Origin of the sequence: Fodinicola feengrottensis (genome assembly GCF_010993775.1) — a bacterium.
GTDB lineage: Bacteria > Actinomycetota > Actinomycetes > Mycobacteriales > HKI-0501 > Fodinicola > Fodinicola feengrottensis.
In genome coordinates this window covers 111,535-160,736 of the sequence record NZ_WOTO01000012.1, presented here as the reverse complement: position 1 = coordinate 160,736, position 49,202 = coordinate 111,535, and the positions used below count along the sequence as shown (strand labels likewise).

General features: G+C 68.2%; 44 protein-coding genes and 10 pseudogenes (1 of these 54 running past the window's edge). 19 read left to right on the top strand and 35 right to left on the bottom strand.

The features are described from left to right. Nucleotides 1-875 (bottom strand): cytochrome P450 (locus tag GNX96_RS13855; protein ID WP_163568391.1); only part of this gene is annotated, 875 nt, incomplete at its 3' end. 88 nt (nt 876-963) lie between these two features. On the opposite strand from GNX96_RS13855, the gene GNX96_RS13850 reads away from it, so the two are divergent. Next, entirely contained in the window at nt 964-1,569 is a 606-nt protein-coding gene (locus GNX96_RS13850; protein WP_163568390.1) for a TetR/AcrR family transcriptional regulator, read from the top strand. Here GNX96_RS13850 and GNX96_RS13845 read toward each other — a convergent pair. The 3 genes from GNX96_RS13845 to GNX96_RS13840 all read right to left on the bottom strand — a co-directional run bounded on the left by GNX96_RS13845 (nt 1,479) and on the right by GNX96_RS13840 (nt 3,531). Continuing rightward, nucleotides 1,479-2,195: an alpha/beta hydrolase gene (locus GNX96_RS13845; protein WP_279580280.1), complete on the bottom strand. Its 717-nt coding sequence runs from the start codon at nt 2,193-2,195 to the stop codon at nt 1,479-1,481. The two genes, GNX96_RS13850 and GNX96_RS13845, sit on opposite strands and share 91 nt — an antisense overlap. Then, complete coding sequence (locus GNX96_RS63445) at nt 2,162-2,353, bottom strand: alpha/beta fold hydrolase (RefSeq protein WP_390624003.1); 192 nt, start codon at nt 2,351-2,353, stop codon at nt 2,162-2,164. The genes GNX96_RS13845 and GNX96_RS63445 overlap by 34 nt, the downstream gene beginning before the upstream one ends. Before the next feature lie 131 nt (nt 2,354-2,484). Beyond that, on the bottom strand, nt 2,485-3,531 hold the full coding sequence (locus tag GNX96_RS13840; protein ID WP_163568389.1) for a DNA polymerase domain-containing protein: 1,047 nt from the start codon (nt 3,529-3,531) through the stop codon (nt 2,485-2,487). 147 nt (nt 3,532-3,678) lie between these two features. Here GNX96_RS13840 and GNX96_RS63440 point away from each other — a divergent pair. From GNX96_RS63440 to GNX96_RS13825, 4 genes and pseudogenes are all read left to right on the top strand, one after another. Further along, nucleotides 3,679-3,939, top strand: a pseudogene (locus GNX96_RS63440) (lamin tail domain-containing protein); the annotation flags it as partial. A gap of 218 nt (nt 3,940-4,157) precedes the next feature. Continuing rightward, the gene (locus tag GNX96_RS13835) at nt 4,158-6,065 is read left to right on the top strand and encodes an endonuclease/exonuclease/phosphatase family protein (RefSeq protein ID WP_279580279.1); all 1,908 of its coding nucleotides are present in this window, start codon (nt 4,158-4,160) and stop codon (nt 6,063-6,065) included. Nucleotides 6,066-6,565: 500 nt separating this feature from the next. Further along, entirely contained in the window at nt 6,566-6,973 is a 408-nt protein-coding gene (gene msrB, locus GNX96_RS13830; RefSeq protein ID WP_163568388.1) for a peptide-methionine (R)-S-oxide reductase MsrB, read from the top strand. Between the two features lie 100 nt (nt 6,974-7,073). Further along, on the top strand, nt 7,074-7,820 hold the full coding sequence (locus GNX96_RS13825) for an ArsR/SmtB family transcription factor (protein WP_163568387.1): 747 nt from the start codon (nt 7,074-7,076) through the stop codon (nt 7,818-7,820). Nucleotides 7,821-7,836: 16 nt separating this feature from the next. Here the strand turns inward: GNX96_RS13825 and GNX96_RS51615 are convergent, their stop codons facing one another. Beyond that, nucleotides 7,837-8,517 (bottom strand): arabinofuranosidase catalytic domain-containing protein, encoded by a 681-nt coding sequence (locus GNX96_RS51615; RefSeq protein WP_279580278.1) that lies wholly within the window; start codon nt 8,515-8,517, stop codon nt 7,837-7,839. Further along, a pseudogene (locus tag GNX96_RS51610) lies at nt 8,495-9,307 on the bottom strand (arabinofuranosidase catalytic domain-containing protein); the annotation flags it as partial. The gene GNX96_RS51615 and the pseudogene GNX96_RS51610, both read right to left, overlap by 23 nt. A 103-nt stretch (nt 9,308-9,410) precedes the next feature. Here GNX96_RS51610 and GNX96_RS13815 point away from each other — a divergent pair. From GNX96_RS13815 to GNX96_RS51600, 3 genes are read left to right on the top strand one after another with little or no spacing between them, the layout of a single operon-like run. Further along, nucleotides 9,411-9,875, top strand: coding sequence for a GNAT family N-acetyltransferase (locus GNX96_RS13815; RefSeq protein WP_163568386.1), 465 nt, complete (start codon nt 9,411-9,413; stop codon nt 9,873-9,875). A gap of 17 nt (nt 9,876-9,892) precedes the next feature. Then, on the top strand, nt 9,893-10,246 hold the full coding sequence (locus GNX96_RS51605; protein ID WP_279580277.1) for an SMP-30/gluconolactonase/LRE family protein: 354 nt from the start codon (nt 9,893-9,895) through the stop codon (nt 10,244-10,246). Beyond that, a complete protein-coding gene (locus GNX96_RS51600; RefSeq protein WP_279580276.1) occupies nt 10,243-10,773 on the top strand; it encodes an SMP-30/gluconolactonase/LRE family protein in 531 nt (176 codons plus the stop codon). Before GNX96_RS51605 ends, GNX96_RS51600 begins: the two co-directional genes overlap by 4 nt. On the opposite strand, the gene hemQ is transcribed toward GNX96_RS51600, so the two are convergent. After that, the gene (gene hemQ / locus GNX96_RS13805) at nt 10,724-11,440 is read right to left on the bottom strand and encodes a hydrogen peroxide-dependent heme synthase (protein WP_163568385.1); all 717 of its coding nucleotides are present in this window, start codon (nt 11,438-11,440) and stop codon (nt 10,724-10,726) included. The genes GNX96_RS51600 and hemQ overlap by 50 nt on opposite strands. After that, a complete protein-coding gene (gene hemG / locus GNX96_RS13800; protein ID WP_163568384.1) occupies nt 11,430-12,869 on the bottom strand; it encodes a protoporphyrinogen oxidase in 1,440 nt (479 codons plus the stop codon). Before hemG ends, hemQ begins: the two co-directional genes overlap by 11 nt. A 121-nt stretch (nt 12,870-12,990) precedes the next feature. Here hemG and GNX96_RS51595 point away from each other — a divergent pair, with 121 nt between their 5' ends. Further along, nucleotides 12,991-13,998, top strand: a complete 1,008-nt coding sequence (locus GNX96_RS51595) for a DUF4349 domain-containing protein (protein ID WP_279580275.1) — start codon at nt 12,991-12,993, stop codon at nt 13,996-13,998. Here GNX96_RS51595 and hemE read toward each other — a convergent pair. After that, nucleotides 13,995-15,031, bottom strand: a pseudogene (gene hemE, locus GNX96_RS13785) (uroporphyrinogen decarboxylase). The gene GNX96_RS51595 and the pseudogene hemE sit on opposite strands and share 4 nt — an antisense overlap. 130 nt (nt 15,032-15,161) lie before the next feature. Between hemE and GNX96_RS13780 the strand changes: the two are divergent. The 4 genes from GNX96_RS13780 (at nt 15,162) to GNX96_RS13765 (ending at nt 20,636) form a co-directional block, all read left to right on the top strand. Next, entirely contained in the window at nt 15,162-15,737 is a 576-nt protein-coding gene (locus GNX96_RS13780) for a DUF3000 domain-containing protein (RefSeq protein WP_163568381.1), read from the top strand. Between the two features lie 73 nt (nt 15,738-15,810). Further along, nucleotides 15,811-17,133: a ribonuclease D gene (locus tag GNX96_RS13775; RefSeq protein WP_279580274.1), complete on the top strand. Its 1,323-nt coding sequence runs from the start codon at nt 15,811-15,813 to the stop codon at nt 17,131-17,133. Between the two features lie 186 nt (nt 17,134-17,319). Further along, nucleotides 17,320-18,546, top strand: coding sequence for a thiolase family protein (locus tag GNX96_RS13770; RefSeq protein ID WP_279580273.1), 1,227 nt, complete (start codon nt 17,320-17,322; stop codon nt 18,544-18,546). Further along, nucleotides 18,543-20,636, top strand: a complete 2,094-nt coding sequence (locus GNX96_RS13765; protein ID WP_163568379.1) for a 3-hydroxyacyl-CoA dehydrogenase NAD-binding domain-containing protein — start codon at nt 18,543-18,545, stop codon at nt 20,634-20,636. The genes GNX96_RS13770 and GNX96_RS13765 overlap by 4 nt, the downstream gene beginning before the upstream one ends. 287 nt (nt 20,637-20,923) lie before the next feature. Here the strand turns inward: GNX96_RS13765 and GNX96_RS13760 are convergent, their stop codons facing one another. The 3 genes from GNX96_RS13760 to GNX96_RS13750 form a co-directional block, all read right to left on the bottom strand. Continuing rightward, complete coding sequence (locus tag GNX96_RS13760) at nt 20,924-22,162, bottom strand: sensor histidine kinase (protein ID WP_163568378.1); 1,239 nt, start codon at nt 22,160-22,162, stop codon at nt 20,924-20,926. Beyond that, nucleotides 22,159-22,821, bottom strand: a complete 663-nt coding sequence (locus GNX96_RS13755) for a response regulator transcription factor (RefSeq protein ID WP_163568377.1) — start codon at nt 22,819-22,821, stop codon at nt 22,159-22,161. The genes GNX96_RS13760 and GNX96_RS13755 overlap by 4 nt, the downstream gene beginning before the upstream one ends. Nucleotides 22,822-22,897: 76 nt before the next feature. Next, nucleotides 22,898-23,476: a TetR/AcrR family transcriptional regulator gene (locus GNX96_RS13750; RefSeq protein ID WP_163568376.1), complete on the bottom strand. Its 579-nt coding sequence runs from the start codon at nt 23,474-23,476 to the stop codon at nt 22,898-22,900. 65 nt (nt 23,477-23,541) lie between these two features. Between GNX96_RS13750 and GNX96_RS13745 the strand changes: the two genes are divergently transcribed. Continuing rightward, the gene (locus GNX96_RS13745) at nt 23,542-24,087 is read left to right on the top strand and encodes a hypothetical protein (protein ID WP_163568375.1); all 546 of its coding nucleotides are present in this window, start codon (nt 23,542-23,544) and stop codon (nt 24,085-24,087) included. Nucleotides 24,088-24,213: 126 nt separating this feature from the next. Here GNX96_RS13745 and GNX96_RS13740 read toward each other — a convergent pair whose 3' ends face one another. The 5 genes and pseudogenes from GNX96_RS13740 to GNX96_RS13720 form a co-directional block, all read right to left on the bottom strand. Further along, nucleotides 24,214-24,678, bottom strand: a complete 465-nt coding sequence (locus tag GNX96_RS13740; RefSeq protein ID WP_279580272.1) for a hypothetical protein — start codon at nt 24,676-24,678, stop codon at nt 24,214-24,216. Next, the gene (locus GNX96_RS13735; protein WP_279580271.1) at nt 24,669-25,100 is read right to left on the bottom strand and encodes a hypothetical protein; all 432 of its coding nucleotides are present in this window, start codon (nt 25,098-25,100) and stop codon (nt 24,669-24,671) included. The genes GNX96_RS13740 and GNX96_RS13735 overlap by 10 nt, the downstream gene beginning before the upstream one ends. A gap of 257 nt (nt 25,101-25,357) precedes the next feature. After that, complete coding sequence (locus tag GNX96_RS13730) at nt 25,358-26,011, bottom strand: hypothetical protein (protein ID WP_163568372.1); 654 nt, start codon at nt 26,009-26,011, stop codon at nt 25,358-25,360. Between the two features lie 211 nt (nt 26,012-26,222). Continuing rightward, nucleotides 26,223-26,756 (bottom strand): annotated as a pseudogene (locus tag GNX96_RS61105) (ABC transporter ATP-binding protein); the annotation flags it as partial. Next, on the bottom strand, nt 26,756-27,307 hold the full coding sequence (locus GNX96_RS13720) for a TetR/AcrR family transcriptional regulator (RefSeq protein WP_163568371.1): 552 nt from the start codon (nt 27,305-27,307) through the stop codon (nt 26,756-26,758). The gene GNX96_RS13720 and the pseudogene GNX96_RS61105, both read right to left, overlap by 1 nt. Before the next feature lie 193 nt (nt 27,308-27,500). On the opposite strand from GNX96_RS13720, the gene GNX96_RS13715 reads away from it, so the two are divergent. Further along, nucleotides 27,501-28,106, top strand: a complete 606-nt coding sequence (locus GNX96_RS13715) for a type II toxin-antitoxin system PemK/MazF family toxin (RefSeq protein ID WP_163568370.1) — start codon at nt 27,501-27,503, stop codon at nt 28,104-28,106. A gap of 67 nt (nt 28,107-28,173) precedes the next feature. Here GNX96_RS13715 and GNX96_RS13710 read toward each other — a convergent pair. The 6 genes and pseudogenes from GNX96_RS13710 to GNX96_RS51590 form a co-directional block, all read right to left on the bottom strand. After that, nucleotides 28,174-29,675 (bottom strand): annotated as a pseudogene (locus GNX96_RS13710) (DEAD/DEAH box helicase). 250 nt (nt 29,676-29,925) lie between these two features. Beyond that, a pseudogene (dxs, locus tag GNX96_RS13705) lies at nt 29,926-31,833 on the bottom strand (1-deoxy-D-xylulose-5-phosphate synthase). A 246-nt stretch (nt 31,834-32,079) separates the two neighbouring features. Continuing rightward, on the bottom strand, nt 32,080-33,357 hold the full coding sequence (locus tag GNX96_RS13700; RefSeq protein WP_163568369.1) for a sugar ABC transporter permease: 1,278 nt from the start codon (nt 33,355-33,357) through the stop codon (nt 32,080-32,082). Continuing rightward, the gene (locus GNX96_RS13695; protein WP_279580270.1) at nt 33,354-34,235 is read right to left on the bottom strand and encodes an ATP-binding cassette domain-containing protein; all 882 of its coding nucleotides are present in this window, start codon (nt 34,233-34,235) and stop codon (nt 33,354-33,356) included. Before GNX96_RS13695 ends, GNX96_RS13700 begins: the two co-directional genes overlap by 4 nt. 86 nt (nt 34,236-34,321) lie before the next feature. After that, a complete protein-coding gene (locus tag GNX96_RS13690; protein ID WP_279580269.1) occupies nt 34,322-35,446 on the bottom strand; it encodes a substrate-binding domain-containing protein in 1,125 nt (374 codons plus the stop codon). A 274-nt stretch (nt 35,447-35,720) separates the two neighbouring features. Then, entirely contained in the window at nt 35,721-36,212 is a 492-nt protein-coding gene (locus GNX96_RS51590; protein WP_279580289.1) for a hypothetical protein, read from the bottom strand. Here GNX96_RS51590 and GNX96_RS13685 point away from each other — a divergent pair. After that, a complete protein-coding gene (locus tag GNX96_RS13685; protein WP_313885661.1) occupies nt 36,145-36,912 on the top strand; it encodes an ROK family protein in 768 nt (255 codons plus the stop codon). The two genes, GNX96_RS51590 and GNX96_RS13685, sit on opposite strands and share 68 nt — an antisense overlap. Before the next feature lie 26 nt (nt 36,913-36,938). On the opposite strand, the gene GNX96_RS63430 is transcribed toward GNX96_RS13685, so the two are convergent. The 4 genes and pseudogenes from GNX96_RS63430 to GNX96_RS13675 all read right to left on the bottom strand — a co-directional run bounded on the left by GNX96_RS63430 (nt 36,939) and on the right by GNX96_RS13675 (nt 40,290). Continuing rightward, nucleotides 36,939-37,160 carry a hypothetical protein gene (locus GNX96_RS63430; RefSeq protein ID WP_390624002.1) on the bottom strand — a complete coding sequence of 74 codons (222 nt, stop codon included), beginning with the start codon at nt 37,158-37,160 and terminating at the stop codon, nt 36,939-36,941. Continuing rightward, nucleotides 37,100-37,780: a class I SAM-dependent RNA methyltransferase gene (locus tag GNX96_RS51585; RefSeq protein WP_279580267.1), complete on the bottom strand. Its 681-nt coding sequence runs from the start codon at nt 37,778-37,780 to the stop codon at nt 37,100-37,102. Before GNX96_RS51585 ends, GNX96_RS63430 begins: the two co-directional genes overlap by 61 nt. Next, a complete protein-coding gene (locus GNX96_RS51580) occupies nt 37,777-38,202 on the bottom strand; it encodes a TRAM domain-containing protein (protein WP_279580266.1) in 426 nt (141 codons plus the stop codon). Before GNX96_RS51580 ends, GNX96_RS51585 begins: the two co-directional genes overlap by 4 nt. A 32-nt stretch (nt 38,203-38,234) precedes the next feature. Beyond that, nucleotides 38,235-40,290 (bottom strand): annotated as a pseudogene (locus tag GNX96_RS13675) (APC family permease). Between the two features lie 158 nt (nt 40,291-40,448). On the opposite strand from GNX96_RS13675, the gene GNX96_RS13670 reads away from it, so the two are divergent. Next, complete coding sequence (locus GNX96_RS13670; RefSeq protein WP_163568368.1) at nt 40,449-41,114, top strand: potassium channel family protein; 666 nt, start codon at nt 40,449-40,451, stop codon at nt 41,112-41,114. Next, nucleotides 41,114-41,784: pseudogene (locus GNX96_RS13665) on the top strand (potassium channel family protein). The gene GNX96_RS13670 and the pseudogene GNX96_RS13665 overlap by 1 nt, the downstream one beginning before the upstream one ends. A gap of 804 nt (nt 41,785-42,588) precedes the next feature. On the opposite strand, the gene GNX96_RS13660 reads toward GNX96_RS13665, so the two are convergent. From GNX96_RS13660 to GNX96_RS13635, 8 genes and pseudogenes are all read right to left on the bottom strand, one after another. Next, nucleotides 42,589-43,344, bottom strand: coding sequence for a DUF3159 domain-containing protein (locus tag GNX96_RS13660; RefSeq protein ID WP_163568367.1), 756 nt, complete (start codon nt 43,342-43,344; stop codon nt 42,589-42,591). After that, nucleotides 43,341-43,751, bottom strand: coding sequence for an OB-fold nucleic acid binding domain-containing protein (locus GNX96_RS13655; protein ID WP_390624001.1), 411 nt, complete (start codon nt 43,749-43,751; stop codon nt 43,341-43,343). Before GNX96_RS13655 ends, GNX96_RS13660 begins: the two co-directional genes overlap by 4 nt. 14 nt (nt 43,752-43,765) lie before the next feature. Continuing rightward, on the bottom strand, nt 43,766-43,867 hold the full coding sequence (locus GNX96_RS63425) for a hypothetical protein (RefSeq protein WP_390624000.1): 102 nt from the start codon (nt 43,865-43,867) through the stop codon (nt 43,766-43,768). Further along, entirely contained in the window at nt 43,822-46,236 is a 2,415-nt protein-coding gene (locus GNX96_RS13650; RefSeq protein WP_313885660.1) for a sensor histidine kinase, read from the bottom strand. Before GNX96_RS13650 ends, GNX96_RS63425 begins: the two co-directional genes overlap by 46 nt. 10 nt (nt 46,237-46,246) lie before the next feature. After that, a pseudogene (locus tag GNX96_RS61100) lies at nt 46,247-46,306 on the bottom strand (hypothetical protein); the annotation flags it as partial. Nucleotides 46,307-46,461: 155 nt separating this feature from the next. After that, nucleotides 46,462-47,352 carry a DUF3710 domain-containing protein gene (locus GNX96_RS13645; protein WP_279580265.1) on the bottom strand — a complete coding sequence of 297 codons (891 nt, stop codon included), beginning with the start codon at nt 47,350-47,352 and terminating at the stop codon, nt 46,462-46,464. A gap of 2 nt (nt 47,353-47,354) precedes the next feature. Beyond that, nucleotides 47,355-47,870 (bottom strand): dUTP diphosphatase, encoded by a 516-nt coding sequence (gene dut, locus GNX96_RS13640; protein ID WP_163568366.1) that lies wholly within the window; start codon nt 47,868-47,870, stop codon nt 47,355-47,357. A gap of 118 nt (nt 47,871-47,988) precedes the next feature. Next, a complete protein-coding gene (locus GNX96_RS13635) occupies nt 47,989-48,291 on the bottom strand; it encodes a DUF4193 domain-containing protein (RefSeq protein ID WP_163568365.1) in 303 nt (100 codons plus the stop codon). 441 nt (nt 48,292-48,732) lie between these two features. Between GNX96_RS13635 and GNX96_RS63420 the strand changes: the two are divergent. Further along, nucleotides 48,733-49,202, top strand: a pseudogene (locus GNX96_RS63420) (phosphotransferase family protein); it runs 591 nt beyond the window's last position.

The following is a 49,202-nucleotide window of genomic DNA, read 5'->3' as shown; positions in this document are numbered from 1 at the left end:
ACTCGCGGCAGCGCGCTGACGAGGCTGACATACCGCAGCAGCTCCTCGACCGCGGCCGGGATCAGCTCCGGGTCGGCCCGCAACGCGGCCAGCTGCTCCGGATTTTCCAGCAACGCGGCGGTTCCGAGGGTGATGACGTTGGCCGTAGTGTCGTGGCCGGCGATTAACAGAACGATCGCGAAGGCCACCAACTCCTCACGGTCCAGCCGGCCCTGCTTGGTCTGCTCGGCGATCAAGTCGTCGAGCAGACCATCGCCCGGGTTCGCCTGCTTGGCCTTGATGAGGTTGTCGAGGTATTCCCGGAGTTCCATGAACGCCGCCGGTCCTCGCTCCTCATCCAACCGGAGTCGCGACTTTTCCTCGAAAAACTCGTGATCGGCGTACGGCACCCCCAGCAACTCGCAGATGACCATCGACGGGATCGGCAGCGCGTACGAGGCGACCAAATCAATGGGTCCGCCATGTTCTTCCATGGCGTCCAGTCGGGCGTCGACAATGCGCTGGATGCCGGGCTTGAGAGCGGCGATCCGACGTACCGCGAAACTCGGGATGACCATCCTGCGCTGCCGGCCGTGTTCGGGGGCGTCGGTCCCGATCAGCACGGACGGAGCGCTCGCGCGGGCCCGCCGCAGGATCGCCACCGCCGGCGCGAAATTGGGGAAGTTCGGGTTGCCGCGGTCCGACGAAACCCGCTGGTCCGCGAGCAGGGCCCGGGCTTGTTCATAGCCGGTGACCAGCCAGGTGGGCTTGCCGTCGAATAGCCGGACCTTGCGGATCGGCGCCTCGCCCTGTAACTCCTGGTAACCGGCCGCCGGCTGGTACGGGCATTGCCGAGCGAGCGGGAAAGCCGGCAGATCTGTGGTGTCGGTGGACATATCACCCTCCGTAAGAAACGATACGTATCCAATGAGGGCAGTGTAGACTCGGCCAATAAGAAACGCAACGGATCTAGTGAGGGCAGCTATGCCAACCGAGGCCCCGACCGCGTCACGGCGGCGCGGCGAGTTGCTGGAGCGGGCCATTCTCGACGCGGCCTGGGCGGAGGTACTCGAGGTCGGCTACCCGAAACTGACCATGGAGGCGGTGGCGGCCCGCGCTCAGACCAGCAAACCGGTCATTTACCGCCGCTGGCGGACCCGTGCCGCACTGGTGCTCGCGGCGATGCAACACAGCCTGCCCGGCTGGGATGATCTGCCGGACACCGGCAGCCTGCGGTCAGACCTGATCGCCCTGCTCCAGCGAGTGGCGCACCGCTTCGATCTGGTCCCCGGCGACCTCATTCCGGGGCTGATCACCGAAACCTTCAGCGACCCGGAGTCGGCCGCGGCCGTGCGGGCTCAGATCACCTCTTTCGCCCGCGCCCGGATCTTACGGCCAGTTCTGCAGCGAGCGGTGGCCCGCGGCGAGATCACCACGACCGAGATCAGCCCGCGGCTCGCCCGCCTCCCCTTCGATTTGATGCGCAATGAATCCATGATTTACGGCATGCCGGTGAGCGACGCGGCCATCGCCGAGATCATCGATGAAGTGGTCCTTCCCGTACTGGCGGCTACTCCGCGAGAAAGCTGAGCAGGTGCGCGGTCGGTCGTCTCCTCAGGCGCTTCCTCGGGGAGAAAATGGCCTGCGGAGACCGGGAAACCACGGAAATCGTCGGCCCAAGCGCGCCAGATCTGCACTGGGTCGTACCAGGAAGCCACCGCACCGGTGGCACTCCAGAGCGCCAGTACGGGGCAACTGATCCGGCGCTGACCGCGATCAGCTTCGTCGTGCTGGAAATCCAGCGTCGCGGCCGCGCGGTATTCTTCACAAATAGCGTGCACAGTCGCCGGGTCACGGAATTTTTCGATATATTCGGCGCGAATATCGGTCGGAAAAAAATCGATCTCAGCTGACCACGCATCGAGCATGTGGTTGACGAAAACGTCCGGCGCACCGGCGATCAACGTTTCCGGCACCGGCTCCGCGGCGGCCAGGAAGGACCACACCCAGAATCCGAGGCTGAAATCCTTGTCGGCGAGCCGAAAGGAGTCACCGGTCGGGATCACGTCGAGCACCGCGAGGCGGTCGACGACGTCCGGATGGTCAAGCGCCATCCGGTAGGCGCACCGCGCCCCACGATCGTGCCCCACCACGGCGAACTCGCGAAATCCCAGCTCCCGCATCACTTCCACCTGGTCACGGGCGATTTCCCGCATACTGTACTGTACGGCGAATGATCCGGCGCACTCGCCGGTTTTCCACTGTCACCGAATCCACGCAGGTCAGTGGCGATCACCGTGTACTCGCGCGCCAACTCGGGCGCCACCCGATGCCACATGAGATGCGTTTCCGGAATTCCGTGTAATAACAGCACAGCCGGCCCGGCACCACCCCCCGCCGCCCATGAATCGTCGCGCCGGCCGTACGAACGTCGAATTCCTCAAATCCCTCGAACACGCACCTCATTCTCCCCGCACCCCCGGCGACCGGTCCAGTTGGCAGGAATTATTCCGTGGCGGCTTCGGGTTCGGGAGTTTTGGCGCGGGAGGGTTGAACGCGCATCGGCTCGCCTGGCATTTTGGGGTAGTTGGGCGGATAAGGCATGTCAGCGAGGCCCTTGTCCGCCTCATCTCGCTCGTACCATTCCAGCAAAAGGCTGATGTCGTACGAATGGTCGTCGATCGCGCTGTGCAGATCACCGAGGGTGGCGAACCGCGGCGGCATGGTGACCATGGTGAAGTCCGCCGGCTTCGCGTCCGGCAACTCGTCCCAGGTGAGTGGCGCGGACACCCAACCGGCCGGGTTGCGGCGGACGCTGTACGCGCTGGCGATCGTCCGGTCCCGTGCGTTCTGGTTGTAGTCGACGAAAATCTGCTCCCCACGCTCCTCTTTCCACCACGCGGTGGTGACCCGGCCGTCGGCGCGCCGCTCAATCTCCCGGGCCAGCGCGATCGCCGCGTGCCGAACCTCGGTGAACGTCCAGCGCGGCTCGATCCGGACGTAGATGTGCACGCCACGGTTGCCGCTGGTCTTCGGAAAACCGGTGAAGCCGAGCTCGGCGAGCAGCGGTTGGACGTACTCCAGAGCGACGAACCGGGCATCCTCGAAGGTGGTGCCGGGCTGCGGATCGAGGTCGATCCGCAGCTCGTCCGGATGGTCGGTGTCCATCGCGCGGGCGTGCCAGGGATGGAAGGTGACGGTCCCCTGGGTCGCGGCCCACGCCACGTCGGCGACCGACTGGGTGCGCATCGCGTCCGCGTGCCGGCCGGACGGGAACATGATCCGGCAGGTCTGCAGCCACTCGGGCGCGTGCTTGGGCACCCGTTTCTGATAGATCTCGTCGCCGGTCACCCCGCCGGGAAACCGCTGCAAATAGGTCGGCCGATCGCGCAAAGCGCGGACGATCCCGTCTCCGACCGAGACGTAGTAGTCAAAGAGATGACGTTTGGTTCCGTGTTCGGAGCCGAGATCCGGAAAATACACCTTGTCGGGATTGGACAGACGAATGTCGTGCCCATCGACCTCTATTTCCTCGGCTGGCGTTGCTGGCATGGCGTTACCGTACGCCCGGCAATGCCTATTTTCGCATCGGTAGACACCTAACATCCGCCCAAAGTTCCCACGCGAAGGCGATCGGCCTGGTAGGCAGTAGCGGGGCCAACCCCCGACCCACCGTCCGCTGGCAGCCGAGGAGAACCCGTGCCGGTTTTGTCTGACCGGAAGCGCCACCGCGCATCCGTTGTCGCAGTCTCGATCGGCGCCACCTGCGCCACGGTGGCCGCACTCGCGGTCACCGCCCCCGCACAGGCGGCCTCCACGGACGTCGTCATCAACGAGGTCTACGGCGGAGGCGGCAACTCCGGCGCACCCTTCGCCCGGGATTTCGTCGAGCTCTATAACCCGACCGGCACCGCCGTCGACGTGAGCGCGTGGAGCATTCAGTACGCGGCGGCCGCCGGCGCCACACTGGCAGGTCACCAAGCTGACCGGCAGCGTCGCCGCACACAGCACCTACCTGGTCGCCGAGGCGGCCGGCCAGAACACCGCCGCCCCACCGCTGCCCACCCCGCAGGTGGACGGCAGCATCGCGCTGAGCGCCACCGCCGGCAAGATCGCGCTGGTCACCAACCAGATTCCGCTCAACCAGGTATGCGGCAGCACGTGTCACGCGGGTGCCGGTGTCAGGGACTACGTGGGCTTCGGTACGACCGCCAACGATTCGGAGAGCGCCCACCGCGACGCTCTCCAACACGTCGTCGGCGTCGCGTACGGACGGGGTCGACACCGACAACAACGCGGCCGACTTCACCGTCGGCGACCCGAGCCCGGACAACGCGTCCGGCGGTCCGGTCGAGCCGCCGGTGAGCGCCAAGATCCACGACATCCAGGGCGCCGCCCACACGTCCCCGCTGGTCGGCAAGAAGGTCCAGGACGTGACCGGGGTGGTCACCGCGGTGTCCACGAACGGCTTCTGGATGCAGGACCCGCAGCCCGACACCAACCCCGCGACCAGCGAGGGCGTCTTCGTCTTCACCAGCGGCAAGCCGACCGTGACGGCCGGCAACGCCCTCACGGTGGCTGGCAAGGTGACCGAATACCGGCCCGGTGGCGATCCGAACAACCTGACCACCACCGAGATCAGCGCGCCCAAGATCGAGGTCACCGCCGCGTCGGCGCCGATCCCGGCCGCGACGCTGGTCGGTCCGGGCGGACTGACGGCGCCCAAGGCGGTCCGTACGGACGCACCGTCCGATGTGGAGTCGTCGGCGACTTTTGACCCCAAGCACAACGCTTTGGACTTCTACGAGTCGCTCGAAGGCATGCTCGTGAAGATCCAGAACTCCACCGCGGCCGGCCCGACGAACTCGTACGGCGAGCTGCCGGTCCTACCTGGCGGCGCCGGCAAGCCGAAGACACCGCGGGGCGGGGTCATCTACTCGTACGACAACGCCAACACCGAGATCCTGACGCTGACCGACACGCTCGCGGCCACCCCGAAGGTCAACGTGGGCGACAAGCTGCCCGGTGACATCGTCGGGCCGCTGGACTACAACTTCGGCAACTACGACCTGCTGCCGATGACCACGCCGGCGGTCAAGGCGGTCAACCTGCCGCGCGAGACGACCGCGCCAACGCTGCCCGGCGAGCTGTCGGCTGGCACGTTCAACGTGGAGAACCTCGCGCCCACCGACCCGCAGAGCAAGTTCGATCGGCTGGCGGCTGTGGTGGTCGGCAACCTGCGGTCCCCCGACCTGCTCGCGATCGAAGAGATCCAGGACAACAACGGCACCGGCAAGGGCGTGGTGGCCGCTGACCAGACCTGGGCGAAGCTGATCGCCGCGATCAAGACCGCCGGCGGTCCGGCGTACTCGTACCGGCAGATCGACCCCATCAACGGCAAGGACGGCGGCCAGCCGGACGGCAACATCCGGCAGGGCTTCCTGTTCCGTACGGACCGTGGCCTCAGCTTCGTGGACCGTCCGGGCGGCGACTCCACGACCGCGGTCGCTGTCACCGGCTCACCGGGGCACCCGGCGCTGAGCGTCTCGCCCGGCCGGATCGCGCCAAGTGACGCCGCGTGGACCGCCAGCCGCAAACCGCTGGCCGGCGAATTCCGCTACTACGGACGGCCGCTGTTCGCGATCGCCAACCACTTCGACGCCAAGCTCGGCGACCAGCCGCTGATGGGCCGCTACCAGCCGCCGGCCCGCTCGTCCGAGGTGCAGCGGCACGCGCAGGCGACACTGGTGAAGGGCTTCGTGGACGCGATCCAGGCCAAGGACCGCAACGCCGCCGTCATCGTGCTGGGTGACCTGAACGACTTCCAGTTCTCCCAGACCGCCGACATCCTGACGGCCGGCGGCGGGCTCGTCGACCTGCCGCGTACGCTGCCGGCGAACGAACGCTACAGCTACAACTACCAGGGCAACACAGAGGTGCTGGACCACATCCTGCTCAGCCGCGGCCTGACCCTGCCGGGCGCGTTCTACGACTACGACATCGTGCACGTGAACAGCGAATACACCGACCAGGTCTCCGACCACGACCCGCAGGTCGTACGGATCCTCCCGGTGCTCTGGCACTAACGCTCCGAACGGCCGAAGGGACCTTCGGGGGTGCTGGATGCCTCCGGGGGTCCCTTCGGTTTGCGGCTGCACAATCGGATTCCGATTGTGCAGAGATCTAGACAGGGTCCGGCGCCTCGGCAGTCACATCAGCCCCACCGACAACAGGCCCGGCATAAAGTCCCACACTCGACGAAAATCCAGCTGCACCCCAGCCGACAAACCGAATAAAAGGGGCAACACCGTTCGCTGTCCCACCAAGCGCCGACGGCACCACCAGCCCGAGATCCCAAAAGCCTCGATCGCCACACAGTCACCACCAACCTCACGGGCCCCAATCCGAGGATCCCCCGAACTCGAGCCTGCCGGCTCCCGCCGACAGTTTCTGCCCGGAACTGTCGGCCCCACCAGGGAGGCTCGAATTCGGGGGCGCCAAAATTCGCCGAAGGCAGCAGCATCGTTAGCAAGGCGTAAGAATCGCGTCGGGGCACACCGCTGGACAGCCGAAGTAACCTTGAGATATGACGCAGCCTAAGGTCACCAAAACCGACAAGGAGTGGCGGGAGCAGTTGACGCCGGCGGAGTACGCAGTGCTTCGCAAGGCCGGCACCGAGCGTCCCTTCACCGGCGAATACACCGACACCAAGACCACCGGCGTCTACAGTTGCCGCGCGTGTGGCGTGGAACTTTTCCGCAGTGACACCAAATTCGAGTCGCACTGCGGCTGGCCGAGCTTCTACGCCCCGTCCGACGCGCAGAATGTGGTGCTCATCGAGGACCGCGCGCTGGGCATGCGCCGGGTCGAGGTCCGGTGCGCGAACTGCGACTCGCACCTCGGCCACGTGTTCCATGGCGAGGGGTACGGGACACCGACCGACGACCGCTTCTGTATCAACTCGATCAGCCTGACGCTGGAGCCGACCGAGTAGCGATCCACAAAAAGAAGGGCGCGCCGTTGCGCGCCCTTCTTTTTGCCCTCACGTTTGACAGGCAAGTAAGTACTTGCCTATAGTGGTTCCCGTGCAGGACATGGCCCAGATCTTCCGAGCACTCGCCGACCCCACCCGGCAGCGGCTGCTCGACCGGCTGCACGCCGACAACGGGCAGCCGCTCAGCGCCCTGTGCCGCGACCTGGACATGACCCGACAGGGCGTCACCCAGCACTTGGCGGTGCTGGAGGCGGCCGGTCTGGTCAGCGCGGTTCGGCACGGCCGACAGAAGCTGCACTACCTCAACCCGGTGCCGCTGCAGGAAATCCACGAGCGGTGGATCTCCCGGTTCGAGCAGCCCGGACTCCAAGCACTCAGTGCCCTCAAACGTACGATCGAAGGGACCACCATGGACAAGCCACAGCAGGTCTACGTCACATATATCGCGACCACTCAAGAGAAACTCTGGGCCGCGCTGACCGATCCGGAGGTCACCACCCAGTATTGGGCGCACCGGAACATCTCGACGTGGACCAAGGGCGAGTCGTGGGAACACCAGCGACTGGACGGCTCAGGCGCGGACGTGGTCGGCACCATCCTGGAGGTGGATCCGCCGCGTCGGCTCGCGCACAGCTGGGCGCTGCCGGCCGAGGCCGGCGATCCCGCTCGTACGTCCCGGGTGACCTTCGACCTGGAACCAGCCGGCACGCACGTACGCCTGCGGATGATGACCCACGACGACCTGCCCGCCGACCAGATCGAGGAATCCCGGGACGGCTGGGAGATGGTCCTGTCCAGCCTGAAATCATTGCTGGAGACCGGAAAGCCGCTCGACTTCGGCTGGTGACCAGAACAGGATCGGGTCAGGAACCGCCGTGCAGCGCGAACCGCTGCGCGTCGGTTCCGTTGCACCGGTAGATCTGCAGCACCGTCCCGTTGGCCGTGTTGTCGCCCGGCGAGTCCAGGCACAAACCGGACCGCGGGTTGAGCAACGAGCCGTCCGACTGCTGTTGCCACACCTGGTTACCACCGCCAGTGCAGTCCCACAGCTCGACTTTGGTGCCCTGCGCGGTGCCGTTGCCGGTGATGTCGAGGCAGTGACCGATGGTCGCCAGCGAGCCGTTGGCCTGGTGCGTCCAGAACTGGTCTTCCGCGTAGTTTTGGCAGTTCCACAGCTGGACGGGCGTGCCGTCGCCGCCGGTGTCATCACCAGCCACGTCGACGCATTGCCCACCCGGTCCGGTGATCGTTGCCTGCGGACCGTTGGGGACGTTCGTCTCGCCCGTGTAACCCACCGAGGCGACGTTGGCCGCCACCGCGTTCTCGGTGGCATCACTGGGAAAACCGGCGACCATCACGCCCTCGAAGAAGGTGCCCCGGTTCCAGTTGCTGTTGTCGCCACCGATTCCGAGGATGATGCCGCCCTCCTGCTGCATCGGCCGGTAGCCACCCTGAGTCGGCAACGCGCCGTTCCACCACGTGGACAGTCCGCCCGCCGGACTGCGAGTCGCCGCCCTGCAGTGAGTACGTCGTCTGGCCGTCATTTCTGAGCATCGCGGTGACGTACGCGCTGGCATTGCCGGCGTTCCTGGTGTTGGAGCCGTTGGCGCCCTGGAACATTCCGTTCTCCATGTCGGCCTCGACCCACGGGCCGGAGCCGCTGCACGGCGAGAAATAGCAGGTGGTCGCGATGCTGACCGCGTCCATGTGACCGTTGCCGTTGTCGGCCGGAGTGCTCTCCGCGTTGCCGTAGTCGAAGCAGCAGTTGCTGCCGACATGGGTGCCGCTGGCCACCATGTACGCGCCTTCTGGCCGCCCGTTCGTCGCGACACCGGCCGCGACGCCCGCATTCCGGTAGCCAACTCCGGGCGAGATCCACCCGCCGTACACCTTGTGACCACCCGCCGTGACCGCCAGCTCGCCCGCGTCAGCGCCCCGGTCCGCGGCGTTGTTCGCCGTGCCGCCCGGCGCGGGGTTGAGATCGTTGTGGTTGGCGGTCTGGTCGTAGATCCTGCTGATCCGGCACGTGGTCTGGGCGCAGAAGGAATCCTGGTCGCCCGCGTTGGCATAGCCGCCAGTCGACAACAGGGCGATGTCATGGGTGGCGCCGTCGGAAGCACGTTTGACCTGGTAGAGCGGCCTCTCGTACGACGCGAACAACGCTCTGGTCGTGCTGTGCGCCGCTACGCACGGCGTGCCCGCGACCGCATAGATGTCGCACGGCAGCGACGCCGCCGACGCTGTCGCACCCAACCCGCCGGCGGCCGTGGCTACCAAGAGCGTGAGTGCCAGGCCGAAGGCGAGTACGACTGTGCTCCACGAACGGACGATCATGGTGACCTCTCCCTCGCAGGACGTCTGACGGGAAACCGCCGGGCCGCCCGACTCTGCCCCTCATCGCTCGAAAAGGGCAAGAGAACCACTAGATTCGGGATTTATGAACACCGCTGACGATGTCCAGATCTGCGCCACCACGGATCTGGACATCGAAACTTTCCACGCGTTGCTGAAACTGCGGGTCGACGTGTTCGTCGTCGAGCAGGAATGTCCGTACGCGGAGCTGGACGGCCGCGACGTCGAACCAGGCACCAAGCACTTATGGACCGCCGACGCGGACAGCCCCACGGCATATCTCCGGCTCCTCTCCGAGCCGGACGGCACCGCACGCATCGGCCGTGTGTGTACGCGCAAAGACCGCCGCTCGGCCGGTCTCGCGGCGAAGCTGATGACCGCGGCCCTGGCCGAGTCCGGCAGCCGGCCCGCCGTGCTGGACGCCCAAAGCCATCTGACCAGCTGGTACGCCAGGTTCGGCTTCGCCGTCGCGGGGGCGGACTACCTTGAGGACGGAATTCCGCACACGCCGATGTCGAGAACGGCCAGCCAGCTTCTACGTCCCCGTTGAGACCGAGGAGTTCCGCCATGTCAGAAACACAGGTTTTGGCCGCGGGTCTCGGATTCGGCGAGTCGCCGCGATGGCACGACGGCCGGCTGTGGTGCGCCAACTGGGGCACCCAGGAAGTGGTCGCGGTCAGCCTCGACGGCGACCGGGAGGTGACCGTACGAGTGCCGACCACCGTCCCGTACTCGATCGACTGGCTGCCGAACGGCCAGCTGCTGGTGGTTTCCGGGCAGGAGGCGCTGCTGCTGCGCCAAGAAGCAAGCGGGACGCTCAGCACATACGCCGACCTGAGCGGCATCGACAAGACGTTCAACGAGCTGGTGGTGACGGCCGCGGCAACGCATACGTCAACGGCAGCACGATCGCGCTGGTGACGCCGGACGGCACTGGCCGGCAGGTGGCCGACGGGCTCGCCTGGGGCAACGGGATGGCCGTCACGCCCGACAACAAGACGCTGATCGTCGCCGAATCACACGCGAATCAGCTGACCGCTTTCGACATTGCCGACGACGGCGGCCTGTCGAACCGGCGAGTCTGGGCCGATCTCGGCGCGGACAACCCGGACGGGATCTGCCTGGATGCCGACGGTGCTGTCTGGTACGCAGACGTGCCGCACCAGCACTGCGTACGCGTCCGGGAAGGCGGCGAGGTGCTCCAGAGGGTGCCGGTCGACCGTGGCTGTTTCGCCTGCATGCTGGGCGGCCCGGACGGCCGGACGCTGTTCGTCGTCGCCGCCGGGGGTGGCTCGGCATGGACCGCATGTACGAAGCACTGGACGCGCGTACGGGCGTGCTCCTCACCGCGGCCGCGCCCTCTCTCCCGGCGCCGGCTACCCCGCTCTCGGCTGACCGCTACGGAAGGGAGGCGACGAGGTCGGCGGGCGTACGACGGGGGCCGGTGAAGAACGGGATCTCCTCGCGGACGTGCTGGCGGGCCCGGGAGGCGCGCAGGTCGCGCATCAAGTCGACGAGCCGGTGCAGCTCGTCGGCTTCGAAAGCCAGGATCCACTCGTAGTCGCCGAGCGCGAACGACGACACCGTGTTGGCCCGTACGTCCGCATACCCGCGGGCCATCTTTCCGTGCTCCGCCAGCATTGCCCGGCGCTCTTCGTCGGGCAGCAGATACCACTCGTACGAGCGGACGAACGGATAGACGCTGACATAGCGGCGCGCGTTCTCGTCAGCGATGAACGACGGCAGGTGGCTCTTGTTGAACTCGGCCGGCCGGTGCAGCGCCATCTGTGACCAGACCGGTCGCAGATGCGAGCCAAGCGTCGAGCGGCGCAGCCGGCCGTACGCCTCTTGCAGGTCCTCCGCTTGGGGAGCGTGCCACCAGACCATCAGATCCGCGTCAGCGCGGAAGCCGGACACGTCATAAAGACCCCTTACGACGACATCCTTCTCACCGAGCTGGCCGATGAGTTCCTCCAGCTCGGCGGTCACCGACGAGCGGTTCACCGGCAGCGGCGAGGTGGCTTGGAAAACCGACCACATCGTGTAGCGAACGGTCGCGTTCAGCTCCCGGATGCGGGCTGCGTTGGGGTTGGTGGGCGTCGCTTCATCGGCCATAACCCGATTGTTGCCGCCGCACCAGCTCTTCGGCTACGCGGGTCCCCGCCGCAGTGCCCGATCGCACACACGCGGGGATGCCCACCCCGTCGTACGCGGCGCCAGCCAACGCGAGAGTCGGATACTCGGCCAACGCCGACCGGACCCGAGCCACCCGGTCCAGGTGACCGGGCGCGTACTGCGGCAGCCCGCCACCCCAGCGGGTCACCGTGGTGTCGATCGCGGCCGGCAGCGGACCGCCGAAGACCGTGGCGAGGTCGTCCAGCACCAACCGCACCACGTCCTCGTCGTCGCGCCGCAGCACTTCGGCGTCGCCAAAACGACCAACGGACGCTCGTACGATCGCCAGCTCGCCGGCGTCCGCGAATCCCCATTTCTGCGACATGAAGGTGGCGGCCTTAACCACCAGGCCGGAGTCCGTAGAGACCAGAAACCCGCTGCCGGCTGGCAAGCCACCGCCGGGCAGGTCACCGGCCGGCAGGGCCAGTGTCACCAGCGCCATGCTCGCGTACTCGACCGCGCCGATCTCGGCGGCGACCGGGCTGAGGTCAGCCAGCAACCGGGCCGCCGGGCTCGCCGGCACGGCGAGCACCACCGCGTCCGCGACCAGCACCCGCGGGTCCCGGGCGGAGCCGATCACCAGCTCCCAGCCCCGCGGCCGGCGGCGCAGCTCACGGACCGGGAGGCCACGTCGTACGTCCGCGCCGGACGCCTGCGCGGCCGCCTCTATCAGGTCGGTCATGCCGGTCTCAGCCGCGCCGAACACCGGCGCCGGCGGCCCGGCCGGACGCGGACCGCCGGTCGCGGCCCGCGCCGCGGCGACCAGCGAGCGCTCCCGCTCCGCCGCCGCGGCCAACGCGGGGGCCGTCACTCGTACGGACAGGCCGTCGGCACGTCCCGCGTACACCCCGCCGAGCAGCGGATCGACCAGCCGGTCGACAACCTCACCGGGCAGCCGGGACCGCACCAGGGCGCCGACCGACATGTCGACGCCCGCAGGCAACAGCGGTTCCTTCGCCGGCTGCCCGACCTCCGCCGCGATCGCCGCGAAAGCCGCCGGCGGCAACACCTCGGCCAGCCCGGGCGCGGCCGGATCGCCCGGCACGCCCATCATGGTGCCGGCCGGGAGCGGCGCGAGCCGATCCCGTACCCACACCCCGGCGGCGCCGACGGCCGGGTGTACGAGCGCGATCTTCAGGTCGGCGGCGAGCGCGGCGGCCTCCGGCTGGCGAACCAGGAACGTCTCGGCACCCCCTCCACCCGGTGGCCGGCCACCTCGCCGGTCAGCAGCTTGCCGCCGAGTCGGCCGGCCTGCTCGACGAGGGTGATCGCGGTGCCCGGCGGGGCTGCCGCCGTACCGCCAACGCCGCCGACACCCCCCCGCGATGCCTCCGCCAACAACCACGACATGCGCTGCGGTTTCGCTCACCGCCCGATCGTCTCAAAGTCGCCCGAACGGCCAGCCACGGCCATCCGTTCGGCGGGAACCGCCGGCACTCGCGCGGAGTCACATCCACATCGTTTCGCTGCACCCCACGGGAGGACCCGCCGTGATTTCCCTGACTCGCCGCCGCTGGCTGGCCGCCGCTGTCCTGACCATCCTCGTCACCGGTCCCGCCCTCGCCGGTTGCACCTCCAGCACCGGCTCGGGCTTCTCCGCGCCGGTTCGCAACGGCGGGGTTCCCGATGGCGTACCAGCCGTCCCCGGCACCAGCGGCCCCGGCGCGGCGGCCGGCGGTTCGGTGCCCAAACTTCCGCCCTTACAGCCAAAATCAGTCGTCTACAACGGAGACATGACGGTTAGTACGTCCACAGTGGACAAGGTGGCGGACCAGGCCACCGCGCTGGCCACCGGCGCCGGCGGCCAAGTCGGCTCGGACCAGCGCTCCGGCCAGGGCGCAACCGCCACCGCGACCTTGGTGCTGCGGGTGCCGCCGCCGCCCGCTCTCTCGACGGTGAACGCGCTTTCCAAGCTAGGCACCGAAACCAACCGTACGATCGGCACCCAGGACGTGACCGGACAGGTCGTCGACCTGGACAGCCGGATCGCCACCGCGCAGGCCAGTGTGAACCGGACCCGCGCACTTTTCGCCCGAGCACAGCAGATCAGCGACATCGTGACGCTTGAGCAGCAGCTCTCCGACCGGGAAACCGCGCTGGAAACGTTGCTGGGTCAGAAAAAGACGCTGGACGACCAGATCAACCTGTCCACCATCACGGTCCGAGTCGTGGCCACCTCGGCGCCCGCAAAAAAAAGCGGCCACGCCCACCGGTTTCGGCGCCGGCCTCGCGGCGGGGTGGAGCGCTTTGGTCAGTACGGTCACGGTCTTGCTCACCGTGTTCGGCGCCCTGCTCCCTTTCCTCGTCGTCATTGGCATCCCGGCCGCCGCACTCTGGTTCCTCTGGCGCCGCCGGCGTACTCCCCCCCGAGTCGCCCTCGCCGGCGGCTCCTCGGGCCCAGAAGCCGACCTCACATCGCTGCTCACCGCCACGGTTTCGCCCACCTCAACCGCTCCGACCGCCCAGGAGGAACCCGACAAGCCCTGACCTCGCGTTAGGCTGCGGAAAGGCGGTGGACGGTCTCGACGAGCGCGGTGAGGACGCCTGGGTCGGCATCGGGTGGCACGCCGTGGCCGAGGTTGAAGACGTGGCCGCGGGCGGCCTTGCCCTCGGGCGAGGATGCGGCGGACCTGTTCCTCCAGGACCGCCTCGCCGGCGGACAGCAGGGCCGGATCGAGGTTTCCCTGTACAGCGTAGTCAGACCCGATCCGGGCGCTGGCCACGTCGAGCGGGATCCGCCAGTCGACGCCGACCACATCGGCGCCGGCCTGCGCCATCGCCGGCAGCAGCTCGCCGGTGCCAACCCCAAAATGGATGCGCGGCACCGAAAAGTCGTCCAGGCCGGCGAAGATCCGGGCGCTGTGCGGTTGGACGTACGCCCGGTAGTCCGCCTCGGAAAGCGACCCGGCCCACGAGTCGAAGAGCTGGATCGCAGCGGCGCCGGCGTCCACCTGCACGCGCAGGAAGGTCAGCGTGATGTCGGCGAGCACGTCACAGAGCGCGTGCCAGGTCGCGGGATCGGCGTGCATAAGTGCTTTGGTGCGCGCGTACGACTTGCTGGGCCCGCCCTCGACGAGGTAGCTCGCGAGCGTGAAAGGCGCCCCGCCCAAAGCCGATCAGTGGGGTGTCGCCGAGCTCGCCGACGAGCTGCTTGACCGCCTCGGTGATGAAGGACACGTCGTCGGCCTGCAGCGGCCGCAGCCGGTCGACCGCGGCCCGGTCGCGGACCGGGTCGGCGATGACCGGACCGACATTGGGCTTGATCTCGACGTCCACGCCGGCCGCGCGCGCGCGCAACGGCACCATGATGTCGGAGTAGAGGACGGCCGCGTCGACCTTGTGCCGGCGGACCGGCTGCAGGGTGATCTCGGTGACCAGATCCGGACGCTGACAGGTGTCCAGCATTGGGGTGCCGGCCCGCACCGCGTGGTATTCCGGCAGCGAGCGGCCGGCCTGACGCATGAACCAGACGGGCGTGAAGGGCACCGGAAGGCCGCGACAGGCGCTCAAAAAAGGCGAAATGGTGGTCATCGAGATCCATCGTTCCACGCGCGGCCGCGAGCTGGCAGGCAGGACCGGGCGGACGCCCGTACGAGCACAGTCATGGGACGTCGGCGCGCCGATACCCCACCGGGCCGGCGGATGCGCATACCCTGCGGTCATGCCGGAGTCCGCCGCGTCTGCCAGCAAGGTGCCGGACGTGTTCGCGCAGGCCGTCAACGCCTTGTGCGAGGTCAAGCCGCGCGCCGAGATCGCCCTCGAGGAGATCCCGCCGCCGCAGCGCCTCGCGCCGTACTCGTTCGCGATGAGCGCCTCGGTCACCCGTGATGACAGCGAAGTGGCCAGCGGGCGGCTGATCCTGTTGTACGACCCCGCCGGCCAGGAGGCCTGGGACGGGCTGCTGCGGATCGTCACCTTCGTCAGCGCCGAGCTGGACAGCGAGATGGCCGCCGACCCATTGCTGGCCGAGGTCGGCTGGAGCTGGCTGGTCGAGTCCTTGGACGACAACGGCGCCCAGTACACCGCGGCCGGCGGGACCGTGACCCACCACCAGCCCAGCCGGTTCGGTGATCTCGCCGGACCGGCGGACACCGCCGACGTTGAGTTGCGCGCTTCCTGGACGGCACTGGACACCGCCCTCGGCCCACATCTGGAGGCATGGTGCACGCTGCTGGCGTCCACGGCCGGTCTGCCGCCGCCCGGCGTCACCCCCCTTATGGACGGTCGGACGCGGTAGCCGGTGGTCACAAAGCAGGCTTATTCGGCGCGCCGGCACGACACGCCGAGTGGTGCGGCCGTACGGTGGTGCCGTGGCTGAGTTCGACGAGTTGACGGCTTCTGAGGCCGCACCGGTCGACGCCTCCCAGGATGACGGTGCCGCGACCGAGTCCGTGGCGCCGACACCGCTCTTGGAGCCACGGGAGGGCACGCCCGATCCGATCACTTCGGCGGGGCGGCTCGAGGCCGCGATAGCCCGGTTCGCGGCCGGCAGCGGTCCGGTGGCGATCGACGCCGAGCGCGCTTCTGGCTACCGCTACAGCCAGCGCGCTTATTTGGTGCAGCTGCGCCGAGAAGGCGCCGGTACGGCCCTGATCGACCCGGTGCCGTTCGCGGCCGCCGCCGACCTGGCCACGCCGGCCGATCCACCCGAGGTGGGTGGGCTGGCCGACCTGGACGCCGCGCTCGCGGACGCCGAGTGGGTGCTACATGCGGCCAGCCAGGACCTGCCGTGCCTCGCCGAGCTGGGCATGCATCCGCGCAAGCTCTTCGACACCGAGTTGGCCGGCCGGCTGGCCGGCTTCGAGCGGGTCGGGCTGGGCGCGATGGTCGAGCGGGTGCTCGGCTTCCAGTTGGAGAAGACCCACTCGGCGGCCGACTGGAGTACGCGCCCGCTGCCGGCCGAGTGGTTGACCTACGCGGCGCTGGATGTCGAACTGCTGGTCGACCTGCGGGACGCGCTCACCGAGGAACTGGCCCGCCAAGGCAAGCTCGACTGGGCGTTGGAGGAGTTCGCCGCGCTGGCGGTCCGGCCGCCGAACCCGCCGCGCGCCGAGCCGTGGAGACGGACGTCAGGCGTCCATAAGGTGCGTACGCAGCGCGGTCTCAGCCGCGTGCGGTCGCTGTGGCAAACCCGCGACCGGCTGGCCCGCGAACGCGACATCGCGCCCGGCCGGGTGCTGCCCGACTCCGCCATCGTGAGCGCCGCCCTCGCCGACCCCACCGACGTACGAACCCTGCTGACGCTGCCGATCTTCTCCGGCCGCGCCAACCGCCGGCTCGCCGACCTGTGGATGGGGGCGCTGTCCGCCGCCCGCGCCGAGTCCGGCGAGGAGTTGCCGCCCATCTCGGCGCCACCAGACGGCCCACCGCCGCCGAACCGCTGGGCCGACAAGAACCCGGACGCCGCCAGCCGCCTCGCCGCGGCCCGTACGGCGATGGGCGAGCTCTCTGGCCAGCACGCCATCCCGGTGGAGAACCTGCTCACCCCCGATGTCGTCCGCCGCCTGGCCTGGGACCCGCCGGCCGCCGTGACCGCCGACTCCGTCGGCTCGGTGCTGCGCGCCCACGGCGCCCGCGAATGGCAGATCTCGCTCGCCGCAGCTCCGCTGGCCGGCGCCCTCAGCCCGGCGTAGCCTCTGACCGAATTGCCCGATTGTTACCACGGCGAGTGAAAATGCAGGTCAGGAAGTTGCCGTGGTAACAATCGGAATCCGATTGTCACCGCGACGGCTGTGAAGTTGGCCAACCTGGCGAGCCGAATGTTACTGGCGAGTAGTAGTCTCGCGATCAATACGGAGTCACCGATCGGGAGGCCTGCTGTGTCCACCACCCGCACTCGCCGGGAGATTAGGGACGTCGTCTTCGTCGACGGCGCCCGCACGCCGTTCGGCAAGGCCGGGCCCAAGGGTTTGTACGCCGAGACCAGGGCCGACGACATGGTCGTACGGGTGATCCGTGAGCTGTTGCGCCGCAATCCGGGCCTGCCGCCGGAGCGCATCGACGAGGTCGCGATCGCGGCGACCACCCAGATCGGCGACCAGGGACTGACCATCGGCCGGACCGCCGCGCTGTTGGCGGGGCTGCCCAAGACGGTCCCCGGTTACGCCATCGACCGGATGTGCGCGGGCGCGATGACGGCGGTGACCACGGTTTCCGGCGGCATCGCCATCGGCGCGTACGACATCGCGCTCGCCGGCGGTGTCGAACACATGGGCCGGCACCCGATGGGCGAGGGCGTCGACCCGAACCCGCGGTTCCTGGCCGAGAAGATCGTCGACCCGTCGGCGCTGGTGATGGGCTCGACCGCGGAAAACCTGCACGACCGGTTCCCGGGCCTGACCAAGGAACGCTGCGACGCGTACGCGCTCGCCAGCCAGCAGAAATACGCGAAAGCGCTGGCCAACGGCCACATCGACCGCGACCTGGTGCCGATGGCGACCCGCTCCGCCGAGCACGGCTGGGGCCTCGCGACCGCCGACGAGCCGCCGCGGCCGGGTACCACGCTGGAAGGTCTCGCCGGGCTCAAGACGCCGTTCCGCCCGCACGGTCGGATCACCGCCGGCAACGCGGCTGGCCTGAACGACGGCGCGACCGCCTGCATCCTGGCCGCCGAGGATGTTGCTGAAGAGCTCGAACTTCCGGTCGCCATGCGGCTGGTCGGCTACGGTTTCGTCGGCGTGGAGCCAGAAGTGATGGGCATCGGTCCCGTACCATCCACCGAGAAAGCGCTCGCGAAGACCGGACTGTCCATTGAGGACATCGGAATTTTCGAGCTGAACGAGGCATTCGCCGTCCAGGTCCTCGCGTTCCTGGAACACTTCGGCATCGCGGACGACGACGATCGCGTCAACCCGTGGGGCGGCGCGATCGCCATCGGCCACCCGCTCGCTTCCTCCGGAGTGCGGCTGATGACCCAGCTGGCCCGGCATTTTGAGGCCCGGCCGGACGTTCGGTACGGCCTCACCGCCATGTGCATCGGCATCGGCATGGGCGGCAGCGTCATCTGGGAAAACCCGCACTGGACTGGAAAAGAGACATCCCGATGACCAATACTTCAGAACTGGCCAAGCACTTTCCGGACGAGGTCGTCACCCACTCCCACGTCCGTTATCTGGCTGGCGACATCGCGCTGATCACGCTGGACAACGGCCACGACCACACTCGCCCGAACACTTTCGGTCCGGGCGGGCTGGCGGAGCTGGAAGCCGCGATCGACGAGATCCAGGCGCGCTCTCCGGCCGTACGAGCGATCGCGATCACCGGCAAGCCGTTCATTTTCGCGGTGGGCGCTGACCTTTCCGGTGTGGGCGCGCTGTCGTCCCGGGACGAGGCGCTCGCCATCGCACGGTCCGGGCACCACGTTTTCGCGAAACTGAAGAACACTTCCATCCCGACCTTCGCGTTTGTCAACAACGGCGCCACCATGGGCGGCGGCCTGGAGGTCGCGCTGCACTGCGACTACCGGACACTTTCGTCGGGGGCCGCCGCGATTTCGTTCCCGGAATGCTTCCTCGGCCTGGTGCCAGGCTGGGGCGGCACTCAGCTGCTGCCCCACCTGATCGGCGCGGACAAGGCCGTCAAGGTCATCATCGAGAATGCCCTGAACCAGAACAAAATGCTGCGGGCCACCGAGGCTTTCGAGCTGGGCATCGCGGACGTGATGTTCGAGCCGGCCGATTTCCTGGAGCGCTCGCTCGGCTGGGCCGCCGGTGTCCTGCGCGGCGACATCGTGGTCGAACGCCCGGAAATCGACCGCGGCCAGGCCTGGGATGACGCGCTGGCGCGCGGAAAGGCGGTCGTCGACGGCCGCGTACACGGTGCCGCGCCGGCTCCCTATCGTGCGCTGGACCTGTTGAAGCTGGCCAAAACCGCGTCCTTCGAGGAAGGTACGGCGGCCGAGGACGAGGCGCTGGCCGACCTGATCGGTACGGACGAGCTGCGCGCCGGCTTGTATTCTTTTGACCTCGTACAGAAAAGGGCGAAACGGCCGGTCGGCGCGCCGGACCGGAGCCTGGCCCGGCCAGTGACCAAGGTCGGCATTGTCGGCGCCGGCCTGATGGCCAGCCAGCTGGCGCTGCTGTTCGCCCGCCGGCTGCTCGTACCGGTCGTCATGACGGACATCGACCAGGCCCGGGTGGACAAGGGAGTTTCGTACGTCCACAGCGAAATCGACAAGCTGCTGGCCAAGAAGCGGGTCTCCCCCGACACCGCCAACCGGCTGAAGGCGCTGGTCACCGGCTCGCTGACGAAGGATGCCTTCGCCGACGCGGACTTCGTGATCGAGGCGGTTTTCGAGGAGATCTCGGTCAAAAAGCAGGTCTTCGCCGAGGTTGAGGCGGTCGTGCCAGCCGAAACAGTGCTGGCCACCAACACGTCCTCGCTGTCGATCACCGAGATGGCGTCCGAGCTGAAGCACCCGGAGCGGGTCGTCGGCTTCCACTTCTTCAACCCGGTCGCGGTGCTGCCGCTGCTGGAAATCGTACGAGCGGCCAAAACCGACGACGCGACGCTCGCCACCGCGTTCGCCGTGGGGAAGCAGCTGAAGAAATCCAGCGTGCTGGTGGCCGACGCGCCAGCCTTCGTGGTCAACCGTGTCCTCACCCGTTTTATGGGCGAGATCATGAAAGCCGTGGACGAGGGCACCCCGATCGAGGTCGCGGACCGGGCCACCGAGCCGCTCGGCCTGCCGATGAGCCCGATGCTGTTGATGCAGCTGGTCGGCCCGGCTATCGCGTTGCACGTGAGCGAAACACTGCACGGCGCCTTCCCCGCTCGCTTTCACGTCTCGTCGAATCTGAAAAAGCTGGTCGAGGCTGGCAAGTCTTCCTTCTACACCTGGGAAACCGGTACGCAGCAGGTCGATCCAGCGGTCGCCGCCCTACTGGAGGTCGGCGATACGGTCCTTACGGAGGACGCTGTTCGGGACCGAGCGCTCGGCGCGGTCGCCGACGAGATCCGGATCATGCTGGACGAGAAGGTGGTGGCGCAGGCGCAGGACATCGACCTCTGCCTGATCCTGGGCGCCGGCTGGCCGTTCCATCTCGGCGGCATCACGCCGGCGCTGGACCGGCTCGGCGTCTCGGAGAAGGTCACCGGCCGGCGGTTCCTCGCCCCAGGCGTCGCCAGCATGCCGTAGGACGTTATCCCCGCCGTACATAAGAATAGCGAAATTCAGGCACGAAACGGTCATTCTATGTATGTCTTTTCCGCATAAGATGCTGCCGCCTGAAAACGGTCGTTGCCGCTGAGATTTCCCTGCAAAAGGCGGGTGTCCAGCGGCAACGCCGTCGTACGACAGGACGCGGTCGAAACTTTTGTCGCGATGTCGTTTCACCCACCGCGCTGTGGTGAGAGAATAACTGTGCGCAGTCCGACGGAAACCCCCCATCTGTCGGGCTGCGCTTCCTTCTTCTCTCCAGACGCTCAGCTGGGCACCGCGGCTCGGCCGGCGACCGCGGCGGGGCGCTGAACAGCCGCGGTTGGCAACGTGACGGTGACCTCCAGACCGCCGTTGAGCAGCGGCACCGCCTTGACCATCCCGCTGTGCGCGTCGACCACGGCTCGCACGATCGAGAGCCCCAACCCGGCGCCTCGGGTGCCGGTCCGCTCCACGCCACCGCGCCGGAACGGCTCGAACAGCTGCGGCACCTCGGCGAGATCGATCTCCGGCCCGGTGTTGGCGACCACCAGCCACGCACTGGTGGCGTCGCTGCCCGTACGCACCTGCAGTCGCCCGCCGGCCAGGTTGTAGCGGACCGCGTTCTCGATCAGGTTGCCGGCGAGCCGCTCCAACAGGGCCGGGTCGCCCATCACCATCGCCGGCGCGAACATCGTCTCCACCTGCAGCGACAGCCGGCGCACCTCCCGGCTGATCGCGTTGAGCGTGGACGACACCCCGACGGCGAGGTCGACGGCGACTTCCTTGTTGAGTCGGCGACCGGCCTGTGCCTCCGTACGAGCAAGCAGCAACAGCGCCTCAATCAGGTCGTTGGCGCGCTTGGAGGCGTCTCTGACGACCCGGCCCATCCGGCGCAGGTCCTCGTTCGAACCGTCCGGATCGGACAGCGTCACATCGATCTCAGTGCGCATGACGGCCAACGGCGTCCGCAGCTCGTGGCTCGCGTTCGCGACGAACCGGCGCTGGCTGTCGAACGCGGCGCCCAGCCGGTCCAGCATCCCGTCGAAGGTCTGTGCCAGCTCGCTGACCTCGTCATCCGGGCCCATGTGCGAGATCCGCTCGGACAGCGTGTCGGTGGAGAGCCCGCGAGCCGCCTGAGTCAGCACGTGCAGCGGCCGCAGTGCCCGGCGGGTCACCAGATAGCCACCCGTCACACCGATGACGGACACCACGAACAGCGCGAACGCGCCCTCCAGCAGGAGGTTGTCCTCGATCGCCTCGGCCCGCTCGCGCTGCCACTGCGCAGCGTCCATCCGCTCGGTGGTGCCGTCGGCATGCCGGACCGTGACGGTGGTGCCCGGCATCGCCTGCTCGCTGGTGGTGAGACCGGTGTTCACGATCAGCCACGCGAGCCCCAGCAGGATCACCCCGGCGGCGATCAGCAGCGCGCCGTTGATGATCGTCAGCCGCAGCCGCAGGGTCGGCCGCAACCGGTGCCGGGCCGGGCCTGCGAGCGGCCCGCCGGCCGGCGCGAACGCGGTCATGACGGGTAGACCCGGTAGCCGGCGCCAACCACCGTCTCGATGACCTGGGGCTCGCCGAGTTTCTTGCGCAACGTCATCATCGTCACCCGTACGGTCGTCGTGAACGGGTCGGCGTTGGCGTCCCAGACCCGTTCCAGCAGTTCCTCGCTGGACACCACCGCGCCACCGGCGGCCAGCAGCACCTCCAGCACGCCGAACTCCTTACGCGTCAGCTCGACCGGCCGACCACCCCTGGTGACCGTCCGCTTGGCCGGATCCAGCGCGACCCCCTGCGCGGCCAACACCGGCGGCGCCGGTGGAGTCGCCCGCCGGCCCAGCGCTCGTACGCGCGCGACCAGCTCGTCGAAGGCGAACGGCTTGGGCAGGTAGTCGTCCGCGCCGATCTCCAGCCCCTCGACCCGATCCGCGACCGTGCCGCTCGCGGTCAGCATCAGCACCCGGGTCAGCGTCCCGGAGGCCACCAGGTCCGCGCAGATCTTGTCGCCGTGCACGCCCGGCAGGTCGCGGTCGAGCACCACCACGTCATACCGAGTGGTCAGCGCCATCTCGTGCCCGCTGGTGCCCTCGTACGCCACGTCGACGGCCATCCCCTCCCGGCGTAACCCGCGGGTGAGCGCGTCGGCCAGCGCCCGCTCGTCCTCGACCACCAGTACGCGCACCCCGCCACGCTCCCTTCGTGTGCCAGCCAGGTTCTACCGTACGGCGGCGGTGCGACCCTCTGGCGCACATCCGCGTTTACCGCCTCGGCGGTCTCTCCACGCTGATCACGCGGTAGAGGAAATCCAGGTACGCCGGCCGGTCCCGGTCCGCCAGCAGTGTCCCGCCGCTGGCACGTTGTGCCTGGATGAGCCCGATGTGCGCGGTGTACGCGAGCACCGCGTGCCGGCGCGCGTCGCCGGGAGGGACGCCGGTCTCGGCGTAGCAGGCGGCGATGAAGTCAACCCGGCGAGCGGTCACCCGGGACAGCACCGGCGCCACCAGTGGGTCGTCCGCGTGGGCGAGCAGTGCCAGCTCCGCCCGGCTGATGCGACCGCTGCCGATGGCGGCCTCAAAGAGCTGGCGGAGCCGAGTGGCGGGATCGGAGACAGGCTCCAACTGCCGGATCAACGCCTCGGTGTGCTCGTCGGCCCACCGCTCGACGGCCGCTTGGACGAGCGCCTCCCGGTTGGCGAAATGCCAGTAAAAGCTGCCTTTGGTGGTGCCCAGCCGGATCGCCAGCGGCTCCACAGCCACCGCGGCCAGACCGCCGTCGGCGAGCGCGGCCAGCGCCGCTTCGGCCCAGTCCTGCCGGGACAACCGCCTTTTCACCACCATCGCCGTACGGTACCGTACGGTGAGACCATACGGCACCGTACGGAAGGCAGGCCGATGATCCGAGGATGGGCACGCAACTGGGGCGCCACCAGCGCCGAGGTCACCCGGACCTATCCGGCCGACAATTACCTGGCTGGCCCGGTCGAGCGGCTGACGAGAGCGGTGACCGTACGAGCGCCCGCCCCGGTCGCTTACCGCTGGCTCTGTCAGACCGCGTGGCGCCGTACAGCTACGACTGGATCGACCACTGGGGTCGGCGCAGCCCGCGGATTCTCACGCCAGGAGCCGAAAAACTCGCCGCCGGGCAGCAGCTCATGGTGTTCACCCTGGTCGACATCGAACCCGGGCATCAGTTCTCCGGCCGCTCGTTCCCGGCCGCCGAACGGCTTTTCGGCCCGCTGGCGGGCACCTACGCGATCGAGCCGCTGGACGACCAGAACTGCCGGCTGATCTGCCGGCTGGTGCTGGGCAGCGGCCGGTTCGGCGCCACCCTGCTGGCCTGGGGCGATTTCGTGATGATGCGCAGACAGCTGCTGAACCTGAAAGGACTGGCCGAGCGGGACGCCCGCACTCTGGCCGGTTTCGGTGCTATGACCGAGCTCACTCCGTGACCCGGTGCCTCATGGGGGTCTAGCGTCGAGTGCGGCACAAAACCCCACACTCGACGTCGAGTGCGGGATAAAGTCCCGCACTCGACGAAAATTCAGCCCACGCACGTGATGAGGCCATCGCGGCCGTCAGGCGAGGGCGCCGGTACGCCTGCGGGCACGGACGATGAGGGTCACGCCGATCCCGTACATGGCCAGCCCGAGGGCCACCATCGCGAGCGCGGTCGGCCACTGCCAGCCGGCCGGCGCGTACAAGGCGAGGAACCACGAGCGGGTCCGACTGCCGACGAGCAACGAAACCGCCGGCACGATGCCCTGCGGAATCAGGGGGATGGCACCAAAACCGAGGCAGAGGCCGACCAGCAGTCGTTGCATGACCGGAAGATTGATCGAGAGCGACCGCTCGGACTGCGCACGGCCGGTAGAGCCCATTCGCATCAGGTTCAACAGTTCCGGCCCGCGGGCTTGCAGCCGGCGAATCGCCAGCGCGCCAAAGCCCCAGAAACACAGCGCTCCGCTGACAATCCCGGTCGGGACGCCCCACCACGAACCAACGAACGTCGCGAGCAGCGCGGGAACACCGGTCAACGGCACGCAGGCCAGCAGCAAGTACGTGAGAGGCCCATCGCGTCACCGCCCTTTTCTCCGAGGCTGAGCGGATTGTTGCCGCGCTTCTGCGGATCCGTGCCGGGAATCAGGGCGAAAACCGACGCCAGCACGACCACGCCAGCGCCGCCGCCGCCGAGCATGGCCGGCAGCAAAGACAAAACCAGCGGCCACGCCCAGGTCTGTCCGCTCCCCGCCGTCAGCACCACGGTGACCACCAGCGCGATCGGGCCGACCGCGAGCAACCAGGCCGTCTGCCTCGCTCGTACGTCCACCCGCTCGGCACCTGGCGTCAGCAGGATCGCCCAAAGCGCGGTGCCGTCCGTGCTGTAAAGGTTCGCCGCCGTGGCGGCCGCCATCGCAACGAAAATCAGTCCCGCGAAAGGCAATTCGACCATCCAGCCGAGCACCAGCGGCAGGAGGCAGAAAAGTAGGCCATAGCTGAGCGAAAAAAACTCCCATGCCGACTCGCAGGAAGTCCCGCGTCCAACTCCGCAATTCCTTTCCGACCGCGGTGCCCAGCGTGCCACGCGCCACCAACAGCCGCCGCGCACTGCCTTGCAGCCGGGGATTTCCGGTACGCAGCGGCAAAAGCAGCATCCAGGCACCGAACAGTCCCGCACTCAGCACCGCCAAACCCAGCAGGGCCGCGAAAACCCGCGCCCAGTCACCGCGGGCGGCTGCCTCGACCGCGGCCATCCCCCAGCCCGATGGCACCGCCCGCAGCACCACGTCCACCCACCCAGCCCAGGCCGCCGGCTGGCGCGAACGCCAGCACGACCGCCCAGCCCTGCGCGGCGAACGCCATCACCAGCGCGTTGAGCAGACCACCGACGATCGCGCCGGCGAGCGATCGCAGCAACAGTCCGAAAAGTGCGACCGTCACCCGGGCGAGCAGCACCATCAGGGCCAGTTGCAGAGCCACCGCTGGCAGCGCGACGAAGGCGGCGGCGACTCCGAGGTGAGCGCCGTAAACGACCAGCGACAGCAGCGCGAACAGGCTGACCAGCGGTGCCACACCAACGAAAGACGCGGACAACAGGCCACCGACAAACCGGCGCCGGGTGGACGGCAGCATCGAGAAGAACTCCGGCCGCAGGCTCTCGTCGCCCCCGGTGAAGACCGGACCGAAAATCCAACCAAAGGTCCACAAAGCCAGCGCGGCGGCCAGAACTCGGCCGCTCTGCAGCGATCCCCAGATCGTGCCGGCCGCGGCGACCAGGCCGAAAGTCGCACCCAGCACCACCAAGACCGCGCGTTGACTGTCCCGCAGTGCGTGCCGCAGGATCGCCAGTTTCATGCGAATCAGCGCGAAAGCCACGACAGCCCCTCGGTCCGTGGGGCGCTCGCGCCCACCACCAGCGACACAAAAAAACGTCTTCCAGCGGCCGGTTGGCGCGTACGTCCGCGATCGGCCCAGCGGCCGCGATCCGGCCGTCGTTGACCACCGCCACGTGGTCGCACAGCCCCTCGACCAGTGCCATCACGTGGCTGGAAATGACCACCGAGCCGCCGCCTTCGACAAACCGCTGCAGGATCGTCCGAATGGTCGCCGCCGACACCGGGTCGACGGCCTCGAAAGGCTCGTCCAGCACCAAAAGTCGAGGCGCGTGCAGGAGGGCGACAGCGAGCCCGATCTTTTTGCGCATGCCGGTGGAATATTCGATGACCAGGGTCTTCTCCTGCTGGTCGAGTTCCAGCACTCCGAGCAGGTCGTCGACTCGCCTGCGCAGCTGGGCGCGGTCGATTCCACGCAACATTCCGAGGTAGGTCAACACTTCCCGGCCGGTCAGTCGCTCGGGCATCGCGAGGCCGTCCGGCAGCACGCCGATCAACGCCTTCGCCCGTACCGGATCGGTCCACACGTCGTGGCCGAACACCAGCGAACGCCCCGCATCCGGCCGCAGCAGGCCAACCGCCATCGACAGCGCGGTGGTCTTGCCTGCACCGTTTGACCCCAGCACGCCGTAGAAAGAGCCGGCCGGGATGGTCAGCGAAATGCCGTCCACCGCCACCTTGGTGGCAAAATTCTTGCGCAGGCCTGATATTTCCAGCGCCGCGGTCATCATTGTCCCTTTCTGGTGGCAAAATCGAACATGTCGGCGAGCTGTTCGCCATATCGGACGAGATCCAGGTCAGGCTCGGCGCTCAGCCGAGTGGCGATCGCGTCGATCGCGGCCCGCAGCGCGACCGCGACGACCCGGGTGTCGAGATGCCGGAACTCGCCGGTCTGCTGCCCCCAGTGCAACACCTTCTGCACGTCCTCGATCGCGGCATCGCCATGCCCTGCGTACGGACCACTGCCGTCCACCGGCCCGCCGCGCGCGATGATCTCGACCATCGCGCGCATGTAGGCCGGGTGCGTACGGATGAAGTCCAGGTTCGTGATGATCAGCGCCCGCAGGCCCGCTCGAGCTCCGCCAGCCGCCCTCACGTGCGGCTCGATGGCCTCCTTGCCGACCGTCACCACGGTGGCCACCACCTGCTCGATCAGCTCTTCCTTGCTGCCGAAGTGGTACGAGATCACGCCGGTGCTGACGCCAGCCCGGGCGGCGATCTTGGCCATCGAAGCGCGCGCGTATCCCCACTCCGCGATCGCCTGGATCGCACAGTCCACCAACTGCGCCCGGCGGGCCGTTTCAATGAACGTCTGATTATCTGAATGCACGTTCAAAGATTAACACAGCCATTCAAAGACCACGAGCCTCTCGTTGCAGTTCGGTATCTTTGCGGGCGAATGTCAGATTCGTTCGGGACCCGAGGGCGCTCGAACCGGACGAATGCGGCAGGTCGGGGGTGCGGGGCGAGCGATGAATGCACTATCCGCGGACGACCTGTGGAGCCCGATCCTGGCTCTGCTGTGCGAGGCGGCATGCGTGACAGTCGTGATCGTCGGCGTCACAGCCGCCTGCCTTCTGGGCGTTCGGACATCACGGTCTCGACCGAATCGCTTCGCGGCGCCGCGACGACGACGACCGCCACCCGTCGGGCCACCGCACCAACGGCGAGCACCCACCGCGTACGTCGACTCAGCCGCGACCGTCTGGCCACCCACCAAACCGGTCCACGAGCCGGACGAATGGGAGGTCATCGGCCCTGATCCAGGGGAAATCTGGTGGGCCGAGGTGCCCTTCGCCGACGGTTCCGGCTCGAAGCGGCGTCCTTGCTTGGTGCTACGCACATATCGGGGATCCGCCGACGTCCTGAAGATCACCAGCCAGGACAAAAGCCACCGGTCGGATCACATCCAAATTCCCACCCAGGCATGGGATCCGCGCGCCTCGAGCGACAGCTGGCTTGAGCTGTTCACGACCTATCGGGTCGACCAGTCCGCCTTCGACAAGGTGGTGGCCAGCTGCGACGACAACGTCTGGGCGTACGTCACAGACCATCACCGCACCGGCCGGATGAGCTGACGGGCTGAAATGCGAAGTGTCCCCCGCCGGAAACCGGCGAGGGACACTTGCTGGAGGTGGTGAGGGGTCAGCGACCCCGGCGACCGCCGGCCCGCGAGGAGAACGCGGCGAGACCGCCCGGCTGGCCGGCCGAGGCCGTACGGCCACCGCCAGTCGACCCGGAGCGGCGGCTCGACGAAGAGCGCGACGACGACGTACGTACGCCCCGAGTCGTTGCCCTGCCTCGTACGACCGGCCGGCGGCTTCGGGGGACCGGCGGGCCCGTGGCGCGCGGTCGGACGGCGGCTCGGCCAGCGCCGGCGGCGGGGGCGACGAAGGTCCGCTCGCCGGGGGCGAGCTTCTGCAGCAGCGCGTCGCCAGCCCGCAGCCGGGTAGTCGTCGGCCGGATGCCGGCCTTGCGAGCCAGGTCGCGGACCTCACTCGCCTGGTCGTCGGTCGCCAGCGTGACGACCGTGCCAGCGGCACCGGCGCGGGCCGTACGGCCGGAGCGGTGCAGATATGCCTTGTGTTCCATCGGCGGGTCGGCGTGGATCACCAGGGCCACGTCGTCGACGTGGATGCCGCGGGCCGCGATGTCGGTGGCGACCAGCGTTTTGGCCGTACCGTCGGAAAACGCGGCCAGGTTGCGGTTGCGGGCGTTCTGCGCGAGGTTGCCGTGCAGCTCCACCGCCGGCACCCCGGAGGCAACCAGCCGCTTGGCCAGTGTCTTCGCGCCCCGCTTCGTACGAGTGAAGACCAGCGTGCGGCCGGGAGCGGCGGTCAGGTCCACCAACACCGGCAGCCGGTCCGAAGCGCTGACGTGCAGGACGTGGTGCGTCATGGTGCCCACCGGCGACAGCGACGAGTCGACGCTGTGCACCACCGGGTCGGACATGAACCGGCGGACCAGTACGTCCACACCGCCGTCCAGCGTCGCCGAGAAGAGCAGCCGCTGGCCCTGCCGCGGAGTCAGGTCCATAAGGCGTCGTACGACCGGCAGGAAGCCGAGGTCGGCCATGTGGTCGGCCTCGTCCAGCACGGTGATCTCGATCGCGTCGAGATAGGCCGCGCCGGTCGACACGTGGTCGGCGAGCCGGCCCGGGCAGGCGACCACGATGTCCACGCCGGCCCGCAGGCCGGAGATCTGCGGCCGCGCGCCGACACCACCGAAGACGGTGAGCGTCCGCAGCCCGAGGGCCTGCGCCAGCGGCGCGATGGTCGCGTCGATCTGGCTGGCCAGCTCGCGGGTCGGGGCGAGGATGAGCGCGCGCGGGGGCGGCCGGGCTGGCGCTTGGCCGGCTTGGCCGCCAGCCGGGCGAGGACCGGCAGCGCGAAGGCGTAGGTCTTACCGGAGCCCGTACGACCGCGGCCGAGCACGTCCCGGCCGGCCAGGGTGTCCGGCAGGGTGGCCGCCTGGATCGGGAACGGGCTGGTGATGCCGGCCGCGGCGAGCGCGTCGACGAGAACCTGCGGTACGCCCAACTCGGCGAAGCTGGCGGTCGAAACAGGTGGTGCTTGAGTTTCAGTAGGGGTTGAAGGGGTCGAAACAGGGCGTGCTGAAGGCGCGTTGCGAGGGCGGCGGGCCGCCATGGATTACTCCGTACGTGGAAGGGTCGTCCTGCCCGGCGCGAACCCTTGACGGCTCGCGGCGCGTGGGTGGTCGACTACAAAATGCGATCCGAGGCAAGACTGTGCGGATCGCCGACGCAGACGACCCTACCTTGCCGCCGCTCCCCCGGTCCGCTGACCCTCGGTGATCTTGATCTCCCGCCGGTCGTTGCCGCATCGACGCGATGCGTGCGGTGAGCGTCGATGCGGCAAAAAAGCCGATTACGGAGGGTTAGTCGGAAGAGGAGGAGAGGTGGACAGACAGCGGGTGAGAGTCCAGCCGGGACACCCAGCCGGTGACCTGGCGGGCGATGTCCTGCGCGGTCAGGCCGATGTCGGCGAGGATCTGGGCGCGGGTGCCGTGCGGATGCCACGCCTTGGGTACGCCCAGGTCGCGTACGGCCACCTCCACGTCGCGGTCACGCAGCGACTGGCTGAGGGTGGCGCCGATGCCGCCGGCACGTACGCCGTCCTCCAGCGTCACCACCAACCGGTGGTCGGCCGCGAGGTCCCAGGACGGTGGACGGCATCGGGATGACCCAGCGCGGGTCGACCACGGTGACGCCGATGCCTTCGCCGGCGACCCGCTCGGCCACCTCGACGGCCATCCCGGCGAACGCGCCGACGGCGACCAGCAGCACGTCCTTGCTGGCCGGGGCGGTGAGTACGTCCACGCCGCCGATCCGTTCCAGCGCCGGGATCGGGTCCGGCACCGACCCGGTCGGGAACCGGATCGCGGTCGGCCCGTCGGACACCTCAACGGCCTCGGCGAATTCCTCCACCAGCCGTTCGGCGTCGCGCGGCGCGGCTACCCGCATCCCCGGCACCATGCCAAGCATCGAGAAGTCCCAGATGCCGTAGTGGCTCGGCCCGTCCGGCCCGGTCACCCCGGCGCGGTCGAGGACGAACGTGACCGGCAGCTTGTGCATCGCCACGTCGAGCAGCGTCTGGTCGAAAGCCCTGTTCAGGAAGGTCGCGTAGAGCGCCACCACCGGATGCATGCCACCCAGCGCGAGGCCGGCGGCCGAGGTGACCGCGTGCTGCTCGGCGATGCCGACGTCGAACACCCGCTCCGGGAAGACGCGGGCCATCTCGGCGATGCCGGTCGGGCCGGGCATCGCGGCGGTGATGCCGACGATGTCCGGGCGCCGCTCGGCGGCCGCCACCAGCGAGTCGGCGAACACACCGGTCCACTTCACCGACGGCTTGGCCAGCGACTTTCCGGTCTCCGGATCGAAAGCACCCGGCCCGTGCAGGCAGTCCTCGGTGTCCATTTCGGCCGGCGCGTACCCGTATCCCTTGCGGGTCACCGCGTGCACGATAACCGGCCCGCCATATCGCTTGGCGCGGCGCAGCGCCGACTCCATCGCCACACAGTCGTGCCCGTCGATCGGGCCGATATACTTGAGGCCGAGGTCCTCGAACATGCCCTGCGGTGCGACGACGTCCTTGAGACCCTTTTTGATGCCGTGCAGCGCCTCGAAAAGCGGCGGTCCAACCAGCGGGGTGTGGTCCAGCACGTCACGGATCATGTCCAGCGCGCGCTCGTACCCGGGCGTGAGCCGCAGGGTGGCGAGGTGGTCGGCGAGGCCGCCGATGGTCGGTGCGTACGAACGGCCGTTGTCGTTGACGACGATGACGAGCCGGCGGTCCTTGCCGGCGGCGATGTTGTTCAGCGCCTCCCAGCACATGCCGCCAGTCAGCGCGCCGTCGCCGACCACCGCGACCACGTGCCGGCCCTGGCCAGTCAGCGCATACGCCTTGGCCAGGCCGTCCGCGTACGACAGCGCGGTCGACGCGTGCGAGTTCTCGATAACGTCGTGGTCGCTCTCGGCCTGGCTCGGGTAGCCGGACAGCCCGCCGCGGCGTCGCAGCTCATCGAACCCGGCCTGCCGGCCAGTGATCATCTTGTGTACGTACGACTGGTGGCCAGTGTCGAAGAGCACCCGGTCAGCCGGGGAGCAGAACACCCGGTGGATCGCCAGCGTGACCTCGACCACACCGAGGAGTTCGGGCCGAGGTGCCCGCCGGTACGGGACACCTTCTGGACCAGGAACTCGCGGATCTGGCTGGCCAACGCCGGGAGCTCGGACGCAGGCAGCCTGCGCAGGTCTCTTGGTCCGGCGATCTGTTCGAGCAAGCTTCGTTGCTGCTCCACCAGCGGGCCTCCTAGGTCTTTGGCTGACGCAACTCGCGAGTCTAATCTGCCATCCCCTTCGAGGATGATTGATCACCGCGATCCCTGCACTTTCAGGGTGATGACGAAGAGTTGATCATGCGAAAGATAGGCCCCCGCCAGCAGGCGAGGGCCTATCTTTTCAGCGACCAACCCGAGTGGGTGTGACTACCGTCCTAGGTCCCTGTTCGTACGACCAATAGTCCGACGCTAAGCACGTCCGGATGCCTTCTGGCTGCGCCGGGACACCGAGTCCAGGGTCACCGCGGCCAGCAGCACCACGCCGGTGACGATGAACTGGATGGCGTTTCCGATGCCCTCAAGGGCCATCCCGGACCGGATCGACTGGATCACCAGGACGCCCAGCAGCGCGGAGTACGTGCTGCCGCGGCCGCCGAACAGGCTCGTACCACCAATGACGGCGGCGGCGATCGCGTTCATCAGCACGTTCTGGTCCAGGCCGGACTGGTTCGCCGAGGTCAGCCGGGACGCGAAGAACACGCCGCCGACCGCGGCCATGCCACAGGAGACGGTGAAGACCATCATCCGGATCGCGGCCACGTTGATGCCGGCCCGGCGGGACGCCTCGACGCTGCCGCCGAGCGCGAACACCTTGCGCCCGAACGAGGTCTTGCGGAGCACGAAGTCCAGCAGCACCACGAAGGCCAGGAAGATCACCAGCGCCAGCGGCAGGCCCTTGTACAGGTTCAGCACAATGGCCACCGCGAACAGCAGGATCGCCATGCCGACCGCGCGGATAACGATCTCGTTGACGCTGCGGGTCGGGATGCCGGCGGCCTGCCGGCGGCTGCGTGAAACCAGCGACCAGATCAGGTAGAGCGCCACCACCGCGCCGGCCACCGAGTAACCCACGATGGTCTGCCCGAAGAAGGTGGTGGTGAGCTGGACGACGCCGCCGTTGTAGTCCAGGTTGATCGTCCCGTCGAGGCCGAAGACGACCAGCATGACGCCGTTCCAGCCGAGCAGGCCGGCCAGCGTCACAATGAATGCCGGTACGCCGATCTTCGCGAAGAAGAAGCCGTGGAGCAGGCCCATCGCCATGCCGGCGACGACCGCCAGCAGGATGGACACGAAGGCGTTCAGGCCCCAGTTGACGTTGACTACCGCCAAAATCGCCGTACAAGCGCCACCGACCGAACCAACCGACAGGTCAATTTCGCCGAGCAGCAAGACAAAGACGATGCCGACCGCGATCAGGCCGGTGGGTACGATGTCGAGGCTGATGTTGGTCAGGTTCTGCGGCGACAGGAATCGCGGGTTCAGGAACTGGAAGACCGCCCAGATCAGGATGAGACCGACGATGACCGGCAGCGAGCCGTATTCACCACCGCGGATCCGCCGCTGCGCCTCCTGCAGGTAACCGCTGAAACCCTGTTCCCGTACCAGAAGTCGCGGGTCGATCTGGCTGACCGGCCCGGCCGGCGCCGCCTGCGGCACCGGCGTGGTGCTCGGCTTGCTGGTTGTCACTTTCGCTCCCCTGCCGTTCGCTGCGCTGCCTTAGCCGGTGTCATGACTGCGCGTGGTCGCGGGACGCTCGCCGGCTCACCGCGTTGTCGGTCGCGCCGGTGATGGCGGCGATGATCTGTTCCTGGGTGGTGGACGCCACGTCGAAGGTGCCGTTGTTGCGGCCCAGCCGCAGAACCGCGACCCGGTCGGACACCGCTCGTACGTCCACCATGTTGTGGCTGATGATGATCACCGCGAGGCCGCGGTCGCGGAGCCGCTCGACCAGGTCGAGCACCTGGGCGGTCTGCTCCACGCCCAGCGCCGCGGTCGGCTCGTCCAGCACGACCAGCTTGGGTTCTCCCAGCAGCAGTTGACCGGGAAATCGCGACCACCTGGCGCTGGCCACCGGACAGCGAGGCCACCGGGATGCGTACGCTCGGAATCTTGATCGACAGCGTGTCGAGCAGCTCGCGGGCCTTCTTCTCCATGGCGACCTCATCCAGCAGGCCCCACCGGTAGATTTCGCTGCCCAGGAAAAGATTTCCGACCACGTCGAGATTGTCGGCGAGCGCCAGGTCCTGATAGACCGTGGCGATGCCCAGGCGCTGGGCGTCATGCGGGCGGGAAATGCTCACCGGCCGGCCGCCGAACTCGATCACACCCTCGTCCGGAGCGTTGACACCGGCGACGACCTTGATCAGCGTGGACTTGCCGGCGCCGTTGTCGCCGACCAGCGCCAACACCTCACCGGCGTACACCTCAAGGTCCACGTCGGTCAGTGCCTGCACCGCGCCGAATCGCTTGGAAATCCCGCTCAGCCGCAGAACCGGCGGTCCGGAGCGGTCCGGAGCGGCCCGACCGGCGCCACCCGGTTCGTCTTTCTGCAGGTTCGTCGACATGCCTTCCACCTATCTCGGTCGATCAGGGAAAACACGGCAAGCGGCGGCGGCCGCCGTCTCCGGCAGCCGCCGCCGCGCGTCACCGATCAGGAGAGTCCGGCCGCCTTGCAGGCTGCCGCGTACTGGGCAGTGCAGATGTCCGCGACAGTCCAGTAACCGTCCTTGATGACGGTGTCCTTGATGTTGTCCTTGGTCACCGTCACAGCCGGCACGATCACCGCTGGTACGCCCTTGGCGCTGCCACTGTCGACCGTGCTGGTCGCGCCGTCGTACTTCTTGCCGGTCGCCAGCGCGACCGCGAAGCCGGCGGCCGCCTCGGCCTGCGGCTTGATCGACTTGTAAATCGTGGCGTACTGGTCACCGGTGATGATCCGCTGCAGGCCGGCCACCTCGGCGTCCTGGCCGGTCACCGGTGGAACCGGGGTCGCACCGGCCGCCTTCAGCGCGGCGATGGCGCCACCGGCGGTGCCGTCGTTCGCCGCGTAGATGCCGATGATCTTCTTCGCGCCGAGCGCGGTGATGGCGCCCTGCGCCTCGGTCTGCGCCTGGTCGGGGCTCCAGTCCGGGGTGTCGTACTCCTTGCCGATGGTCACCTTGCCGTCCAGGACGGAGTGCATGCCCTTCTTGAACAGGGCCGCGTTCGGGTCGTCCGGCGAGCCGTTGATGACGACCACCGGGCCGCGCTTGGGGTCACCGCCCTTGGAGATGGCCGTGAGGAAGGCGGTGCCCTGGAGCTCACCGATCTTCTCGTTGTCGAACGAGGCGTACGCGCCAATCGGGCCCTCGGCGAGGCGGTCGTACGCGACCACCGGGACACCCTGCGACTTGGCCTTGGTGACCGAGCCGGCGATGGACTTGTAGTTCACCGAGTCCAGGATGAGCACCTTGTCACCGTTGGCGAGCGCGGTGTCCACCTGCTGCTGTTGGGTGCTGGCCTGCTGGTTCGCGTTCAGGTAGTCGATCGTGCACTTTGGGCAGAGCTTCTTCACGTCCGCCTCGATGAACGGGCGGTCGAACTTCTCGTAACGGGCGGTCTTCGACTCCGGAAGCAGCAGGCCGATCTTGAATCCCGCGTCCACGCTGGCCGCACCGCCAGAGCTGTTTCCCCCGCCGGCCTGCGGTGCCTGGCCGCATCCGGCGGCGGCGACGAGCGCCGCCACGGCGACGACGGCGAGTGCCGACCGTACGCCGATAAGCCTAGTGATCCTCACGTTTCAAACCCCTCTTCCAGCGGGCCACTGTTGTGCGCGACACGCACGACCCCGATCGGCATGACCTTGGCCCCGCCACACGGTTGTGTCAACAGATCGACGAAAGTGCATTTTCGTGTCGCCCGATTTACGGTGACTGGATCGAATCAGAAACCTACCCGCAATACGAACGACATCGATTTCCGCCTCTACAAGGCGCCGTTAGTGAAACTATTGACATAACTGCACGGGTCACCCAGGATCGCCGCTATGCCCTCGGCAGCAGACCGTCCCCTCACCCGGTTGACCGGAAACCAAGCCCGCATCGCGCAGACGTTGCGAGTGCTTGGTCCGTCGACGCGGGGCGGAACTGATCAACGCCACCGGGCTGTCCCGCGCCACCGTCTCGGCAGTGGTCGGCGAACTTACCGCATCGGGCCTGGTGATCGAACCGGGTGGTACGGCCCCGGCCGGCCCGTCCGGCGGCCGGCCAGCCGCGGTCGTCCAACTGGACCGATCCGCTGGCTTGGTCGTCGGCGTCGACGTCGGCCGCAGTCACCTGCGCATCGCCGTCGCGGACCTGGCCCACACCATCGTCGCCGAGGCCGCCGAACGTACCGTCCCCGGCGAGGAAAGCGACGCCGCCGCGGTCCTGGAAAGAGCCGCCGCCGCCATCGAGCGCCTGCTGCTGAGCTGCGGACACACCCTCGGGGACGTGATTGGCGTCGGCTTTGGCCTGCCCGCCCCGGTGGTCAACCCGGCCGGCCAGATCGGCTCGCCGAAACATCTTCCCCGGGTGGGCCGGCCTCACTCCCACCCACGAACTCGGCGCCCGCCTGGGCGTACCGGTATGCGTGGAAAACGACGCCAACCTCGGCGCTCTTTCGGAGTCCTTGTGGGGAGCCGGCCGCGGCCACCAGGCGGTCGTCTATGTCAAGCTGGGCACCGGAATCGGCGCCGGCATCGTCTTCGACGGGCAGCTTTTCCGTGGCGTGACGGGAACAGCCGGCGAAATCGGCCACCTCAGCCTGGACACCAACGGCGACATCTGCCGCTGCGGCAACCGCGGCTGCCTGGAACTGGTGGCCAGCGGCGCCGCCCTCGTCACCGCCCTGCACCCCACCCGCCCGGACGTCACCGACCTGACCGACCTCGTACGCCTCGCCATCGACGACGACGCGGCCTGCCGCCGCCTCCTCGCTGACGCCGGCGGCCACGTCGGCGTCGCCCTTGGCGGCATCGTCAACCTGATCAACCCCGACCGCGTGCTAATCGGTGGCGAGCTGGGCCGGGCCGGGGCTTTGTTGTTGGACCCCCTGACCGCTTCTTTGCAGCGCTCCGCGGTGCCCGCAGCAGTGGCCGCCCTGTCAGTGGGCCCCGGAATTCTCGGCGAACGCGCCGAAGTTCTGGGTGCCCTGGCCCTCGTCCTGCGCGAACCAGAACGCTTGGTTTCCCCCGAAACCCCGGACATCCAAGCCGCCGGTTAGGTCAGCTCACCCTGCGGAGCCTTGCGCTAGCTGGGTCGAAACGCAGCCACGCATTCGATGTGATGGGTCATCGGGAACGCGTCAAAAACTCGCAGCGAGGTTAGTTCGTAGCCGTTGCCGGCAAGAACCCGGGTATCGCGGGCCAGCGCGGCCGGATCGCAGGCCACGTAACAGATAACCGGCGGATTCAGCGCGGTGAGCTGTCGGCAGACCGTGGCGCCAGCGCCGGTACGGGGCGGGTCAAGCACCACCGCGTCCAGCTTGTCGATCTTGTTTTTACGCAACCACCCCAAACACCGCCGGTCGACACCACAACGGCTGGTACGTCGCGCAAATTGCGCCGAGCGTTGTCGGCCGCTGGCCGGTCCGACTCGACGGCGAAGACCTTTCCGTACCGGCCGACCTGGACACCCAGCGCGCCAGCGAAAAGACCGACACCGCAGTAAAGATCGAGCGCGGTCTGGCCCGGCCGCGGGTCGACCTCGGCGATGACCGCGTCCGACAGTGCGGTCGCAGCGGCCGGGTGGACCTGCCAGAAGCCGTCGGCGTGCACCAACCAGCGGCGCCCGGCGGCGTCCTCGCGTACGCGATTATGGCCCCGCCGGGAGGCAGCCGGGTGAGCGCCGCCGTCGAGTACGGCGACTTCTTCCGGCCATCTCGCCGGGTCCGCGCGTACCTTCGCGTGCGGTCGTACGACCACCGCCCGGTCGCCGGCCGACGAGGCGACCACGTCGACGCCGGCCAGGCCCGGGTGCGTCCGGCCGAGCACGTCGATGGCGCGGACCGCGTCGGTGGCGATCAGGCAGGCAGTCATCAATCGGCAGCACCTTGCCGGAGCGGTGCGGATGAAAACCAGCGCGGCCCTCATCGTCGACGGCGTAGCGCATCCGGGTCCGCCAGCCCAGCGGCCCACCGGGCAGTGCCTCGGCCGACGCGTCCTCGGTCAGGCCGAGTTTGTCCAGCTGCCCGATCGAAAGACCGCCAAGTCGAAGCAGCTGTTCGCGTACGACGGTCGCTTTGCCACGCCGGACCGCGGCCGGCTCGGCATGCTGCCAGTCGCAGCCGCCGCAGCCGCCGCCGCCGGAGAACCCGGCAGGGTGGCCGCACCCGGTCGGGCGACGGCGTGAGGATCTCGACGGCCTCCGCCAGCGCGAACGCCTTGCCATTGTCGGACGTGATCCGGGCCCGTACGCGCTCTCCCGGCAGGCTGTGCCGGACGAAAATGACCCGGCCGTCGTGCCTGGCCACGCAGTGGCCGCCATGCGCGATCGGGCCGACGTCCAGCTCCATCGTGGTACCGACCGGAAGTGCTTTTGTCGCCGTCATTGACCGCTCTCGTCCGATTTCTGGCCGGAGCCGGCCTTGTCCGCTTTCGGCCGACCGCCGGCTGGGCCGGTCACCAGCCCGCGCCGGACGCCGGCCACGATCCGGTCCCGGCGGTCCAGGTTGGCCCGCTCGGACGAATGCAGCTGCCACGGCACGCTGGTGACCATGATGCCCGGCTCGAACAGCAGCCGACCTTTCAGGCGCAGCGCGCTCTGGTTGTGGAGCAGGTTCTCCCACCAGTGACCGACCACGTACTCCGGAATGAACACGGTGATCACGTCTCGCGGCGACTCCCGGCGAATTCCCTTCACATACTGCAAAATCGGCTGGGTGATCTCGCGGTACGGCGAGTCGACCACGACCAGCGGGATCGGGATATCGCGTTTTTCCCATTCCGCCTGCAAAGCACGAGTGTCGGCGTCGTCGACATTCACGGTGACCGCGTTCAGCGTGTCCGGCCGGGTGGCGCGCGCGTAAGCCAGTGCCCGTACGGACGGTTGGTGCAGCTTGGAAAGCAGCACGATCGCGTGGTTGCGGGACGGCAGCACCGGCCGTTGCTCCTCGGCCGCGAGTTCCCGCGCCACCGAGTCGTAATGCCGGCGGATGCCCAGCATCAGCACGTAAATCACCACCATCGCGGCGATCGCGATCCACGCACCCTCACCGAACTTGGTGATCAGGACAACGACCAGCACCGAGCCGGTCATCAGGAAACCGAAGGAGTTGATCACCCGCGACCGGTACATCCGGCGGCGTACCGCCTTGTCCCGCTCGGTTTTCAGATGCCGTGTCCAGTGCCGCACCATGCCCATCTGGCTGAGCGTGAACGACACAAAAACTCCGACGATGTAGAGGTGAATCAATGCGCTCGGATCAGCTTTGAAGGCCACCAGCAGCACGATCGCGAAGACCGCGAGGAAAAGGATGCCGTTGCTGAAGGCCAGCCGGTCGCCGCGGGTATGCAGCTGCTGCCCGTGGCAGGTAACGGTCCTGGGCGAGAATCGAGCCGAGCACCGGAAAACCGTTGAAAGCGGTGTTCGCGGCGAGTACGAGGATCAACGCCGTCACCGCGGTCACGATGTAGAAACCCACCGGGAAACCGGAAAACACCGCTTCCGCAAGCTGCGCCATCACGGTCTTCTGCACGTAGCCGGCTGGCGCGCCGAGCAGCTGACTGACGTGGTCGACATACTTGAGGCCGGTCAGCTGCGCCAACGCGAGCGTACCCAGCATCATCGCCACCGCCAGCAGACCCAGCATCAGCAGAGTGGTCGCCGCGTTCTTGCTCTTGGGTTTCTGAAAGGCCGGCACGCCGTTGCTGATCGCCTCGACACCGGTCAGCGCCGCACAGCCGGACGAGAAACTCCTGAGCAGCAGGAAAAAAACGAACGCGATCCCGATGAAGGACTGGGAGCCGACCAGCTTGAAGTTGGCGCTCGCGGTCTGGACGTGGTCGCCCAGCGCGAAAATCCGGAAGAGCCCGAAAAGCACCATGCCCAGGATCGCCACCATGAAGGCGTAGGTGGGGATGGCGAAAGCGATGCCGGACTCGCGCAGGCCGCGCAGGTTCATCGCAGTCAGCAGCACGACCACCACCACCGACGTGATGACTTCCCGGCCCTGCAGGAAAGGCAGCGCGGAGGCGATGTTCTGGATGCCGGACGCGACCGAGACGGCGACCGTGAGCACGTAGTCGACCATCAGGGCGCTGGCGACCACCAGGCCGTACCGGTCGCCGAGGTTGGTGGTCGCTACCTCGTAGTCGCCACCGCCGCTCGGATAGGCGTGCACGTTCTGCCGGTACGAGGCGACCACGGTGAGCAGCACCACGACGACCGCGACGCCGACCCACGGCGACAGGGCGTACGTGGCGAGGCCAGCGGTGGACAGGGTGGCCAGGATCTCTCCTGGCGCGTACGCCACCGACGACATCGCGTCGGAGGCGAACACTGGCAGCGCGATCCGTTTCGGCAACAGGGTCTCGGAGAGCCTGTCACTGCGGAACGGTCGCCCCAGCAGCAAACGTTTGACCAGCGACGTCGGTTGGGACACGCGACGAGGGTACGGCAGCCACGTCCGGTTCCCAGGCACGGCACCCCCGACGTGTAGCGTCTGCCGATAGCGGGAACTGGGAAGGTGGGCCTCTACGTTCCGCACAGGTAAGCAGAAGTTGTCGGCCGGCTCACATCGTCCATCCGGAGAGGCGCGCGTTGCACATCGTGATCATGGGGTGCGGCCGGGTCGGCTCCACCCTCGCACACGGGCTGGAGGCCCGCGGTCACTCCGTGTCGGTGATCGATCAGAACCCGGACGCGTTCCGCCGGCTCAAGCCGGAGTTCGCCGGGCAGACCGTGGCCGGCACCGGATTCGAACAGGAGACCCTGCTGGAAGCCGGGATCGAGCGCGCCGACGCGTTCGCGGCGGTCTCCAGCGGTGACAACTCCAACATCATCTCGGCCCGGGTGGCCCGCGAGACCTTCGGCGTACAGACCGTGGTGGCGCGGATCTACGACCCCAAGCGCGCCGCCGTGTACGAGCGCCTCGGCATCCCGACGGTGGCCACCGTCCGGTGGACGTCGGACCGGATGCTGCGCGCCCTGGACCCGGACGGCACCGCCGAGGTGTGGCGGGAGCCGACCGGGGTGGTGGTGCTGGCCGAGGTGGTCCTGCACCGCGGCTGGGTGGCGCACAAGGTCAAGCAACTGGAGGCCGAGACCGGTGCCCGGGTGGCCTACCTCTGGCGCTTTGGGCTGGGCATGTTGCCGACGCCGACGACCGTCTTCCAGGACGGCGACCAGGTGTTCATGATGGTCACTGACGACATCGTCGACCGCGTCACCACGACCGCGGCGGCGGCACCGGAGGAGCGGGACTGATGCGAGTCGCCATTGCCGGGGCCGGCAACGTCGGGCGCTCGATCGCGCGCGAGCTGATCGAGCACGGCCACAGTGTGTGATGCTCATCGAACGCGACTCGGCGGCCCTCAAGTCCAAGCTGGTGCCCAAGGCCGACTGGCTGCTCGCGGACGCCTGCGAGCTGGCCAGCCTGGAGGAGGCCGGCATCGCCAGCTGCGACGTGATGGTCGCGGCCACCGGCGACGACAAGGTCAACCTGGTGGTGTCGCTGCTGGCCAAGACCGAGTTCGCGGTCGAACGTACGGTCGCGAGGGTCAACCGGGCCGAGAACGAGTGGCTCTTCACCGAGCAGTGGGGCGTCGACGTACCGGTCAGCAAGCCCCGCCTGATGGCCGCCCTCGTCGAGGAAGCCGTCACCGTCGGCGAGCTCGTCCGGCTGATGACCTTTCGCCGCGGCCAGGCCAACCTCGTCGAGATCACCCTCGCCAAAGACTCCCAGCTGGTCGGCCGCCCGCTGCGCGACACGCCGCTGCCGGTCGACACCGCGCTGGTCGCGATCCTGCGCGGCGGGCGGGTCATCGTCCCCACCGGCGACGACCCACTGGAGGGCGGCGACGAGCTGGTCTTCCTGTGCACGACGGACCACGAGGAGGAGCTCCAGCAGGTCGTCGCCGGCGACTTCAAAGTCTGACCAACCTTCGCATGCTGCGTTTGAGTTGCCTGGCACGGGGCACTTTGAGGCGGATGGTACGAGCGATGACACACTTGGCGACCGCCGGCTCTTGAGGTAGGCCCTGGTCAACGAGACGGACTGCGGGGTAGTGAGTGGCCCTTGAGGCAACGGCCCCGCAAGCCACGTCGTCGAATCCGGTCCCGCTCAAGGGCCCGCGGACCCTTGAGCCAGCGTCTCGCTCGTACCGATGACTGTTGGGCGACTGACCGGCGCGGTCGACGTTTGGGCTGGTTGACGGGCGGCTATTGCCGGACAAGTGCATTAGTCAAAAGCAGTGCCTGTCGCGGGACAAGCGCGCTAGTCAAAAGCGGTGTACACGAGGGTGTGGATGCCCCGGACTACCAGGCACGGGGAAACCCCACCCCGACACCAAAGGGCAGTGTCGGGGTGGGGTTTTCCCGTGCCTACTGCCGATGGCCCCCGATATTTCTGGCGCCTTCGGCGCGGGCGCCGTCGACTACGGCTACGAGAGTCGGTCTTAGGACCCTGCAAAACCCGCAGGGTCCTAAGACCGACGCCCCTGCCGGAGGGGCGACAATCGGCCTGACGGCCGATGCGCCGAACGGGGCTGGGACCCGTCGAAGGTGGCCAACTTGACAGTGAAGGTGACGGTCCCGCACGGGGTTAGGTGCACGGGGCTGGGACCAACGAAGGTGGCCAACTTGATAGTAAAAAGTTACGGTCCCGCACGGGGTTAGGTGCACGGGGTTGGTGCCGTCGAAGGTGGCCGCGCTGATGTGGAAGTTCGGCCGTTAGGGACGGCTAGCTGGCGGGATCCTGGTCGGGGTCGGACGTGACGGTTTGGCGGGCGTTGGAGCGTTGGACGCACCAGGCGGTGACGGCGATCAGGAGCACGATCGGTGGGGTGCCGAGGAGGATGATGCGGGCGATCCCGAGCTCGGTGGCCGAGAAACCGGCCAGATACATCCAGGCCTGGACGGTGACCTTGGCGATCCACACCACTGCCCACAGGACCGTCAGCCACGAGAACATCCGGAAGAGCCGGCGTTCCTTACGCCATTCGGTGCCGATATTGCCGAAGAACGCCCACACGGCGCCGACCAGCGGCCGGCGGAAGAGCAGCGAGCCGGCGATAACCACCGCGTACGCGTAGCTGATCAGGATGCCGGGCAGATAGAAGTCCACCGCCTTGCCGGTCTTCGCCGCGTAGATGGCCGCGACCGCGATACCGAACAGTCCGTTGATGGCCTGCCGGGGAGACTGCTTGCGGATCAGCCGGAAGGCGCCGATCACCAGCGACGACGCGACCGCGGCAATCAGCGCCGGGTAGAGCGAGGTGAAGGTGTTGACAGCCACGAAAACGATGACCGGGATCGCGCTCTCGGCGATCCCCGTCCAGCCGCCGACCTGGCGGGCGACCTCGCGACGGAACTCCCCGGTGCTGAAATACTCCTTGATGGAGATGTCGTCCAAGTTCGGCTTGCCGCCGGACTCGTCCGTGGCCGGGACAGCTTCGGACTCGGTGGGCTTCTCCAGCCGCGACTCGCCTGGGGTCACTTGCTTGCCGGCTCCAGCTCATACTCGGGGTTGTAGATCACCTTGCGTTCGTCCCGGACGGCCAGCCGGCCGGTCGCGCGGACCGCCCGGCCCGGCTCGATGCCGACGATGCTGCGCCGTCCGATCCAGACCAGCAACACCGTGCCAGAGCCGTCGAAGAGCTCGGCTTCCAGGGTCGGCAGGTTGCTGCGCGGACAATACTGCACCGACCGCAGCCGACCGGAAACGGTCACCGGCTTGCCCCGCGAACACTTGCCCACCGGCGTCGCGCCGGTCTGCTCGCAGGTTCGCTGCAGATCCTCGGCCTCCAGCTCCTCCTCAGGCGCAGTCAGCCGTCTGAGCAGGCCTTTCAAACCCTTGACCGGCCATCGCCAATCCCGTCCCAAGCTGGCGCCGATGCCACGCACATCAGCTGATCCCCTCAGGGTACGACGACATCGACATTTTGGGAGCAGGCAGGAAGAGCGATGACCATCGTCACCCCGCCGCCGGGCGTGTCCTCCGGGGTGAGGGTGCCGCCCATCGCCTCGGTGAAGCCGCGCGCGACGGCGAGGCCGAGACCCACACGCCCGTACCGGTGTCCCGGTCCCCCAGCCGCTGGAAGGGCGCGAAGACCCGCTCCCGGTCACCAGGGCGGATGCCCGGCCCGCGGTCGGCGACCCGCAGCTCGACCTGGTCCAGGTGGGCGCTCGCGGACACTGTCACCGGCCCGGCAGGCGCATGTCGTACGGCGTTGGAGACGACGTTCGCGACGACCCGCTCCAGGAGTCCGGGATCGGCCAGTACCGGCGGCAGCGTGTCGGCCACGTCGATCTGGATCCGGGCGAGCTCAGCCGGCTCCAGGCCGCGCAGCGCCGGCCGGAGCACCTCCTCGTAACCGACCGGCTGGGACATCGGCGCGACCGTGCCGGTGTGCAGCCGACTCATGTCCAGCAGGTTCGCGACCAGCGCCATCAGCTGGTCGGCGGACTCGTCCACGGCGGCCAGCAACTCGGCGGTGTCGGCCTCGTCAAGGTGGATGTCCTCGGCCCGCAGGCCCGAGATGGCTGCCTTGATCGAGGCCAGCGGCGTACGCAGGTCATGGCTGACGGCGGCGAGCAGTGCCGTGCGCATCTTGTTCGCTTCGGCCAGCCGCTCCGCCTCGGCCGCCTGCCGGAGCAGCCGGGCCCGCTGCAACGCGACCGCGGCCTGCTCGGCGAAGGACACCAGCACCCGTCGGTCGGCGGCGGCCAGCGCGTGGCCGCGCATCAGCAGCCGGATGTCGTCGGTGATCGGTACGTCCTCGTCCGCGTCCGCGCCCTTCTCGCACGGCCGCGGCCCGGCGAAACCGGCCACCTGCCACTGCGAGCGGTCGTCCCGGTCGCGTTCCAACATCGTCACCGAGCTGAGCGCGAAGGCCTCCCGGATCTGCTCCAGCAGGCTCGGGACGCCGCGGTTGCCGGCCAGTACGCTCCGGGACAGCGACGCCAGCATGGCCGTCTCGGCCCGCCCACGGGCCGCCTGGGTGGCCCGGCGGGCGGACCGGTCCACCACCGTCGCGACGGCGACCGCGACCGCGACATATACCAGCAGCGCCACCACGTTGTTGCGTTCGGAGATAGTGAAAGTGCCCAGCGGCGGTACGAAGAACCAGTTCACGATCAGCCCGCCGACCACCGCGGCCAGCAGTGCCGGGTAGAGCCCGCCGATGATCGCCACCAGCACCACCAGCATCAGGTAGAGCAGCAGCACACTGGCCGTACTGATCTCACCGCCAATCGCCAGCATCGCCAACGTCAGCGCCGGCAGGCCGATCGCGGCCACCAGCAGCAGCGCGGCCACCCGGCGGCGCCAGTTCAGCCCGCCAGTCAGCCTGGGCAGCCGTCGCCGCCAGGCGCCGCCGGACTCGGCATGGGTGACCATGTGTACGTCGATGTCGCCGGAATCGGCGATCACCGCGGCCCCGATGCCCTCGGCGAACGCTCTCGCGACCCGCGAGCGCCGGCTCGTACCCATCACCAACTGGGTCGCGTTCACGCCACGGGCGAAGTCCAGCAGGGCGGCTGGTACGTCGTCGCCGACCACCGTGTGGAAGCTGCCGCCGACGCCCTCCACCAGCTCCCGCTGGCGGCGCAGCTTGACCGGCGAGGCGCCGGTCAGCCCGTCGCTGCGCAGCACGTGCACCGCGAGCACCTCGCCGCCGGCCGAGCGGGCCGCGATCCTGGCTGCCCGGCGGATCAGCGTCTCGCCCTCGGAGCCACCGGTCAGAGCCACCACGATCCGCTCCCGGGCCTCCCAGATCCGCCGGATCTCGTGGTCCGACTTGTAGCGGTTCATGCCCTCGTCGACCCGATCCGCTACCCACAGCAGCGCCAGCTCGCGCAGAGCGGTCAGGTTGCCAACCCGGAAGTAGTTCGACAGCGCCGCGTCCACCCGCTCGGCCGGGTAGATGTTCCCGTGCGCCATCCGTTTACGCAGCGCGTCGGGGTCCATGTCGACCAGCTCGATCTGGTCGGCTCGGCGTACCACCTCGTCCGGCACGGTCTCGCGCTGCGGTACGCCGGTGATCTGTTCGACAACGTCGTTGAGGCTTTCCAGGTGCTGGACGTTGACCGTCGACAGCACCTCGATGCCAGCATCCAGCAGCTCTTCGACATCCTGCCAGCGCTTTTCGTTGCGCATGCCGGGAATGTTGGTGTGCGCGAGCTCGTCGACGATCGCCACCTGCGGGTGCCGGGCCAGGATCGCGTCCACGTCCATCTCGGCGAAAGTGCCGCCCTTGTAGTGCACGTCCCGGCGCGGGAGGACCTCGAGACCGGCCAGCCGCTGCTCGGTCAGCTTGCGGCCGTGCGTCTCGCAGAACCCGACCAACCACCACGTCGGTGCCGCGCTCCAGCCGCCGCTGGGCCTCACCCAACATCGCGTACGTCTTACCCACCCCGGGTGCGGCCCCCAGGTAGATCCGCAACAAACCGCGTGCCATGCCAACAGTGTGCCCGTACGGGCGCGATTCGCGCGCGAGCGTCGTCACAGCCGGCGTCAAGGAGATGTCAACGGCCTCTTACGCCGGGTAATGTCCGCAACGCCCCGCTACCTGCGGTGGACGCAGGTAGCGGGGCGTTGTTTCCAGCCGGGAGCTCAGTGGGTCTCGGTGATCTCCGGGCCACGGCGGGGCAGGTCGAGCTTGCGGTGCCGGCCGCCGGAGTCGTCCTCTTCGCCCTGGGCATCGGCAGCCGCGGCTTCGGCCTGTTCGGTGATCTCGGTGGGAAGGACCAGCGGCAACGGGTCGCGAACCGGCATCGGCTGCTCGCCTCGTACGACCACCAGACCGCGCATCACGTCGGCCAGCGGACCGGCGTTCGCGGGGTCGATGGCGGCGGGACCGGAGTAGACAGCGCGTACGAACCAGCGAGGACCATCGACGCCGACAAAACGCAGCGGCTGCGGTCCTTCCGGCGTCGGCACCCGGGCCGACAGCTCGGTGCCGTAGTCACCGTCGACGAAGTTCGCCTGGCCGCCGTCGGAGTTGATGCTGTCGCGCAGGTCCTCGCGGACCTCGTCCCAGATGCCCTCCGAACGCGGCGCGGCGAAGACGCCCAGGTTCAGCGTGCTGGTCCCGTGGATCAACGCGACCGTGACGATCTGGCCGTTCTGGTCCGCCTCCAGCCGCAGCTCCACGTCCGGCGGGGTGGGCAGCCGCAAGGCCCCCAGGTCGATCCGCGGTAGCCCGTCGTTCGGGTCTTCGGTCACGTCCCACGGCCCACCGACGCGCCTGACCGGGGCCTTGCGTACGGCCGGCTTCGCCTCGAAGTGGTCGTCGAAGTCGGCGGACAGGTCGTCATCGGCCGGAGCCACCGGCTCCGGCTCGTCGTCGGAGCGGTGCCGGGAAGCGGCACCTTCGGCACCTCCGGGGCCTTCGGCGATCCAGGCCTCGATGTCGTCGACGCCGTCCTGGGAATCACCGCCAAGCGAGAGGTCGGCGAACTCCTCTTCCTTCTCGGCTCGCCTCTGCTTCCGGCGTCGGAACACCGTCACTCCCCTCCCGTGGCCGCGTACGCGTTCGCGTCGAGCCGGTCATGTCCGCCTGTGGATCCGTGCCCGCCGGTTCCCCGCACCGACGCGGGCAGCTCGGCGACCGGGGTGAAGTGCACCCGCTCCACCCGCTCCACCCGCTGCACGACCAGCTGTGCGATCCGGTCGCCGCGGGCGATGTGTACGGCTTCACGACTGTGGTTGATCAGGTTGACCTTTATCTCCCCACGGTAGCCGGCATCGACGGTACCTGGGGCGTTCAAGATGGTGACTCCGAGCCGCGCCGCCAACCCGGACCGCGGGTGCACGAAAGCCGCGTACCCATCGGGCAACGCGATCGCCACCCCGGTCGGCACCAAGGCGCGGTCGCCGGGCGCCAGGTCGACCCCGGCGGCGGCTGTCAGGTCCGCCCCGGCGTCGCCAGGCCGCGCGTACGCGGGCATCGGCAGATCCGGGTCCAGCAGCTGTACCCGCACAGTGCAGGTCGTACCACCGGGCCCCTCGACGTCACTCATGCAACCATCCTGGTCGGTGCCTGAATTCGAGAGGCGACTCCCCCACCGATGAGCCGGTGCGGACACCGGCCATCGGCGGAGGGTTCACCACCATCACCATCGACTTGTTGGACGACGCTCAGGCGGCGCACTCCTTGCAGACCGGCTGGCCGTTACGCTGCTCGGCCAGCTGACTGCGGTGATGGACCAGGAAACAGCTCGAGCAGCGGAACTCGTCGTTCTGCATCGGCTGCACCTTGACGGTGAGCTCCTCACCGGACAGGTCCGCGCCCGGAAGCTCGAACCCCTCGGCGATGTCGGCCTCGTCCTGGTCCACCTGTCCGGACTGAGCCTCGGTACGACGAGCCTTCAGTTCCTCGAGGCTGTCCTCTCCAAGGCCCGAGTCGTCGGTACGACGCGGGGCGTCGTAATCGGTAGCCATATTGGTTTCTCACTCCCCAGCTGGGTCACTCTTGTCCGGAAATCCGAAACTGTCGGGCGATACCTATCACTGCCGGTCGAAAGCCTCTTTCGCGGTCGCCGAAGCGGCTACTCAGTGGCCGGTAAGGGACCCGGCGAGCGCGTGACCTTACCGCCTCCGGCCCCATTAGTACGCATCAGGAAGCCCGCATGTTCCCGACATGTGACCGAACTGACACCGCGCCCCCCCCCAGCAGTCGGCCGACATACTAAATCCGCAGGTCACCGCCATGCCAGCGGATTCTGTCGCCGACCTCACGGACCTCACGACCGACACACCATCCCCGGCGTGTCGGCCTCCCCGCGGACCGCGTCGCCACCGATCGGAACGTACCTTACGTGATCAATTGCCAACTATGCGTGAGTTGCCGCCGATTCGCGAGGATCAACCTTGGCGAGCGTGATGCTGATTTATCGTCGACTGTGGGACTTTGTCCCACTCTCGACGTCGAGAGTGGGGTTTTGTCCCGCAGTCGACGCCGGACCCCTCCGGCATCGACTCGTACGGGCTGGGGACCTAATGTCAACGCTCGTGACCTCATCCCCGCGCGAGCAGGCCGGTAAGAACTCCACCGGTGCGGACCCGGCCGTGGTGGGGCCGTACGTGGCGAGGGTGCTCGACGAGCCGGCCTGGGCGGCGGCTGAGGTGGAGCTGATCGCGGGTGGCAAGTCGAATCTGACGTATCGGGTCAGCAGTGCGGCCGGTGAGCTGGTGTTGCGTCGGCCGCCGTTGGGGAACGTGTTGCCGACCGCGCACGACATGGTGCGCGAACACACGGTTATTTCGGCGCTGGCGATCACCGAGGTGCCGGTTCCGGCGACCAGGCATCTGTGTACGGACACGGACGTGTTGGGCGCGCCGTTCTTCTCATG

What these genes read in the sequence shown, in the direction of transcription:
- GNX96_RS13850 (WP_163568390.1), top strand. Translation starts at nt 964, where the DNA reads ATGCCAACCGAGGCCCCGACCGCGTCACGGCGGCGCGGCGAGTTGCTG.
- GNX96_RS13845 (WP_279580280.1), bottom strand. Translation starts at nt 2,195, where the DNA reads ATGCGGGAAATCGCCCGTGACCAGGTGGAAGTGATGCGGGAGCTGGGA.
- GNX96_RS13840 (WP_163568389.1), bottom strand. Translation starts at nt 3,531, where the DNA reads ATGCCAGCAACGCCAGCCGAGGAAATAGAGGTCGATGGGCACGACATT.
- msrB (WP_163568388.1), top strand. Translation starts at nt 6,566, where the DNA reads ATGACGCAGCCTAAGGTCACCAAAACCGACAAGGAGTGGCGGGAGCAG.
- GNX96_RS13825 (WP_163568387.1), top strand. Translation starts at nt 7,074, where the DNA reads ATGGCCCAGATCTTCCGAGCACTCGCCGACCCCACCCGGCAGCGGCTG.
- GNX96_RS51615 (WP_279580278.1), bottom strand. Translation starts at nt 8,517, where the DNA reads ATGACGGCCAGACGACGTACTCACTGCAGGGCGGCGACTCGCAGTCCG.
- GNX96_RS13815 (WP_163568386.1), top strand. Translation starts at nt 9,411, where the DNA reads ATGAACACCGCTGACGATGTCCAGATCTGCGCCACCACGGATCTGGAC.
- GNX96_RS51605 (WP_279580277.1), top strand. Translation starts at nt 9,893, where the DNA reads ATGTCAGAAACACAGGTTTTGGCCGCGGGTCTCGGATTCGGCGAGTCG.
- hemQ (WP_163568385.1), bottom strand. Translation starts at nt 11,440, where the DNA reads ATGGCCGATGAAGCGACGCCCACCAACCCCAACGCAGCCCGCATCCGG.
- GNX96_RS13780 (WP_163568381.1), top strand. Translation starts at nt 15,162, where the DNA reads ATGCCGGAGTCCGCCGCGTCTGCCAGCAAGGTGCCGGACGTGTTCGCG.
- GNX96_RS13765 (WP_163568379.1), top strand. Translation starts at nt 18,543, where the DNA reads ATGACCAATACTTCAGAACTGGCCAAGCACTTTCCGGACGAGGTCGTC.
- GNX96_RS13760 (WP_163568378.1), bottom strand. Translation starts at nt 22,162, where the DNA reads ATGACCGCGTTCGCGCCGGCCGGCGGGCCGCTCGCAGGCCCGGCCCGG.
- GNX96_RS13750 (WP_163568376.1), bottom strand. Translation starts at nt 23,476, where the DNA reads ATGGTGGTGAAAAGGCGGTTGTCCCGGCAGGACTGGGCCGAAGCGGCG.
- GNX96_RS13745 (WP_163568375.1), top strand. Translation starts at nt 23,542, where the DNA reads ATGGGCACGCAACTGGGGCGCCACCAGCGCCGAGGTCACCCGGACCTA.
- GNX96_RS13715 (WP_163568370.1), top strand. Translation starts at nt 27,501, where the DNA reads ATGAATGCACTATCCGCGGACGACCTGTGGAGCCCGATCCTGGCTCTG.
- GNX96_RS13695 (WP_279580270.1), bottom strand. Translation starts at nt 34,235, where the DNA reads ATGTCGACGAACCTGCAGAAAGACGAACCGGGTGGCGCCGGTCGGGCC.
- GNX96_RS51590 (WP_279580289.1), bottom strand. Translation starts at nt 36,212, where the DNA reads ATGTTTCGGCGAGCCGATCTGGCCGGCCGGGTTGACCACCGGGGCGGG.
- GNX96_RS51585 (WP_279580267.1), bottom strand. Translation starts at nt 37,780, where the DNA reads ATGAGGGCCGCGCTGGTTTTCATCCGCACCGCTCCGGCAAGGTGCTGC.
- GNX96_RS51580 (WP_279580266.1), bottom strand. Translation starts at nt 38,202, where the DNA reads ATGGAGCTGGACGTCGGCCCGATCGCGCATGGCGGCCACTGCGTGGCC.
- GNX96_RS63425 (WP_390624000.1), bottom strand. Translation starts at nt 43,867, where the DNA reads ATGGGCGGCACCCTCACCCCGGAGGACACGCCCGGCGGCGGGGTGACG.
- dut (WP_163568366.1), bottom strand. Translation starts at nt 47,870, where the DNA reads ATGAGTGACGTCGAGGGGCCCGGTGGTACGACCTGCACTGTGCGGGTA.
- GNX96_RS13635 (WP_163568365.1), bottom strand. Translation starts at nt 48,291, where the DNA reads ATGGCTACCGATTACGACGCCCCGCGTCGTACCGACGACTCGGGCCTT.